The sequence below is a fragment of the Rhizobium sp. R711 genome, assembly GCF_002211365.1.
Taxonomy (GTDB): domain Bacteria; phylum Pseudomonadota; class Alphaproteobacteria; order Rhizobiales; family Rhizobiaceae; genus Rhizobium.
Map to the genome: position 1 here is coordinate 1 of NZ_LOKZ01000014.1, position 57,435 is coordinate 57,435.

Consider the following 57,435-nt stretch of genomic DNA (forward strand, 5'->3'; position numbering starts at 1 on the left):
AGGGCAACATTGTCGCCGACGCGCAGATCCTCGACAGGCTTTTCACCGCAATCCGTGAGGATCGCCGTCCCGCGCAGGAAGCACCGCGCGCCGCCGTCACCGCCACCAGAACCTCCCTGCCCACCGGAGCCGTTCCCGCCTCCACCGGAGTGACCCCGTCCCCAGCGCCGGCCCATCGCACTCGCCGGAGACTTGGAAACTGCCGCCGCCAAGACCGCGATGCTGGCAAGCCGAGCACCGGCAGCTGCGGCCACTCCCAGAAAATGTCGTCGTGCGGTATTCTGTGGCAGCTTCGGATCCTTGAAAGACATGGTGCGCTCCCTTGGTAACTGCAGTCCGACAAGCGTTTGGCGAGTTGACTCACAGCCGCCGGGTTTCCTGCAGCGTTTAACAAGTTGAGCATGCGCCGGATAACAACTCTCGATAAGTTGTCTGAAAGACTTAGTACGGTAGCGTACCAATGCTGGGGGCTGGATGTCTGATGGAAACCTGCGGCACGCTTTTCAAGGCGGCGTGCGTGATCAGGCTGCGCGATCTCAAAGGCGAAGCTGTCCGTCGGCGACGCCCGCATACCGCGCCCGTCCGTGCCTGACAAGCTTGTCGAGGTCTCGCGACTGCCGAGCTGGCCAAGCCGCGCGTCATCCTCAGCTAGCCCGATCTGTAGCGTGAAGATCTTGCGGTTCTCGATCGACAAATCGCCGAAGGACGATGGATCATCCGGCGGTCAGGCGGCTGCTCACGATAACCGGCGTCAACCGTGGCGACCGGACTGATGGCGGCCATCGGCGATATCAGTCGCTTCAAGAGCCCGCAGAAGCTGCTCAGCTACTTCGGCCTCAATCCGCGGGTTCGCCAGTCCGGACTTGGCGCTGCGCATCACGGACGCATCAGCAAGATGGGCCGTAGCCACGCCCGCGCCATGCTGCTCGAGGCGGCATGGGCGGCGAAAGCGCCGGGGCCGATGCACGCCTTCTTCGTCCGGGTCAGGGCCAGACGCGGCCATCTGGTCGCCAAGGAAGCGGACGGTGTTATGCTGGCATATGCTGACGAAGGAGAAGGACTACTTTTGGGCGCGACCGAGCCTCGTCGCCCACAAGACGCGCAGTATGGAATTGCAAGCTGGCCGACCGCAGACAAAAGGTGACAAACGCGGCCCCGCCTACGCCTACCATGTCAAGAAACTTCGCGAGCAGGAGATGCGCGTCGCTGAGCAGGCCGAGAAGCAATACGACCGCTTCATTGACGGATGGCGCCCGCGCCGGCCGAAGGGAAAGGCGCGCGGGCGCCCCAATCCGGCAAGGCTCGAATAGGCGGCCTGGCGGCACTTTCAGCCGATGCCCCGCGCTTCGCCACGAGGTCGCCCGTGCCAGTGCAGAAGACCATGGCCCGTGCGGCTGCCGCTCAAGGATCGCGAACTTGCCGCAAAGAGCCTCGATTCTGGTTTCTAGCTCTTTTCGCTGCTTCTTCAGCCCGTCTTCCACTGCATCGGCAACACTCTCCAAAAGCTACGCGATTATCTGGTCATTCATAGGATGAGAGTTCGGCGGTGGGGCCTACAAAATTGCGGAGAACAATGGTCCACGAGCTCATTCGACGATTTTCGCCAGAACCCTCTTTCGAGGCGACCAAATTCATGTCTGCGGGCGCAAATGGCTTCCAATAACTTCACGCGAGAGCACGTCCCAAATCTGATTTCGCAGCCATGAACTGCCTGGGTCGCGATCAAAGCGGCGGGGCCAGTACATGGTCACGTCCATTGTTGGCGACTCCATCGGTGGCATGAACACATCGAGCTTCAGCCGGTCAGTCAGCATGTGAGCGAAATGAACCGGAATGCTTCCGAGCATTTCGCTCGCTTCAACCGCAAGAGCAACAGCCTGGAAGTGTGGTACGGTGACCATCACGCGTCGGGACAGACCAAGGCGCGCGAGCGCAGGATCGATGGTGCCCATTTTGCTTCCGTCGGCTGAACGCAGGACGTGGGGTATGGTGCAGAAGATGTCTGCGGGAATGGCTTGTCCCGGGCGGATACCCTTGCTGGCCAATAGCGGATGCCCTGGCCTTGCGATGCATACGAGCCACGATTGGAACAGTTTTCGGCTTTCGATCCAGTCAGGCGGCGTGAGCGCCCTGTCGATGACAATGTCTGCTCTGCCGTCGCTCAACACTTCGAAGCCATCGGATGAAGCGTGGTCGACCATTTGCAGAGTGATCGAGGATGCGGATTTGGCCAAGCGCGACGCAAGGGGTGGCATCAACAGCGCCGAGAAATAGTCGGACCCGACCAGAACGAAGGTCCGCGAGGATGTGGCGGGATCGAAAACGGTCGCTAGCGCCAACGCCTCTTCCATGCCGGCGAGCGCCCCTCGGATCGGCCCGCGCAGTTCCAGTGCGCGCGCGGTCGGCATCATCCGATTGCCTTCCCGCACGAAAAGCGTGTCGTCGAGCATCGCGCGCAGCCTGCCAAGCGCCGAACTGACGGCTGGCTGGGACAAGCCGACGCGTTCGCCCGCGCGCACCGTCGAAAGTTCCGTCATCATAGCGTCAAATACGCGCAACAGGTTCAGATCGAGGGCGGCGAAATTCACGGCGTCAATATCCCTTATACGATCATTCGATTTCCCCGCGGGCGTGTTCAGCGTTAGCGGTGGACCGTCGCAACCAAAACTAGCCCACACGACCTTGGAAGGGAACTGCGATGACCATCAACGCACAACGAGCACGCACTGTAACTTGGATGGACACGACTTACACCATCACGGTTGGACGGTATGAAAGTGGCGGAATCGTCGGAGTTTTTGAAGGAATGGTCCCCGCTGGTGGCGGCCCGCCGGTCCATATCCACCACAACGAGGATGAGGTGATCCACGTGATCGAGGGAAATTACGAGTTCTGGCTGGATGGCGCCGTTGTCGCGGTTCCTCCAGGCAGCTCGATTTTTCTGCCGCGGGGTGTGGCGCATACATTCCGTGTGGTCGGGGCATCGCCCGGCCGCAATCTGACCATCCTGACGCCCGGCGGCATGGAGGAATTTTTCATCGAAGCGGCCGCCCAGTCACTGCGGATGCCGGACCAGATGACCGAAATTCTACGACTCGCCGAGCGCCATGGCATCGAGTTTCGCGGGCCGGCGAATTGGGGGGCCAGTGATTGACCATTTAGCACGCGGAGGCCGCTCGTGCCCCAGCTAATCGGTTGCTGGCGCTTTTGAGAGGAACGAGTTCTATTGTCGGCTGCACGGCGGTCCGTGTCCGTCTTAGAGAATGGAAACAGACGGAAAGGACATCACTTTTAGGTCCTAATAACGAGGATGCTGGAGGCGTCCAAGCGCCGCTACGAGGGAAGTACGCTCGACCGTCCGATCGTCATGGTCGGTGCCGAAGTCTATGGCGATTGTCTGGCCCGGCTTGGTGCGACCAAACAGCCCGCCGCGGGCCTCAGACGCACCATGTCGACCAAGGGACCGTGGGATGAGGCCGGCCTAAAGCGTACCTGCTTTCCGGCAGCATGCCCGATCCGGCACCACGCGCGAGAGCGTCAGAGCTCGACGCTGGTGTTGGGATCAATGCCGCCGAGATACCTGGAATTCGTGGCGTTCCTGTGCATGCAAGGTCCAATCACGCTCGAGCCTTCTGCCGCCTCGGCACGGCGGCGGCCATTTCGAGCAACTCTCGTCCGGATCTCACAAGACGCTTGCAGATCCAGAGCCGATACGTAATAACGTATCAGTTCACGGTTCAAAGGCGCCGGAGACGAATAACGACCCGAATTGATGGCGGTACGGCGATCCTTGGCTGCGCGCGCCTGTTTCTAAGACATGCCCCCTGATCGGCGCGCGAGAAAACCGTAGAAATGCTAAAAACAATTCCCGACACGCCAATTCCCCACGTGAAGGATCAGCCAAATTTCCAGCTTGCCGCGGCTCAGGCACATGACCTTGCACGTCAGGGCGTGAGCATTGCCTTTCTTGCGGCATTGTTTCTGTTTGCCGCTCTGATTGCCAATGCGCTCAGTCTAAGCACTATTTGGGTGACTTTCTTTTGCAACAACGCCGCGGCCCTGATTTTGTTTGGTGCCGGCATCCGGTCTGCCTACGACATTGCAGAATGGCGTCGAAAGACCGCCGGCATCGCCAGGCTGCCGCTCGGCGGCTTCGCGCAATGGTTAATCGCTTTCGTTACAGCTCCCTGGACGTCGCAGGAGGCAACGGAGCCGGATCGGATCGAACGTTGGTCCGGGAGCGTCCTGCGCGCGGCAGGATCGCTCCTGTCGCACATCGGCGCCCGCCCGCTCCTGGACGCCTCTTTCAGCCTGCTTGCATGTTTGATGGTTTATACCAACTGGGCTTTGACGGCCGATGACGTGACGATTGGGGCATTCGCCATCTTCATCATCTCCATCTGTCTGGCTTTCGCATTCCTTTTCCTGGTGACGGAGAGACGGTTTGCTGCGATCGAGGCCGCAGAATGGCCCGAGGCGAAAGCGATTTCGCACATGGCGCGAGTGCCCATCGTCACGCTCGTTGTTTCCTGTTTTTGCCTTTTCCTGGCTGCGCGCGGATCGGCGCTGTCCACCAAGTTCATGGCGGCTGCCGGCGGCTTTGTTGTTCTTGTCGCATTGGAACTCCTCCTGCGGGCGACTGTTTCGATATTTCGTCCCCAAGGTGAGGCGCGCGAGCCAGCACTGATCGTCGACAGCCTTCTTGCCGGTTGTCTTCAATGGCCACCTCAACCTCGGGTCGACATCCAATCGGAGCTCCGCACCAAAACAGGTATTGACCTTCGGCAAGTCTGGGCTTTTTCGTTCATCCGAAAAACAGCGCCAGCCATCGTCCTTGCGACCGCGCTCATTGGTTGGGTTCTAAGCGGCATCCGCGAAATTCCGATGACTGGCCGCGGCGTTTACGAGCGCTTCGGCAGGGCCGAGCGTATCCTTGAGCCAGGCCTTCACATCGGTTTTCCATGGCCTTTCGGTCGCATCGTTCCAGTTGAAAATGGCACTGTCCATGAACTGGCGACGTCCGTCAGTACAAACCCCAGCCAAGAACCGCGCACCGATGCCGAGGGCCCAGCGCCCGATAGTTCCAATCGATTGTGGGACAGCTCACATGTCAGCGAGAAATCTCAGATCATCGCCAGCGATAGCGGTAGCAGGCAGAGCTTTGAGATCGTCGACATGGACGTGCGATTTGTCTACAGAATCGGCCTTTCGGACGAGGCGGCGATGAAGGCCGCCTATCGCATCGGCGATTTACCTGCATTGATAGAGAGCGCCGCCAACCACATTCTTGTGCATGAATTTGCCGGACGCACCCTCAACGATGTTCTGAGCAAGGGACGGCTGTCTCTGGCACACGATATCGGCTCTGCCCTTCAAAAGGACATGGACAGCCTGGACAGCGGCGTCGAAATCCTCGCGGTCGTCGTCGAAGCAATTCATCCACCAGCCGGCGCCTCGAACGCCTTTCACGAAGTCCAGGCAGCGCAAATACGGGCGGAGGCACTGGTTGCACACGAACGGGGAACGGCCGCGGAGCGAAAGAATACAGCCCAACTCAATGCCAGCCTCGCCGAGGACAACGCAACAGTGGCAGCCAGACAAAACATTGCGGCATCGGATGTCGCCAGACTGCGTTTTCAGGCAGAGCAATCGGCCTATCGCGACGCGGGTAAAGCGTTCTTGACGGAGATGTATTTCGATCAACTGACGAGCGGGCTCTCCCGTTCGAAGGCCCTCGTCCTCGATCACCGGATCGGCGGAAATACCGCTCCGACCCTCGACCTCAGGCGCCTGATGCTACCCAGCGATCCTGATACGAGCACGCAGCCAAGTCCTTTGCCCCAACGGGAAGAAACCAGCCCATGACCGGTTCACACGCACACCCGGGATCCGACCATGACGGTCATGATCATCCCTCCCATGACGACATTCGCAACGAGACGATTTCATTTCGATGGTATCGCGTAATGATTGCGGTCGTGATCGTGTTGATCATTCTGATCGCCGCATGCCTCGTGCAGGTGAGGTCTGGAGAAGCAACTATTGTCACAAGATTCGGCAATCCGAGCCGCGTCCTCGTCGATCCAGGCCTCGCCTTGCGGCTTCCGGTTCCATTCGAGACGACCATCAATGTCGATCTACGAGCCAAATCGACATCGAGCGGTCTACAAGATGTAGGCACAAAGGACGGCTTGCGAATTATCGCACAGGCCTACGCAATCTGGCAGGTGCCCTCAGACCCGGATGCGATCAAGCGCTTCGTTCGCTCCGTGCAGAACGAGCCAGATCAGGCCGCCGAGCAAATCCGTACGTTTCTTGGATCATCGCTGGAAACGGCTGCAAGTGGATTTGATTTGGCATCGCTTATCAACGCCGATCCGGCAAAGCTCAGGATCGACGCCTTGGAAAATCAGGTCAAAGACCAAATTGCGCAGCAACTGCTCGACACCTATGGTCTGCAGGTGGTTGGTGTCGGTATCGAACGCTTGACGCTACCCTCCGTGACGCTAGACGCAACCGTCGACCGCATGCGGGCCGAGCGGGAGACCATAGCGACCGAGCGGGCGGCTGTTGGTAAACGCCAGGCCGCGGAGATCCGTTCGGCAGCCGAACGCGACGCAAGGGTCCTGGAGGCGGATGCGACGGTGAAGGCGGCAGACAGGCAAGCCCGGTCCCGCGTCGAAGCGGCACAAATTTACGGAGCAGCCTATAAGAGTGCACCGGAGCTCTATGAGCTTCTCCGCTCTCTCGACACCCTCGGCACGATCGTCAATTCCAATACACGCCTTGTGTTGCGAACCGATGCCGCACCCTTCCGCGCATTGGTCGACGGACCGCCGAGCACACTGCCGGCAAGCGGGGCGCATTAGAGATGCCGACGGGAATGAGCAGGAATTCCGGGGCACAGCATCAGGCCGTTCATCTGGTGTCTTTGGCGCTGTCTGCAATCATGGTGCTTTCGGCAATCGCCTGGGCGACATCCAATATCCGCGAGGTCGCGCCGCATAATCGCGCCGTTGTCATTCGCACAGGTAGCCTGAACCGCATGGAAGATTCAGGTCTGCTATGGGCCTGGCCTGCGCCATTCGAGGAGGTTTTGCTAGTGCCCGCGGCAGCGACCGTTCTGGAGCGCAGGATCGACGGATTGCATCGTTGGCAAACTGGCGAGCCGCGAGCCGCGGATGCTTCAACCGAAAGTGATGCCCTGGCCGGATCAGGCTATCTGCTCACCGCCGATGCGAGTGTGGTACACCTCGATATCGATGTCTTTTACAGAGTGACCGATCCGTTCGCTTACGTCTTACAGCAGCAGCATATCCTTCCGACACTGGACCGCCTGGCCACCCGCAGCGCCATCATGATCTCAGCGTCCAGAGACCTGGACAGCATTCTGGTCGCGCGCCCGGAACTGGTCGCTCCCGAAAGCGGTGCTGCCGAACGGCGTGAGCGCCTACGTGCCGATCTGGTCAAAAGCATCAATGCCAGTCTGAGAGGGCTTGCTTCAAAGGGCGTTAGCCTTGGCATTACAGTCGACCGCGCCGATATACAATCCGCGCTTCCGACTGCGGCTGTCAGTGCCTTCGATGCGGTCTTAACGGCAAGCCAGCAGGCAGAACAGGAGATTGCTGGCGCGCAGAACGACGCCGAACAGGACAAGCAGGCCGCCGATCAGGCCGCCGACCGGATCGTGCAGGTGGCGGACGCCCAATCCCGCGAGCGGCTGGCGAAGGCTCGGGCCGACACGGCCACGATCACCGGCCTTGCGAGTGCGCAAAAGGGATCGGACAGTGATCCGGGTCTTCCGCTGCGTTTGTACAGAGATCGTATCGCAAGGATCCTGTCGCAGGCAGGTTCGGTCATCACGATCGATCCCAGGGACGATGCACGCCTGATGCTGCAAGGAGCGGACAAGTGAGCATATCGACGCCCCACTTTCACGGCTCTCACGGCCATTCGCATCATCATGGCGACCTATTGAGGACCGGCCTGCTTACGGCCGCGGAAAAGCAAGCAGCCGCGGTCCAACTGACCTTTGCAATGGTCGCCTTGAGCCTGCTTGCTCTCGGGGTCGGCTGGCGATGGTTTGTTCCCCACGAGGACGGAGTGAGCGAGCTTTTGCTCGCGGCAGCGTCGTTGATCGTCGCCGTTCCGGTCGTACGATCCGGCTGGCACAGTCTGCGCCATCCAAGCCTGCACGGCGTCACCGATCAGCTGATCGCTCTTGCGATGCTGGCTGCTTGGGCGACAGGAGACCTGCTGACCGCCGCCCTTCTTCCGATCATCATGATATTCGGACATGTGCTTGAGGAGCGGAGCGTCATCGGATCGAAAGAGGCGATGGACGCCTTGGCCCGTTTGACCCGTAGCCGCGCCCGATTGCTTACTGCGAGCGGTGAGACGCGCGAGGTCGAAAACCTCCTGCTCAATCCTGGCGATGTGGTGGAGGTCAGGGCCGGAGATCGCATCCCCGCCGACGGCCGCGTGATCCAAGGACAAGCGAGCCTGGACACCGCGCCGATCACCGGAGAATCGTTACCACGTGAGGCTTCAATCGGCGTGGACGTCTTCGGCGGCGCAATCAATCTGGATGGTCTTCTTCACGTCGAGGTCACAAGGACTGGCGAGGATTCCACGCTTGGAAGGGTCATTGCCTTGATGCAGCGCGCGGAAAACTCAAAGCCGCCGATCACCCGGCTGCTCGAGCGTTATGCCCAGCAATATCTCGGGTTCGTGCTGACCGTCGCGGCCATTGCCTGGCTCCTGACCAACAATGACCAGATCATGCTTGCGATCCTGGTCGCAGCCTGTCCCTGCGCGTTGGTCTTGTCGGCACCGGCAACGGCGATTGCGGGCATAGCTGTCGCTGCGCGCCACGGCATTCTCATCCGCAGCTCGGCTTTTCTGGAAGAGCTCGCTGATCTGACGTCCGTCGTCATAGACAAGACCGGGACCCTGACCTACGGGAGGCTTCGCCTGCATGAGATCAGGCCAACACGGGATCTCGATCAGGAGACCGTCCTGGCGTTGGCAGCATCTTTGGGAGCGGCCAGCAGCCACCCGGTCAGCAGAGCCCTTGCGTCGCTCACGGCGCATGAGCGCTTTTATTCCCTGATGAACGTCAGGGAGCTACAAGGGCTCGGCGTTGTCGCGGTCACGGAGCACGGAGAAGCCGCCCTCGGTCGCCCGGAGCTGTTTGCACGCCTGGGCGTGCCTTTGCCCCCTGTTCCGAGGCACGATGGTCCAATTGCGGGCTTGTCCGTCGCTCAACAGTTTGTCGCCTGGCTTCTCTTGACGGACACGACCAAACCGGAGGCTAAAGCGGCGCTGTCGGAATTGCGGGACCTCGGTCTCAACCGGCAGCTTCTGCTCACCGGTGACCGTCAATCGGTCGCTGACGCCCTGGCACGCGAAATAGGAATAGCTGAGGTTGCCGCCCAGATGCTACCGGCCGACAAGCTGCAGCGCGTGATGAACGAGACCAAAAGCGGTTTCAGGCCGCTTGTCGTCGGAGACGGGATCAACGATTCCCTGGCACTCAAGGCTGGTGCCGTCGGCATCGCGATGGGCGCAGGTGGAGCTGATATTGCACTTGCATCCTCGGACATCATCTTGATTGGCAGCGATTTGCGGCGGCTCGGGACATGCATTCGTCTCAGCAGGCTATGTCGTCGCACCTTGAAAACCAATGTCATAATCGGTCTCGGCTGGACGGTCGCGATCGTCTCCCTGGCTGGATTTGGCGTTTTCGGGGCCGCCGGCGCCGTCATCGCAGCGCTTCTACACAATGTCAGTACATTGTTGGTGCTTGCAAATGCCGGTCGATTAATGAGATTTGACGAACCACTCGTGGCTTAGGAGCAAGCGATGAAGTAGCAAAAGAGATCAGTGCTGGTTCGTCATCGCAGGGCATAAGGTGGGGCGAGAGGCGGACGAGGGTGCTTCACACACAGGCAAGCCTTCGGTGACATTTGCGCCGAACTGGACGATGCTGGATGCCTTTAGGGCGAGTGCTTGAGCATCGGTATTTGCAGCAAGGAAGTCGGCCGAGTGAAGACCTCGGCGATCATGTTGCTGCAGCATTTCCACCGCCGCGCCCGACATCGATCACGGTGATCCTTTGCTTGAGCTCGACGATGTCTCGGGCTGCAGTCAACGCCAATCCCCGTTCACGTTGCTGTTTGAGCCTGTCCGTCGCGAGCGCCGCGGCTCAAGTGCCAGGCAGTTTGTCCGTCCAGCGCCGGAATATTGCGCTGGCATTGACGCCTCCGAAGCCGAAACCATTGGAAATCGCGTAATCGGTCTGCATTGGCCGGGCCTTGTTCGCCACGAAATCTATGCCATCCGCGGCCGGATCTGGGGTGTTAAGATTAAGGGTTGGCGGCGCCACCTGGTCCTTCAGAGCCAGGATCGTGAAGATCGCCTCAAGTCCGCCGGCGGCGCCAAGCAGGTGACCGGTCGCCGATTTCGTGCCGCTGACTGCTATCGAGGAATTGGCGCCAAAGACACTCTTTATGGCATTGATCTCGCCGAGGTCGCCGACCGGCGTGGATGTCGCATGCGCATTGAGATGGCGGATTTCACCGGGCGAAATACCCGCCTGGGCAATCGCGATCTCCATAGCTCGGCGTGCGCCGTCTCCGTCTTCGGGCCCGGAGGTGACGTGGTGAGCGTCCGCGGTCGTTCCGTAACCGACGAGTTCGGCGAGCGGCTTGGCGCCGCGGGCAAGCGCATGGCTCAGCGATTCGATGACCAGGATGCCGGCACCTTCGCCCATGACAAAGCCGTCACGCAACATGTCGAAGGGACGCGAGGCTTGGTCCGGCTTATCGTTGAAGCCGGTGGACAAGGACCGAGCGGCTGCGAAACCGCCGAGACTGACAACGTTCATGCATGCTTCCGTCCCACCGCACACGGCGATGTCTGCCTCATTTGCGCGGATGAGGCGCGCCGCATCGCCAATCGCCTGTATACCTGCCGCGCAGGCAGTAACCGGTGCGCCGAGAGGACCCTTGAAACCGTGACGGATCGAAATCTGGCCCGCCGCCAGGTTCACCAGGAACGACGGAATCGTGAATGGCGACAAGCGGCGGGGACCTCGCTGATCGACAGTCCGTACCGCCTCGGTTATGGCCGGAAATCCGCCGATCCCGGAGGCGATGATCGTCGCGGTGCGCACACGGTCCACCTCCGATACCGGTCTCCAGCCAGCTTGCGTGAGGGCCTCCTGGGCGGCCGCCAGTGCAAAGATTATAAAGCGGTCGACTTTGCGCTGATCCTTCGCAGCAAGCACGATATTCGGGTCGAAGCCGCCCTCAGGATCTTCTTCCAGGGACGGAACGGCGCCACCGATCTTTGCGGGCAGATCCCCAACGACGTCGTCTGCGAGAGCGCCAATCCCCGAGCGGCCGGCGAGCAGCCGAGCCCAGGATGTCGATACGTTGGCTCCGAGCGGGCTGACGGCACCCATGCCTGTGATAACGATCCGACGCATGCGTTCTCCAATGATCAATCTTTTCATAGGCCGGGCGACCGGCCGAGGTTAGCGTAATGGTCGCTCTGGAAGGCAGTGGTTTGTGTGCAAAAGACACGATATTTCCAGGACCGACGTCTCATTCTTCTTCGGCGCAGCTCGCAATTCGCTTGACCGCATCAGCGGCCGCTTCGAGGATGCGCTGCGACATTCCTTCGTCGGTCATGATGCGCGAGATCGTTACGGCGCCCACCATGAGAGAGAGGACAGCCATGGCCTTGTCGTAAGGCTTTGAGGCCTCCGACGCGGGGATCAATTCATCGAGAATCTGAAGATGAGCTTCAATGCCGTCCTGGAATGGAGTTCGCACTTCCTCGCTCTGGCGCGCCGCATCTGAGCCAAGCGCTGCAAGCGGACATCCATCGCCTGTTTCTCCCCGGTGACCAGTCGAAAGGTAGAGGTCGACAACCGCCTGGAAGGGGTCTCGTCCTTTCGCTGCAACCGTCGACCACCTGCGCGTTGCGCTTTCCATGGCTCGCCTCGATGCCAGGGCGGCAAGGTCGTCCTTTGACTGGAACTGCTTGTAGAACCCGCCTTGAGTGAGGCCTGCACCTTTCATCAATTCCTTGAGCCCGATGCCGTCGAAGCCATGCTCCCGGAAGAGCCGGCTTGCGGCATTGATGACCGCTTCACGATTTGCCTCTGCCTGAGCTCGACTAACTCTCATATCGCTCTCCAAATAGATTTCATATGACATCTATAGAGCATTTAGCTTTATATCGCAATCTAATAAAGTGGCTGCGCCCATCAAGAAGGGCTAATGACACATTCTATCCCATCAAATGATATGCGCCGGCAGCCGCAGACGGTCGATAGTAGGCCGCCGTAAACGTATGTAGTCGCGAAGATGAACTGTGGTGTTTCTGCAAAGGAGGGTTAATGTCTCCCCCACGTTCGACGACCGTGGAGATTGCGGACGAGATTAGTATCGAGGAACGAGCGCGATCTGTTACCCGCATGCCACCGGCCGTCATTTTGAGTTCAGTGTGGCGGGCGCGTTATTGACTTTTCACAACTGACAATGGCATCAGCTGCAAGCAGCCGACATTATGGATAATCCTTTCGAGCAATCAGCATTGCGTATCATATCCCTTTCAAGCATTCCGCCACGTTTCGACAAACTCGCGCCGACCCTTAACAGCCTGACGAAGCAGATCGGCCCGATCAACGAAATCCGTCTTTACATTCCGAAACACTATCGTCGGTTTCCCGACTATGACGGCTCGCTTCCGGCCGTTCCTGACGGTGTTACGATCGTGCGGCCCGAAGAGGACATCGGGCCGGCCTCCAAGGTGCTTTTTGCTGCCCGCGAGCTTCGTGGCAAGGGAGCCCAAATCCTATTTTGTGACGACGACAAGGTCTTCTCGCCCGATTGGGCGTCTCGGCTATTTGCCGCACAGAAGCAACGCCCCAGCGAATGCGTCGCTTTGATCGGCAAGGATGTCCCGAGCGAGTTTGCAAGATCGACGCCGTTCTTGCCAAAGGCAGTGCTCAAACGAAAGTTGACCCTGAAGCTTCGAGCCCGTCGGCTTCATTATAAGGTTGCAAGGAAGGTCTTTCGCGCCGATCGGCTGCGCCCGATGCCAAGCCTCGTGGCCAAGGGTGGTTACGTCGATATCCTGCAGGGGCTCGGCGGCGTTGTCGTCCGGCCCGAGTTCTTCGATGACATTGCCTATGACATCCCGAAAGTCCTTTGGGCGGTCGATGATTACTGGCTCTCCGGTATGCTTGCATTGAAGGGCATCCCGATTTACCTGCCCGACGGGCTTACCGAGCCGTACTCGACGGACGCCCATGAGGTTTCGTCGCTTTACAAGGCGACGATCGAGGGTGCCGGTCGTGGCGAAGCAAATCGGCGATGCATCGAATATATGCAGACCCACTTCAATGTCTGGCGGTGATCACCGTGCAGGCTTGAAATGAAAACGGCGCAGATCGCGTGATCGTCTTGCGATCGCGTGGCGATGTGAATGCGCTGCTGGCTGTGGGCAGCCTGAGCCTGGGGAGTGCGTTTCCGGCGAAGACCGGTTGCTGCGCCTGCGTCAAATGAGGTACAGCACGCGGTAAAAGCCGAAGCTGTGCGCAACGCGTTTCTGCTGACGGCACCGGCTGTTGAGCCGCCGCCTCAGCCGTCGGTGCCTTGGTCCTCGCAGTGATCACGATCGAAGGGACTTGGTCCTTGGCATGTCTCGACGGTCACGAGGACTGCTCTGCCTGCTTGCGATCGACGAATTTGTTGAACCTGCTTTCGTCACCGCTCGACGTCTTGTCCTGATAGAGAAACGCAAGCTTGTTGCGGTCGAAGATTTCGAAGAATTCATCCCAGGCGATTTCCTCGAGGTTGTCTTCCGGGGTCCCGAAATCAATGCGCAGCAGTCCACCGTCGGTTGTGCCTTTTACGCGGGCAGGATGGCCGTTGCGTGCCTCGGCCCATGCACGAATATGGTCGTGATCCGTCGTCGTTCTCGATTTGGTCACGTCGATCTCCTTTTCGTCTGCAACACGGAACAGCTAGGAGCCGCGGTGTTTGCTGTGCCTGCTTTCCTGGTTGACACCCCTGAGCATGTTCCGCTCCTTGTCCTGGACCTCTGCATGCGACCTCAGTCCCTGGCTCTTTTTCTCTCTTTCGCGTTCTGCGTTTGATTTCTTGAGGTCGAGCTCCGTGTCGAATTTTTTGCCGGCATTTGCCGTATCGACGCGCTTTTCAATGACGCGAAGCTGTTGCTCATGTGTTTTCTTTCCAGCCATCTGGCATCTCCTTCTTGTTGAAGTGCGCACTGAACCGTGGCCGGGAAGGAAAGTTCCACCGGCACCGTCGTGGCTTGAAAAGAGATGATCGGATCCAAGCGCCGCTGCGAAGATCTCTTTTCGAGAACCCAAAATCAAAGTTACGAGCGACGGGACGACCCGGCCGCTAACAGCATGTGCTGCTCACGGAAATGAAGGCAAAACAGTCGTCCTTACATGCCCGCCGCGAAACGGAAGTCATGAACGCGGGATCGCGACTCTACGAAGGCCAACTGCCTTATTGACAAAGCGGCGAATGCTCAAGATGCGCGCAAGCTTGCCTTGAGGGAACTGGCAGCATGGGGATCGGCGAAGTGAAAGAGGGCCGTGGCGCGCACCTTGTCTGGAGCGCAGGGTTCGTTCGTGTGAATGCTTCTGTAACCCCAGAACAAGTACAGGTTTCCCGGAACCATCTGAACTCTGACGAAGGGTGTATTTCGCGACCGCGCGAGAACGCGCAGGATGGCCTGCGTTATGCGATTGTCGAGCAAGAGTTTGTCGAACAGGTTGGTCGCATAAAAAGCTCTCACTTTCCTCGTATTGGGAAAAAGCAGAAGATCACCTTTGTTGCCCGTCGCTGGTATCGTCACCGGAATGAGGCCGGTAATCAGATAAGAATCATAGTGAAATATAAGCGAATTGCGGGCCGCACCCTTGCCTGTAAGGCAGCGCAAAATCTGGTAAAACGTCACTTGCGGGGCGTTATTGCCGAAGGCGAGCTCGTAAAGGCGCGAGAAAATGCTGGTAAACTGCGCCGACGTTGCCAGTTCATCCATGCCACTGCCAAGGACGGCGTCGCTTCCGCGCAAAACGACATATTCGTTTTGAGAACGAGCAACTGCCATGGCTACGAAGTCCTGCATTCGGCTCAGGTCCTCGGCATGGATGTAGTTTGGGATACAAGAAAATCCGTTGGCGTCAATTTCATCGAAGACCTGCCGGATCGCGACGTCCGACAAAACAGGTAGTCGAGCGTCGATCAAAGCGTCATCAAACATGTTCGCTCCCGGGTGGACAGAACAGCGCTTGGCTCAGGCTATGACCGGATTGTTACCGAGGCAAGACGGTTGGCAAAAAGCTGGCATAACAGCGATGGAAATTGGTATATCTGGGTACAACCAATGGCTCGGCCCCTCGGGTTTTGTTTGTCTCCGGTCTGAAGCTATGCGCCAAAGGCGAGCCTTGCCGATCCGTGAGGGTGCACAGAAGATGCTCTCCAAGCGATTATCGTCAACGAAGGGCATGAACGCGTTGTCATATCGGGTGAGAGAGGATGAGCATTGAGCCAATAGGGATATTCACTCTGGCGTTAGGTCTTGTTGGCCTTGCACTCGGATACACGTCAACGGCCGCAATTTTCGTGGTATTGACGATATTCGGCTCGGCCGCCGCAGTGCTTGCCGGCTCGGCCAATGTTCAGCCTGCGCACCTGTTCTTGCTTTTTCTCGCTGTTGCAACGCTGGCCAAGCGGCGTCGCTGCGAGATCGTGGTGAGAATGCTTGGCTTCGGCAAGGCGGGCTTTTGGCTCGCATGCCTTGTCGTTTACGGCGCAGCGACTGCCTATTTCCTTCCAAGACTGCTTGCGGGCCAAAGTCTGATCATTCCCCTTGGCGTGTCCGAGTATCCTTCCACACGCGGCGCTGTCCCACTGGGGCCTGTATCGAGCAATTTTACTCAGACGATATACCTGATCGCCGACCTTCTGTGCTTTTTGATGATTGCATCCGTTGGGTCGACGCAGACGGGTTTCAACGCACTCGTTAATGGGCTCATCGCCTATGCGGCCTTTAACGTGCTGTTTGCGTTGCTCGACTTGACAACCAGTGCGACAGGGACGCAGGCACTCCTCCAATTCATGCGCAACGCGCAATACACGTTCCATGAGAATGAAACGATCAATGGAATGAAGCGCATTGTGGGTTCCTTTCCCGAGGCATCGGCTTTTGCGGGCACGAGCTTGGGTGCACTCGGCTTTACGGGAACATTGTGGCTTTCGTCGAGAAAAGCGGCTTGGACCGGCCCGATTTCCCTAGCCACATTTTTGCTGATCGTTCTGTCGACCTCGACCACCGGGCTTGTCGCAACACCGGTCTGCCTGGTGATCCTGTATTGGACAGCGGTCTTCCGGTGCGGTGTGACGCAGGCGAGCCGAAACGCCACCGCTTTCGTGCTGATTGCTCCAGCGATCATGGTCGTGATCACACTCTTCGTGATTCTTCACAAGGAGCTCTACCAGGACATTCGCGATTATGTCGATGTGCTCGTGGTGAACAAGGCGACGTCGACCTCGGCGGCGGAGAGAGGATCATGGAACACTTACGGGCTTCAGAATTTTTGGGACTCTTCTGGGCTTGGCGTCGGACTGGGCACAGCGCGCACTTCGAGCTTCCCAATTGCCGTGTTGTCCAATATTGGCGTTCCGGGTGCGCTGTTTTTCCTGTTGTTCATGGTATCGGTCCTGATACGGTTGCCAGGGAATGCGCGAACCTTTGCCTCCGACGTTCGTCTGGCCGCACGCAACGGGTGCCTGTGTCTCTTCGTTGGAGCATGCGTTGCCGGCCCCACGGTTGATCTTGGCTTGCAGTTTTTCATTCTCGCCGGCTTGGCAAGCTGCAATCCCGCGAAGGTCCGTTTGCCTGCGCCTGTTCTGTCTCTTCGGGGAGGATCCGCTAAGCGGGCTGGGCTTAAAAACATGCTTGGACCGCTACCACCGACGGCCAGTCCACAGACAGGCGCCCCAATCGACCATCCTTGACCGCCGCTTGCGTCGAAGCCGCCCCCGCCCTGTCAGCGGGAGCGGCTTCGAGGTCCTGATAATCGCCGCGGCCAGGAGACTGCGGCGGGTTCTGCCCAGACCATCAAGGGCATGACTTGACCCCACTTTATCCGTCCTGTTCTTTAAGTGGGCATGTATAAAACCATCAACGCAGTTCAACTTCACGTTTCGCTGGAAGAAATCGAGCCAAGGATCTGGCGTCGGCTCGTTTTGCCGTCGCTATGGAACCTGGAACAACTGCATCTTGTCGTTCAGGCCGCCTTCAACTGGTGGAACTATCATCTCCACGAGTTCGGGATCGGTGGGCTGCGCTATGGCGACATCGATTTACTGACGGAAGATGCCTTTGACGATGAGCCGCGCGTATTCGACTTTCGAAAGGTTCGCCTTCGGGACTTCGAAGAGGGCTCTCTGTTCAACTAGGTCTATGATTTCGGCGATAACTGGCGCCACACGGTCCACGTCGAGGAATTCCAGGCTCTCGACACCATGCCTAAGCAGGGACATTGCGTCGATGGAGAACGTGCCAGGCCGCCAGAAGATGTGGGTGGCGTCTTCGGCTATGAGCGCTTCCTGGCGATTATGTCAGACAATACCGATCCCGAGCACGTCGATACCAAAAGATGGTGTGGCGGGCATTTCGATCCGGAATGGTTCGATCTCGCGGTCGTCAACAAGGACGTACGCAATGCCTTGCGTCGAAACGTAAGGCGCAGGCTTTATCAGCCAAAGCCGAAGCGGTGAAAGCCCGCGACTTTACGATACTCGCGCCGAGATGCCTGGATTTCTTCCCGCTGTCTGATGCCAATCTCGACATGGGCTGCCCGACCTCGATGGCAACCATGGTCGCCGACACGATCAATGCGTGCGCCGATAGCCGCGCTCTTTCGTAAGGGCGAAGCAGTGGATCCCATGCGGCCGCGGCATTCAGGCCCACAAGCAGGATGGTCCTCGGTTCGGATTCAAGGGCCAGAAGTGGCCTGACGCAAGGGTTTGAGATGCAGCCCTCTGGTCAAAGCTGCATCTCAGTTCGTGTCTCACTGGAATGAGTAATCAGCCGGCACCATCTGCGTTTCTATCGCGAAAGTGACGACGTCACCGAGTTCGGGGATTGCGAAATCCATCCCCCATTCGCTGCGGCGGATCCTGCCGGTCGCCGAAAAGCCGATCTTCGCGACCCCCATCATCGGGTGCTTTGCCATAGAGCCGTTGAAGGTGACGTCGAGCGTTGCCGGATGTGTCTCACCGCGCAGGGTGAGAAGGCCTTCGACGGTACCGGTCTTGTGGCCCGTTACGTGGATCGTCTTCGACACGAAGGTGATCGGCTTGGCGGCCAGGAAGGTCTCCTCGCCACCAATTTCCGCATCAAAGTCGACCTTTTGCGGCCAGGGATAGTCGGTGCGAACTGAGAGTGGATCGATCGTGACTGAGAGCGTGGAAGTCTCCGGCTTTTCCGGCTTCCAATCGAGGCGTGCATCGACCTTGGTGAAGCGTGCGGTGTAGCGCGACAGGCCGGAATGGTTGAACGACCAGTTGAAACTCGAATGCGAAGGGTCGGTCTTATAAGCCCCGGCCGGGGCCGGATCGCTCACGGCAGCAAGGGCAAGCGTCGTGCTCACGCCAAGAGCAAGGGCAAATGCAGGTATGTGTAGCATGGATGGTTCCTTGGATGTGGAATGAGGGGGCTCGGCTCAGGCGACCTTGTCGTGGCCGATGGCCTTGAGGCGCTCCCAGACGCGGCCGGGTTTTGGAATGTCGAGGTCGAACACGGTCTCGAACGTTTCGGCAAGCTGGTCGGCGCTTGTGATGCGCTGCTCGCGGACGCTGTTCGCCGTCACGCGGCGCAGACTGTCGTTTTGAAGGGCAACATAGCCGTTCTCCGTATGCCGCAGGACCGCAAGCGCATTGGTGAACGGCGAGGCGGCGTCCTGCATCAGCCAGCCATGCGTTGCGAGCATCGCGGCTTCGTCACTGTGATCTGGTCGGAAATCGAAGCTTTTGGCGATGCCGCGCACATGGTTGTTGAAGCGCAGCCAGCCACCTGCCGCCGGCATGATCGAGAAGTCGAAGCCGCGCTGGCTGATCGGCCCGGTGGCAAGCGGCACCGGTTCGATGATGGCGTCCGCCACGCCGACCTCGGCGAGATAGGGGCGGTCGAGGTCGATACGCAGCGTCAAATGATTGCCGATCGCGATATCGCCCAGCCTTTCCCGGTCGACACCGCCGCAAAGACGGGTCACGCGGAAGCCGAGTGCTGCAAGTGCTGCGCCGAAGAGGCCATTCATCTCGTAGCACCAGCCGCCGCGCCGTTTCTCGACCATCTTGGCGAAGGCCGCAGCCGGGGTTATCGCCGATGGCCATCCCATGAAGGCGTCGAGCGCCTCCCATGTAAAACTCATGAGATGAGCGCGATGCAGTTGCGACAGGCTGCCAATGTCAAGGCGAGCCGGAGGCTTGACCCCAATCCGGGCGAGATAGGCGCCGAGTTGCGTGGTCGTCAGGGTCATTCCGTTTTCGTTCGAAGGCACATGTGTCATCCTTCGGTCTCCTTTCCATGGGTTGTTGTTCAGGTTCAGTGGGCGTGTTGGGGTGGTCAGGCGACCTTGCGGTCGTCGTCGGGTGGAAAGATCAGGCCGAAGTCCTTGGCGACCGAGGCGATCTGCTCCGGCGTTTCGGGCTTGCAGAGCTCAAAGATGGGAAAGAAGCTTTCGAAGCCGCCCGGGGTGACGATGACCATGAGGCGGCCTTCCGCGTTCCCGACATTGCTGAAGCGGTGCGCTACACCGCGTGGCAGGGCGATGCAGCCGCCTTCCGTGAGTTCGACGTAGTCATCGGCCCACCAGAAGCCAAAGCGGCCGGCAAGGACGCGGAAGAACTCATCCTCACGATGATGTAGATGCAGAGGCGGTCCGTCGCCGGGCGCCACGAAGGCTTCGTACATGCCGAGCGCACCGCCGGTATTGGCCGCCATCATGCGGATCACATGCCTGCCGAATGCCACCGCAGGCGTCCCATGTCCCGGCGGCGAGACCGCCGCGTCGCTAAACTCTTTCATCTCTTTCTCTCCAGGTTCGGACCGCAACGTTCGTGATGCTTCCACTCTTGCGACAGGACGCAGAAGTCGTGCCACCGTCCCGGCATAGCGGGGCGTATGGTGTCGACGTCTTTCGTTTAGGCAGCGCAAGGCCGCCGAAGACGGGCAGATGATGATTATCAGGCCGTCCAGCCGGTACGACGCTTCTCTAGCGCACAATGACAGCCGGCGTTCCTAAATGAATGTGCAAGCCATGCCGAATTTCCTAAAAGTTTGCTAAGAAGGCTAGAAACAAGCAATGGGGGACAGCAGTGAGGGTCGACGACGGGCTTCTTGACTTTTTCAATCGGCCGCTGATGTGCATTATCGCGGTGGCCGACGAGACGCGCCGGCCCTCCGCCGGACGCGGCGTCGGCTTCCAACTCCTGGAAGACCGTGAGACGATCGACGTCATCTTTTCCGCCTGGCAGTGGCCGCGGCTCGAGCCCTGCATCCGCCAGACCGGGCGTATCGCCGCGACCTTCGTCAGCCCGTCGGACTATGTGAGCTTCCAATTGAAGGGTACTGCCGCAATCCGGGATACGGAAACGCCCGACCTTAATCGCGCCGACCGTTTCATGACCGCGGCCACCGACGAGCTCGAAGCTCTCGGTGTGGCCCGGCGCCTGATCGCCCCCTGGCTGACGGCGCGCGAGGCTCGCGTCGCCAGGCTCGCGATCAGCGAAATCTACGTCCAAACGCCCGGCCCGCTCGCTGGCATGCTGGCAGGCGAGAAATCTGATGCGAGCACGCGATGAACCTGAGGCTTTCCGATCTTTCCACCTGCTTTGAAGGTGTCATCCCCTCCATCATCGCCACGGCCTCGGCCGATGGCATGCCGAACATATCCTATCTTTCCCATGTGGTGCGCCTCGATGAGGAGCATGTCGCGCTTTCCAACCAGTTCTTCGCCAAGACGGCAGCAAATGTGCGCGCCAATCCCAAGGTCACGCTAATCCTCGTCGACGGTTTGACCGGAGACCAGTTCCTGCTCGATATCAGCTTCGTGCGTTCCGTCGATACCGGCGCACTGTTTGACAAGATCGCCCGTCAGCTCAAGGCGAGCAGCGCCCAGGTCGGCATGTCGGACGTCATGCGACTGAGGAGCGCCGACATTTTCCGGGTGCATGGGATCGAAAAGGTTCCTTCGCCAGTGGAAACGGCAGTGCAAATCACCGGCCGTGCAGCTGTCAATATTCCCGCGCTTGCCAGGGCGATCAAGGCCATCGATCAACAGGCCGAGGCAGATGAGATCATCGACAGCCTGCTTGACGGCGTCCAACAGGTTCTTGGATGCGATAATGCCCTCGTCCTTATGCGCGACAGCCACCGCAACTGCCTGATCACGACCGGCAGCATTGGCTACGAGCGCTCGGGCCTTGGATCTGAAATTGCCGACAGCGAGGGATTGATTGGCGCTGCGGCAACGAGTGGCCAGACGATCAAGGTCAGCGACATGAGCCGCGTGCGCCGGTTTGGCGAAGCGATCGGTCTGGAGACGGAAAACACCACGCGCACCATCGCTTTTCCGCAATTGCCAACAGCCATGAGCCAGATTGCCGTTCCTATGACCGCCAGCGGCTCGGTGACGGGCGTGCTCTTCATCGAGAGCAAGCAGCGGCTCGCCTTCCTTGAAGAGGACGAGGCGGCTCTCGAAATCCTGGCGGGTCAGGCTGCCCGCGCACTCAGGGCGACCGAACGGGAAGCGGCCGCAGCGGAGATGAAACCAGCTGTCCGCATGCCCGAACCTGCCCCCGTCGGGCGACAAGTCCGCGTCGTTCATCACCGCTTCGACGACAGCGTCTTCGTCGATGGCGCCTATATCGTGAAAGGCGTTGCCGGCAGCCTGCTGCGCCTGATGCTCGATTGGCATCTGAGCGACGGCAGGAGCGAATTCACGAATCGGGAGATGCGGCTCGCGGCCGGTGCGCGCATGCCGGAGATCAAGGACAATCTCGAAACCCGGCTCCTGCTGTTGCGTCGCCGTCTCGAAGAAAAGCAGGCGCCCATACGCCTCGTGCGCATCGGTAGGGGCCGTGTGCGGCTTGAAGTGCAAGGACCTCTGGTCCTTGACGCTGCCGCAGGCGACCACGTGAACTGAGAGATGTTCGCCAATTCGCCCTCGCGGTCTGGAGCGGATTTCAGGAAATGTGAAAATTTCTTGCCGAAAATTCAGCCGCCGCCCTCGCCATTTTCGCCTCGAACCAGTGCGGCCTTGCTGCTTGCACCAGCTCTGGAGCTACAATCGCTCAAACGAAACGCTGGAGGCGCTTTGTTCGTCTGGTCCGAAAGAATGCCGGATCGATTGACGATGCCTGCGCCGAACTGCGTGCCACAGCCGACGATCTTTCGGGCGGTGCCAACGCACAGGCGGCTGCCCCTAAGGAAGCTGCGGCCGCCCTTGAAGAGGTCGCGACAACTGTAACGATGTCGGCTAAGGGAGCCTGGGAGGTAAAGAGATCGGTCGATACGGCCAAATCCGATACGTGTGCGGCGGCAGGGATTGTTTCCCGCACTATCGCCGCCATCAAGACATCGCCAGCTCTTCAGAGCAGATCGGACAGATCATCGGCGTCATCGGCGTCATCGACGACATCGCCTTTCAGACCAATCTCTGGAGGCCGGCAAGGGTTCGCGATGGTTGCTAAGGAAGTACGAAAACTGGCCAAGCGCTCGGCCGCTGCTGCGAGTGAGATCAAGACCCTGGCCGCGCGGGCTTTCGGCGATCTCTCGGGCGATATCGGCCTGGTCGGTCGGGTTGGTGGTTCACTCGACGCCATCGAGCGGCAATCAATCAACAGATCGGCACCATCGTCCAGTCGTCCGTCGAGCAATCGACTGCACTTTTAGAGCTCGACGGTGGACTACCAGATCACGCAGCAGAACGCTTCCAGGCAGAGCAGACGAATGTGGCCATGCAGGCTCTCGCCGGTCAGGCGGAGGATCTAAGGATGCAGCAATGTTCCGCAGCGGTTTCTGAAGGCGGCACTGCTTGCGCGATGCCGGCGGCAGCGTGAAGTTTGAGCATGAACCGCTTCGGTCGGGCGTTGCTCAATTGGAAAGACGTTGCCGAGATCGTGCAATCTTGCTGCCTGCGGCCATTGCCGGCGCTGCAGATTGGTTTGGAGTTTCGCGAAGCTGCCGAGCTGCAGGAGAACGCCTTCGCGGCAACTGTTGAGATGCAACGGGCTGTTCGTCGAGATGAAATGCCGCCGTTGGCCTTTTCCAATCGGCGCACTACCTGGACTAAACCTTGCGGCGGGCGCCCCGCACATACAGGAAATAAAGGATACCGTGCGTAAAGAGGTAGCCCGCCTCGAGACTGCCGGCAAAGACCAATCCCCATCCAAGCGAGCCCAGAAAAGTGCTTCCGCCGGAATAGCTGGCGATTGCGTGGGCGATCATCACGGCCAACAGAATGAGTGTAACGATGAGAATTGGCGCGCGCAGTGCGCATGCCGCGCCGATCGCAAACAGGATTAGAAGCGTCGATGCCATATGGTTGCTCCGACGTCGTTTTTCTGGGCATTACAACCGGCACGTACCGGACGCAAGCTTTCAGTTGCTGCTAACGCTTACAGCGGATCGAGGTCGCTCGCGCCGTTCAACGCGCAGGACGTCACCGGGCGATACCGGGTCGTTGTCGTTGGCAATAAGACTTTCCACGCTGCCATCAATGACGCGGTTGATCGTGGTTACAAAAGCATAGCTGTCCTTGTCTTCCTCTAAAGTAGCGATTGCGGACGGGGCCCGGATTTCCAGATTTCTCAAAAGATCACGCTCGGTCGAGATTTTCTCCGCATTGGACGCAAAACGGTCACGCAACTGGGCGGCTTCGGTCAGCGCGTCGATCCGATAACGGTTGCGGACATCACCGATGTCCTGGTCGACCTTGGTCATGTCCTGCTGCGTCTTCAAAATGGCCAAGGAGACATCGAGGTTGCGGCTTTCGAGTTCGGCGAGGTTCTGACTGGATCCAAGCTGGCGAGCTGATACGGTAAGCCCTTGCTGTACCAGCTTGTTGACAGATCCAACATCCTTGTTGGCGAGTTCAATCTGTTTTGCAAGCGAGGCGGACTTGGCTTTCAAGGCATCGATCTGGCTGACCGCAAGCAATTTCGCCCGATTGAGCGCATCGATCTCCGCGTCCATAGAATGGGCGCGCATTTCAAAGAGCGCTCGCTCGTCCTTCATCATTCTGGCAATTCGCGGCTGCTCCTGTTGAGAGACGAGTTCTGAAGGAAAGGTGACCTCTGCGGCATTTGTGAGAGTGGCATCAATGCGTGCCTGTCGCGCAACGAGTTCAAGACGCTCGGCCTCCAGTGCCCTGAGATCGCCGCGTCCAGACAAGGCCTCGCGTTGCAATTCAATGAGGTTCGCATCAACCCGTCCGATGCCGCCCGCCATGCTCAGCGCCTGCTCGACGGTCAATCCAGGGCTGAAGTTGTACTTGCCGGGAGTGGCGACCAAGCCTGTGACAAAAAACGGGCGATAGGAGGCGATCTCCACCGCCGCATTGGGACGCTTCTGTAATCCAACCTGATTTTGCAGCCTCTCGCTAATCATCGCAGACAACTGCTCAAGGGTCTTGCCCGCCGCCGGAATGGTGCCGATGATCGGGAGGGAGAGATTCCCAGCCGCCGAAATGGAAAAATCACCCGTGAGCGGAACCCATTCGAACGCTGTTGCAGTGCTTGGCCGCCATTCGAATACCCGTATTTTCAATATGTCCTGAGGGCCGAGGATGTAGTCGGCGGCCATGGCCGCGTTTGCGCAAAATATCAGGCATGCTGCTGCCGCAGAACGGACACATGGTATGAGCACGTTCAAAAATTCGTCAAGCCAGTTCGGGCATGGGTGTCGCATGCTCCTCCTCCGTACCGCTTCTATCAAGGTCCTCGTCCTGTTCCAGTTGTTAGGCGCGAAGTGCAAGCTCGGCGCCGGTCGCTCGCTCGACAAAGGCGCGGAAGCGCCCGATGAAGACATCACGGCGAAACTCTGCAGCGCGCGATAGTGCATCGGCGGGATTGAACTCCATTCGCTCGATCCGTTCCACCGCATCAATCAATTCTTCCACCGTCTGATTTGCGAAGAAGACGCCTGTCTTGTTGGCAATGACTGTTTCGGTTGCACCACCGCGCCCAAAAGCAACAACCGGTCGCCCGCTCGCCATCGCTTCGACGGGGACGATCCCGAAATCTTCCTCGCCCGGAAACACAAGCGCCTTGCAGCGCGCGTAATGATGCTTGAGAACGTCGAAGGGTTGCGAACCCAGGATCGTCACGGTCGGACCTGCGATCCGCCGAAGCCGCTCCAGCATTTCGCCACCGCCAATGACGACGAGCTTGGCTTTCAGTCGGTTGAAGGCCTCCACCGCGAGATCGGGTCTCTTGTAGCTGACGAGTTCGCCGACCATCAGGTGATAGTCGCCGAGCTCGCAGGGTGCAACGGGCGAAAAGGCAGCAGTATCGACTGGCGGATGAATGACCGAAGCGTCGCGTCGATAATAGCGCCTAATTCGCTGGGCAACGGTCAAGGAGTTGGCGACGAAATCATCGACGCGATTGGCGGTTGCGACATCCCAAGTCCGCAGATAGTGCGCCAGAGGCGGCATCATCAGGCGCGTCATGAGGCCGGAACTGTCGTAATATTTGTTGTACATGTTCCAGATGTAGCGCATCGGCGAATGGCAATAGCACACGTGTAGCGCCGGGCAGGTCGGGATAACACCTTTTGCCGGTCCCGCCTCACTGCTGATGACAAGGTCGTAGGAGCCAAGATCGATCTGCTCGAGTGCCATTGGCATCAGCGGCAGATACTTCTTGTACATCGTTCTGGCATAAGGCAGCGCGCCGATGAAGGTGGTCTGGATCTTGTGGGCTTTGAGCTTGTCCGAAATGGCAGAGACGTCGCACACATGTGTATATATGTCGGCACTGGGGAAGATCTCGCAAAGGGCTTCGAGAACCTTCTCGCCACCGCGCATCCGCACGAGCCAGTAGTGAATGATTGCAACCCTCACGCCACGCTCCACAATTTCACATAATCGATATGCGGCGGGGGCGCAGTTTGTCTAAGTCTTTATATGTAAAATACAAATGGGCTGCATTGTGGAATAAGACAGTATTTTTCTGAAGTTCTTCCGTTTATCCCCGCTAGTAACGTTATATATTGCAATGCCTAAAATTATTGTCAATTCGTTTAATCCTTGTTAACTTCCGTATGCATGCCAGTTCGGCATTTCTGCATGTCCCAGACTTATTGTTACATGGGGAGTACGCAGATGCGGCAAATTGATCTCAGTCGAAGTTTCGACAAGTTCAGCAAGACGAACCGCGGCACAGGCTTGCGGAGGGATGCGGTGAAGAACTGGGTTTCAGCCGCATGCAAGTATGTCCTAGACGCCAGCTTTGCCGCGATTGGCCTGCTTGTGTTATCGCCAATGATCCTAATGGTCATGGCCATCTTGCTCGTGTTGCAGGGCCGGCCGATTTTCATCGCGCATCGGCGGATCGGCAAGAACGGCGTGGTGTTTCGCTGCTTGAAGTTCCGGACCATGGTCAAAGATGCCGATGCCGTTCTTGCGCGCCATCTCGCGAACAATCCGCATTTTGAGCAAGAGTGGAATGCCACTCGCAAGCTCAGAAACGATCCTCGCGTCACGCCCTTTGGCGCCTTGCTTCGCAAGAGTAGTATCGATGAAATCCCCCAGCTGCTCAACGTGGTCCAGGGTCGTATGAGCCTCGTCGGTCCTCGCCCGATCGTCGCGAGTGAAGTCGAGCTCTACGGCACCCATTTTGCCGACTACATCAGGGTTCGTCCGGGTCTTACCGGACTGTGGCAGATCAGCGGTCGCAGCGACACCAGTTACCGAGAACGGGTGCAACTTGATGTCCGCTACGTCCGGGAAAACACTCTTGGTGGAGATCTGGCAATCATGATCAAGACCATCCCGGCCATTTTGCGCTCGCGCGGCTGCTACTGAGGCCTTTGGCGCGGACGACCCGCGCCTTTCACGTGCTTCGACAGCCGACGCGTTGCTGCGGCCGGCGTGCCATCGGCTGCTCGCCCGGATTAGGTTCAAATATTGGAGGTACTGGTGCGATATCCTCGTCAAGGTCATGCGTGGTATACATGATGCGTAAGGGCATGATCAGCATTGCCGATGTTGCAGTCGATATTTTGCGCAATGCTATCAGCGATATCGCGCGCATCGTCTGGCCCGAGCCGTTGATCGATCTGAAGGGACGCGCCAAGGGCCATCTTTTGGCAGTCGCCGATCTCATGCGGGGACGACTGGAACCTGAACGAGCGGCAGCGATTTCACCAAGACAACCAATCGGACTGCCCGCATGCCGGCATGAGGCCCTATGATGTTCAACAATCCGAGGCCACTTGATCCGACAGCGCGGCTCTTCCGCCTAAACGAGGTACAATCCGAAGGTAGCGAAGATGGCCCAATTGCCCTGCTTCGCTATCTGATTGCTCTTGGCTATCGCTACAAGATGCCCCTGCTGGTGTGCACGCTGGCCGGCTTGTTGTTGGCCGGTCTTTATGCGCGTTCGCTACCGCCGACATATGATGCCATGGCAACACTGCTGTTTGAACCGCGCCAATCGGCCGCTTCGGGCCAGGAATGGGGCGCTCAGCAAACATTGGATAGCGCCCGTGTCGACAGTGAGTTGCAGACCATCAAATCGGAGCGGCTGCTTTCAGCGGTGTTCGACAGTCAAAATTTGAAGGACACGCCGGAACTTGGACCGCGCCCGCCCGGTCCTCTCGACCCCATGCTTTCGTTTTTTCGAACCCTGTTTCCCCCCGCCGAGCGGCTGGAGCCAGTGACTGGCAAGATGTCGCAAGCCTCGGCTCAAGCTACAGATCTTGCAAATGATAGCGAGCGTGCCGCGTTCTTGAATTTCGTGCGACACCTTGATGTACGCCGCGTTGGACAGTCATTTGTCATTGAAATCGCCTATTCCGCCTCTGACCCGGCCCTGCCGGCGCGGGTCGCCAATGGCATCATCGCCGGTTACTTGTTTCAGGTCGTCTCCTTCAAGGAGCAAACCGCTCGAGCGGGGACGGACGCACTGCAGGGGCGGCTGGATGCGCTTGGATTTCAGGTTGAGGCAGCGCGCGAGGGCATGCACAAGGGAGCATTGCCTGCAATCCCCATACCGGACGCGGATGCCCGGGTGATTGGTGCAGCTCTTCCGCCGGTAAGCCCTTCCGGTCCTCGCAAATCATTGATCTTGGCACTTGGGGGCATGCTGGGACTGTGTGGCGGCCTTGGTCTCATTGCGGTCAATCTCGCACTTGACCGGAAGGTGCGAGACGCCAAAGATCTCGCGCGAGATACAGGTATACTTTGCCTCGGATCGGTTCCGGATGTTCCAGGCGCAAATACGGTGCCGTGGCGCATCGACACCCCTCGCCAACGACGTTTTGTCGGCGCAATTCACGACCTTCGCACGTCGATCGAGATCGCCAGTGCACGTCTTCGCAACGATCGAAGCATGACGGTGGCAGTTGTGTCCTGGTCTCCAAAGACCGGTGTTACGACAATCTCCACCGCCCTTGCCCAGTTGATGAGCCGCGGTGGCCGTGGTGTCACGCTATTCCAGGCAGCCCCAACGCGTGAGGGTCCACGGGGGCTCGACGGGTCGGTCCCGCCAACCACCTCGCTGGCCGGTGCCGCATTTGCGAACGTCTTGTTCAATCAGCTTTCCTTCGATCACGTTGGACTGGTTTCGGTCCTCCCGATCCACTCGAAGGATGCCGACACAAACCTCTTTGCCGACTTCCGCGATGCGCGAGTTCAGCAGCTCATCGAGGCCTCGCAGCAAAGGGGTGACGTTGTCCTCGACCTGCCGCCGCTTGAGGGTTCGATGGATGCGCTGGCACTGGCAAGCTTTGCAGACGCCGTGATTGTGCTGGCGTTGGCCGGCGAGACAACCATCGATGAGGTCACAGAGTGCATTCGCCTTCTGCGCCGGGCAGGCGCCAACGTGGTGGGAACCGTCATCAACAGGGCGCATTCATGACAAAGCCTGCCATGCCCGTGGCCGAGCCGCGGCTTGCCGTCATAATTCCCTGCTGGAACTACGCAGACTATGTATCGCTTGCAATTAGGAGCGTGCTTGAACAGCGGTGCGACGAGTGTGAGCTGATTGTCGTAGACGATGGTTCGACCGACGCGTCCTGGAGTGTCATCCAGCAATATGACGCGCGCGCATACAGGATCAAAAACGGTGGTCAACGAGCGGCCTGTCTTTATGGCCTGAGCAAGACGCGCGCGCCGTTTGTGCTCTTCCTGGATGCCGACGACGAGCTGCGGACCGGTTCTCTCGCAATCATTCTCTCAAAACTGGACGATCGCGTCGCAAAGCTGCAGTTCCCTCTCACACGCATCGATCGCAATGGCGCTATCATCGGAGAGCCGGTTCCCAAACTGGGATCTTTTCGCGATCATTGCGCACTCGCATCGCGCGTATTGAAAACAGGCACCTACGCGTCCCCGCCGACGTCGGGCAACGTGTTTCGCCGCGACGCCTGCCGCTTTCTGAACGAGGCGGACTACGACGCCGCCGTTGATGGCATCATTTTGTTTGCCGCACCTTTTATGGGCGACGTTGTCAGCCTGTCCGAGCCACTCGGCTTCTACAGGGTCCACGACCGTAACGCATCGGGCCTCGGCCGGCCCGTTGACGCCGGGCTGCTGCGGCGCGAGCTATCCCGTTTTGTTGCCCGGATGAATCATTTGCGGCGCATCCTGGAGCCTTTGGCGCAGGCACAATACCTTGCCCCGGCCGAAGACACGCATTTCTATTTGGAGCGATCATTCTACCTTGCTGTTGCAGAGGGCCTGCCAGTGCCGGTCAGGACCTTGGCTCGCCTCTTGCGCCGTGTATGGGAAAGCCAGGCCCCCGTCAAAAGGCGAGCCGCGCTCATCGCTTTTTTGATTTTGACGGCGGCTTTGCCGAACCGGCGTGCAAAGCAGGGACTTTCGTACCGGCTGAACACCAATCGGCATTCGATGACCGGTCTGTTGCGGGCGCTGTTTTGAAGGCCGGCGAACTCAGCTCCTGTCGACGAGCTCAAGGTGTCCAGGTCCAGCAATCAACCTGACGCCGAGAAGAAGCAATATGCCGCCATAGGCTGCAGCGCCCACGCCTACTGCGGCCGCCAGTTCGATGACGGGATGCAACTGCTCAGCAGCAAGGGTCTCGCGCAGAAAAAGGACCGAAATCGCCATCACGACTGACGCAAGGGCGAGTTTCCAAAGATTGTGCAATTGTCGGCGAATTCCGATGGCAAGAAGGCTTCGGGTCTCGCCAAGATAAAACGCAAACATCAAAGACGATAGCAAAATCCTGGCGATGCCCACGCCCATTATCGAACCGAAATAAAATCCTGATGGCAGCAGCACCAGCCTGAAACCGAGGTCGACCGCGTTAAGGCGAAAGAAGATCTTTGGTCGGTCGAGCGCTAGACTGACGCAGTAGAGTGTCTGGAAATAGGCAATAGGTGCCACCGCAAGGGCAAGCAGGCTGAGGAGGGGAGCCGCCCCGCTCCATTTTTGGCCAAGCAGCAGTGTGGTCGCGAGATCGGCAGTCAAGGACATGCCGACGCAGAGCGGGAGAGAGATGAGCATGGCAAACTGCGCAGCCTTGAGAAAGGCGGACCTGGTTCGAACGCGATCATGACTGATCAGCGAAAACGCGGCCATGACCGGCTGCAGGGCAGGGCCTATGATGCTTTGCGTCGGGATCACGGAGACGTCGCTGGCAACGGCATATCGCCCAAGCGTCGACCGATCCGCCAGCGATCCAATCAGAAACCGATCGAATTGCCAGTTCAGTGCGGAGATCAGCTGCGCAGAACTGAACCAGCCGATGAAGCCGACAAAGTCGCCCAGCCGGGTCAAGGACAGAGCCGGCCGGTAGGGGGCGAGCATGTAGGAGACGATGCTGGCAGCACCCGACGCGATGACGAAATTGGCAACGATTGCCCAATAGCCACCGCCAGAAAGCACGATGAGGGTGGCGATAATGCTGGCGCATAGCTTGCCGGAAAACTCCAGAATGAATGTCTGCCGGAAACCAAGTTCGCGAGCGAATTGGACCATCGAGGGGCTCAAAAGCCCTCTGGAGATCGGGCCAAGTGCTAGAACCGCAACGAGTGGCATGAGCATTGCCTCGTGATTGAAGAATGCAAAGGGCCAGGCGGCTGCGACAACGATGACTGCAATGAGACCGCTTCTGATCAGTCCGATCGTGAACGCAGTATCAAGATGGCTCTTGTCGATTTCGGGCAGGCGGACGAGTGCCTGCGTTACGGGTATTTCCAATACAGTGTGGATGATGACGACGAGAGAGGTTGCAAGAGCCGCCAGGCCGAAATCCGCCGGAGAGAGTATTCTCGCAAGGACGAGCAGCGTGAAGAAGTCGATGATACGCCCGACAAAGCGCGAGAAGACAAGCCACCCGGCTCCTTGCATCGCCTGAAATGCCAGCATGACATGCTCCTACACCCCGGCCGTGACGCGGCCAAGTGACAGTTCCCGCGTGAAAGTCCGATCAACATCTTTCCTTGGCGCCTGCCGTGCCGCAAATCTCGCGCTAAGACGAGCCAGGGGCGCGCCTTGGCGCCCATCACCGATAAAGACGTGCCGATATGCCGCGTGCGATATGCAAAAGTTCCAATGCAGGAAGCAGGGCAAATTTCAGGCGCGGAAAATCGCGCGCAATTGCGCCTTCTCGCCAGAGCTGCGACTTGGTTCCTATCAGCCGATTTGCAAGCCCTGTTTGGCCCGTCGGCCCCAGGACGCGGATGCTTTCGCCGCGGCCAAAATCGATTGATCGCGGTCCGATATTCAGCGTCATCCTGTCAAAGGCGCTGGGATTGGTGATTGCGCGCTTCAGTCTTATCCAGGCGACGTCGGCTTGCTGCATCACCTGCGCGCCGCTCTCGACCTGGTCGACATAATCCAGCACACCTTTGAGCAATTCGTTGCCTGCCGTAGCATCGATGGCATCGTGGGCAATCATTCCTGAATTGCCCGAGACTGTTCCGTCGTCTTGCTCCGTCAGGTGGCGCACCGAAGGGATGGCGGGTTCGAAGAGGCTTTCGACAACGTGCCAGTAGCGCAAGACCACCGTCTCAATCCTGAGAGGGTTATAAAGGTTCGCGTCAGCCATCAATCCCGTCACATCAGGAAAATGATCCTCGCTCAACCTCTTGTAGTTGCAGCGGGCGAACTGAATGGTTTCGAAATGCCGGTCCTTGAGCCCTGCAGCCAGCAGCCGCTGTGTGCTCCCATAAAGGCCGGTGTCACAAAGGATAATACGTCTTGCAGGGCCGCAGACCATATCGAGATGTCGCCTGAAAAGCTGATTTTGTCGAATGACGTCGTTAAGCACCGGCAGGCCGGAAGCGCTGCTCAACATCTCGAAGAAGCGCGCCGGCACAAATGGGGCGTTCCAGCTGGAGGGCAATTCGTATGTGGCACCGCCACCCAGTGCATGCGCCACCTGTGCAAAGCTGTCTTTTTCAAATTCCCGGCCGAGCTCGTCGAGAACGGCTGGGCTGCGTGTCTCCAGAGCCGTGCGTGCGGCAACCAGTCTCGAAACGAGGATGTTCTCACGAGGAATGTCGAGAGGCAGCTGCAACCTTGCAAGCAGTGCTTCAAAGGCTTGCCGAATGCCAATACCGCCCCGCGCGCAGAACGCCAGAGTGTAGTCCCCCTGCGCCTGAGCCTGTATCGCGTAAAGCCAGATGAGCAGGCAAAATTGCGCGACGATTGGTCCGAAAACCTCGCAACCGAACGAATTCCTGTCCCTCAGGGCAGGGAATTTGGGGCGCGAAAGCGCAAGCCTGCGGCGAAGGATCCTCAATGCCTCGGTGCGTGCGCCATCGGCGCTTGCACCATAACGGCGGATATGGCTCTTTGGCACATGTAGTGTGCGGATGCCCAACTGACCGGGTACGGTGGAATCGGCGAGCCGGTCGTCGCCAATGTGCAGCATTTCCGAAGGAGCTATCTTTTCGCCGCGAAGGATGGCACAAAACAGCGCTCCGGAGCGTTTGCTCGCTTGAAGATCAGCACTGGAATAGACGGTGTCGATGAGGTCGGAGCCATGAAAGTGGACGATCAATTCGCGCAGCTTGTCGGCACAAAGGCCGGTGTCAGAGACGGCAATGACGCGGATGCCAGCCTTTCGCTGTTGTCGCAAAGCCATTGCCAGCCGATCGTTCGCCGACAACGACGTCTTCTCGACATCTATTTCGATAGCGATGCGGCGATCCGAGAGGTCTGACGGCAGGCCGAGGATTGCCAGCTGCCGCGCGACGATATCGGAAAGGCGAATGTCTCCCGCACCGCCTCCGACTTCCAGCGCTCGATATGCAAACTTCTCGGCAAGCAGCCTCACCCGTAACAGATCCTCGGGGCTGGCAGTGATCCCTTGTCGCTCCAAAAGACGTGCGAAGCGTCGCTCTGCTTCCACGAGCCGCGAGCGCTTAGATCTCGGGTGACGCAACAGCAGCGTGTCGAACACGTCGGTGGAAATCAGGCCAATCCCGCTCAACGGGCTCAAAAGTAGATCGAGGCTTTGCCGAAACACCGCATACCTCTCGTCAATCTGGTCTCGTCCACAAGAGGAACGCATATAGCGTGACGATTCGTGAAAACAACATTGCTGCGCGCGACTGTATGGCCGAAGATATGTAACGACATTGGTCGATCGATAGCAAGGTAAAATGGGATTATTCTTGGATTGCCGGTCTATTGTGCCGAGCTATTGCGTTGAAACCATTGAATAATAACAATATTAGACCGAATTTGTGCTGCTCGGCGTCGACTGGAGAGAAAATAGATACTATGATCACATTGCAGCGAAGACGGCACATGGCGCGAAATCGATGGATGGCCGAGCCATTCGACGACAGAGCCGTCCATACTCCAGCGTGTCGATCTGATCGTTTCAGGCGCGGCAACCTCCGGGATCGTCGCAGCGTTCATTCTTGCAAGCGGGGGCGAGGAGGTCTTTTCGCCGACGAGGCTTGTCAGGCTGGCAAGGGATAAGGGTCATCGATGCGGATCCTGCATATCCTCAACCACACGCAACGCCAGAACGGGCATGTTCATGCCGCGGTTGATCTCGCCTGCGCGCAGGCCGCGCTCGGGCATGCCGTCTGCATCGCCAATGGAGGAGGGGACTTTGACACACTCTTGCACAGCAAGGCCGTTTCCACCGTGCGCGTCGATCATAGGAGAAGCGTCCCGAGCCTCGCCAAGGCCATCTTTAGCCTGCACGGTCACGTTCGCGAATTTAGACCCGAGGTTGTCCATGCGCATATGATGACCAGCGCTGTCCTGGCATTTCCGATTTGCAGGGTTGCCGGGATACCCCTGATTACAACCGTTCATAACGAGTTCGAAAAGAGCGCGATATTAATGGGCCTCGGGACACGTGTGATTGCCGTTAGCGATGCTGTTTCAGCCGCAATGCAACGCAGAGGCATTTCCGTTTCGAAATTGCACGTCGTCCTAAACGGCACCATTGGTGCAGGCCGGCTGGAAGCACGAGCGCAGCAACCGGCGGCGCTGCAGTCGCCAAGCATTCTCTTTGTCGGTGGTCTCCACCCCCGCAAGGGCCTCGCGGATCTGTTTTGCGCGTTCGATATCGTCCATCAGAGCTTTCCTGGAGCGCATTTGTACGTCATCGGCGATGGCCCGTTTCGCGGCTCTTACGAGGAAACGGTTTCGTCTCTCGCTTGCGCACCGGCTGTCACCTTCCTTGGGTCAGTGACAGATCCCTATCCATATATGCTGGCTGCAGACATTTTCATCCTGCCGTCCCATGCCGATCCCGCGCCGCTCGTGGTGTCGGAGGCACGCGAGGCAGGCTGTGCGATTATCGGCACTGACGTCGACGGCATCCCGCAACTGCTCGACTATGGGGAAGCCGGAATTCTTGTGCCGCCGCGCGACCCGTCATCGCTGGCAAATGCGGTCTTAGGCCTGTTGCGGGCGCCCGAACAGATCGCAGCGTGGAAGATCAAGAGCCAGCTGCGCATCGAGAACCTTTCGATCGAGCGGGTCGCTCGCGAGACGATGCAGGTGTATTTGGCGGCGACAGCTCCAAAGCGGGGGAAGATGCAGGCTTTGGAGGAGAGATAGCCATTGGTCGAGATCATGGCGCTCGCTTGGCTGCCATGCTTGTTTTCGACCACCAGCGGAACGACCACGACGATCGAGGAAATCGCAAGGCGATGGTCAATATGGGAGAGTTCAGCCGGCGTATTGCATGCCTTTTGTCGGCCTCAGTGAAGCAGCCGCCAAATCGCGCCCGGCCTGAAGGTGGAGCGGTTCAAAGATCGCTCTCTTCCTGCGGCAATATGCTTTCGGTTGGCTGTCGCAATCACCTTGGTCGGCTTGAATGAACGTCAGTGTCCGCGCGTGAAGGCCGCTTTCGACTTGCGAGTTGCGGTTTGAATTCACGTTCGATCGGAAGGAATGCAGATGCTGGAGACCTCTTCTGCCCCAAGAGCCTTCGGAACGTTTTGGTACGGTGGACGCCTTGATGCGCTCGAGCGGGCGTGCGCTCATTCGTTTATCAGGCATGGCTACCGCCTTGTCCTCTTTTCCTATCAAACAATTGAAAACGCCCCCGACGGAGTGGAGTTGCGTGACGCGGCAGAGCTTCTTCCGGAAGGGCTGACGAAATGCTTCCCAGTGAATGGAAAGCCGCATCTGACACCCTTTTCCAATTTGTTTCGCTACAAGATGATCAGGGACTGCGATCTTGTGTGGACCGATCTCGACGTTCTTATGATCAAGGAACTTCCGAGCGGACTGCCCGATAACATTGTGGTGCGAGAGGAGCAAGGCGGACTGAACAACGCCGTTCTCTACATCAGCTCGAAGCAGACGTTGGACAGGCTTATCGAACAAGCCATGGCTGTCGCTGACAGGAACCTTGTTTGGGGGCAGACCGGACCGATATTGCTGACCCAGGTAATAAACGAGCTTCGCGAGAAAATCGAAACGACGAGCCATCAGGTCTTCTATCCAATCGAACACTACGACCTGTTTAAGATCTTCCTTCGCGGATTTGTCGGCGAATGCCGGGAGAAGTGCCGGAACGCCACCACCATCCATCTGTTCAACAACATTCTCTCCAAGATGGGATACTGGAAGGAGATGGCTCCGCCCGCCGGCAGTTTTTTCTATGAGAAGCTTGAGGAAGGTGGTGGCCTGTCATTCTTTCGTGATGTCTATCCGGAGCACGTCATGATGCATATGACAGAGAATTACCGCATGCGGCTGTCTGGACAGGCGCTCGGCATCAAAGCGGTCATGGGTCAGTTGATACCCAGCATCGGCAGGACCTGGCGTCACTATTATCCTGCGCAGAAAAGGTAATGGCGACGTGCATCGTCGTCCCTGACGCAGCGCCTGGTTCGAACGGCTTGCTCGACCCTGTTTGAGCAATAGCCTTCACGGAGACCTTACCCAACAGGCACCGGGAGGAAGCCGGATGGAAAAGGTCATTTGAAACAGCGCCATTAAGCGGCTCGCGACAGGTGCGATTGTGCCTCTGACAAATATTCGAGGTGCAAAGACCATACGACGAAAGCCTCGCTCAACGCGAAAAACGGATGCCAAGATGCTGGACGCAAGAAAGCTTGCACTTACGACTGTGGCGATGATCTTCAATAGATTACGCCAGAACAGAAAATTGCAGAAAGCCCTGTTCAACGCCATTCGCCTCAACAGGCCGGAGGTCGCGGGCGCCCTATCAGATGATGACCTGAGGTTCATCGCCTATTGCTTGTCACGGCGCGAGTGGTCGAGAGCGCAGATTTTACAGGACCTGTGGGTTTGCTACGCGCTGTGCGAAAGAAGAGATGGCTTCTTTGTCGAGTTCGGAGCGACGAATGGACTGAAGAATAGCAATACATGGTTGCTCGAGAAGACATTCGGCTGGTCCGGTATCCTGGCCGAACCAAATCCGATCTGGCATCAGGAGTTGGCCGCAAACAGAAATGCCTTTATCGACCATCGCTGCGTCACATCTCGATCCCACGACACCGTCGCCTTCATCGCCACGGATGACGTTGACCCGGAGCTGAGTTCGATCGCCGATTTTTCCCGAGGGGATCATTTCGCCGAGTTGCGTGCGAAAGGAAGGCAAATCCATGTAGAGACAATCTCGCTGGACGATTTGCTGGAAACTTACCGGGCGCCACCGGTGGTGGATTATCTGTCGATCGATACAGAAGGCAGTGAACTCGATATCTTGTCCGCCTATAGCTTCGATCGCGAGTTCGACCTCATTTCAATCGAGAATAATTCAAAGACCGAAGCAGCGATACAGAGCCTGTTGGAAAGCAAGGGGTATCGCCGGGTCCTTGAGCAATTCTCGCAGTGGGATGGTTGGTACGCATCATTTAGAGTGTGTGACGGGCGCAAAAACCAAATCGTCGCGCCGGCGTCGTAACGTTTGTGTCTTTCTGTTTTTCCCATTGCTGCCATCACGCCCGGCTTGCCCCGCTCGGATGCAAAAGACCGGAAGCTGTGTTGGCTGCAACGCGAAGGCCTCAGCGCAAGCCGTACTCAATTGCTTCGATCCGGCAGCCGCCCGATCTTTCAAATCGGTGCGCTGCGAACCATAAGATCGCTCCACCTCGATTTGCCATGGAATTCAGCTCGCGCGAGACGTTTGTGGCATGCCGCATCTGCAAGCGGGATGGCGACCAATTATTTTCTTACGGAACGTTTTTCGACACAATGCGTTCACCTTTAGTTCAGGTGAAAGGGAACATAATCCTCCACTTGGCAAGTAAAAGGAAGAACAGTCATGAAAAAGCTAGCGGTTGTCACGTTTGGCTTGATCATCGGTATTCCCGGTCTCACGCCGGCGCAGGCGTTCCCGGCAATCAACCCACCCAAGATCGAAGCACATCAGTCTATTGAGCAGGTGCAATGGCGTCACCATGGGGGCGGCAACTGGAATGGCGGCCACTGGAATGGCGGCCATTATGGCGGCTATCACCACCACCATGGATCGAACTGGGGCCTGGCCTTGGGTGGCCTGGCTTTCGGCGCCATCCTTGGCAGTGCATTGTCACAGCCTTACTACGGGTCGTACTACGATACGCATTATGGCTCCCCCTATGGCTATTATGGCGGACCCTACCGCTACTACAGGCCTTATCGCAACTACGCATGGTCGGGTTACTACGGCGGCAGCCACGCACGTTGGTGCTATGCGCGCTACCGTTCGTACAGGGCGTTCGACAATACCTTCCAGCCCTATTACGGGCCACGTCGCCAATGCGTCGGTCCCTATTGATGACAAGCACGTCCTGCCCACGCTGGCTTCTCCCCGCCTCCCACCGAGGCTGCTTGAAGCCGCGTGGCTGTCGTTGAATTCGCGTACTAATCGGATGCGGATCCATTGTTGATGGACCGACTGGAAACAGCGGTGACGTCGGCTGTTTGATCAAGCAGCGTATGTCGGGGCATGAATATTTCCTCTGCTCGTGATCTGCATTTTCCTCCCGGCAGGCCAAGCAAAGCTTGGGGAAGGCGAGGGAGGATCCTGGGCCCTGTTGATTTGTCCGATCGATGCTTCGTGGTCCGGCATGACATCCTATGGAACTGAGCGCAACGGCCAATCGTTTTCCTACCGACCTTTAGGAAGAACGATGTTCGAAAATTTCCACTTGGAAATGGTCGAGGTGCCAGAGACGACCTTGCGGGTTCGTTACGGCGGTTGCGGGCCACCTCTTCTGCTACTTCATGGGCATCCGAGGACACACACGACGTGGTATCGGGTAGCGCCAATCCTTGCCGGCCAATTCACCGTTGTCTGTCCGGATCTCAGAGGATTTGGCCAATCGGGAAAACCTGCGGATCCTCACGACTATGAAGCCTCGTCAAAACGCGCCAAGGCCCGAGATTGCGTTGCGCTGATGCAGTCTCTGGGTTTCGACGAATTTTCCTTGGCCGGGCACGACCGCGGAGCTTATACCGCCTTTCGCACCGCTATGGATCATCCTTCCAAGGTGAAAAAACTTGCAATGCTTGACGGCGTGCCGATCCTGGAGGCGCTGGAACGATGTGGCGTGCAGTTCGCAGCCCGGTGGTGGCATTGGTTCTTCTTCGCCCAGCCGGACAAACCTGAACGGGCAATTCTTGCTGATCCTTTAGGTTGGTACGGCGGCTCGGCTTCTTCAATGGGCAGCGAGAACTATGCTGACTTCCTAACCGCAATAACAGACCCTGACACGATCCAAGGAATGCTGGGCGACTATCGCGCTGGGATCCATCTCGATCATCTTCATGATCGTGACGATCGGAATTCGCGACGGAAGCTGACCTGTCCCCTTCACGTCTTATGGTCCAGAAAAGATGATCTTGAGGATCTTTACAAGGACGTAGTGGGGGTATGGCGGCCATGGGCAGAACTGCCAGTAACAGGCAGGGGAATTGACTGTGGACACCATATGGCGGAGGAGGCGCCCGGCGAGCTGGCGGATGAGCTGATCCGGTTTTTCGCTGCTTGAGCGGCTTCGAATGGCCGCTTACCGCAAATGACGCACACGCTGGTGGATAACGAAACGAGGTGACCCTGAATGGACAACTTCTTCATCACCAGGGACTTTGATTGGCAGATACGACGTTCTTCCCATGTCGACAGGGCCTTAAACCTGTTTACGCGGCGGCTCGGATTAAACATGGATACGGCTGGCTTCATCGACCAGCTGATCCATAAATTCACAGGTCTCAGATTTTCGCCGTCGCACTCGGGCATTTCCACGAATGTGGAGCAGAGAATGAACATGTATCACCTGGTATCGCAGGTGATCGCCTATGGGATCGACGGGGATCTGGTGGAGGTCGGCTGCAACGAAGGCCAGTCGTCGGTACTGATTTCAAAAGTCATGAAAAGCTTCCACTCAAGCAAAAGACTGCATGTCTATGATAGTTTCGAAGGACTTCCGGCAGCGCGAAGCGAGGATGGAGGTGCGTATCGGAAAGGCGATCTCGCTACCTCGCGAGACGTGCTGATCGACAACTTCGCTATCCACGGCCTGGAACTGCCCGTTATTCACACGGGATGGTTCGAAGACACTCTCCCGCACGGGCTGCCAGACTGCATTTGCTTCGCTTATCTGGACGGGGATTTGTACGGTTCGATCTTGGTGAGCTTGGAGTACGTCTATCCCCGCCTTTCCAAAGGCGCGGTTTGCCTCATCGACGATTATTGCGATCCGGCCGTCGATCCCGATGGATGGAACTATCTGCCCGGCGTAAAAAAGGCGTGTGATGAATTCATGGCGGACAAGCCGGAGCCGATTTGCTCCCTCTATTCCGGCTCGTTCTCGCACGCCTTCTTCCGAAAGGCTCTGACCTAAACCCTCGACCTTCGATCTTCGGCCGGTGCGCTGGGCTTTTCCGAAGCTTTATCGCGGCCGGCGTCCCTGAATGGCAGCCCGCATCCGCTGGAAACTGGGCGGAGAAATCGGCGACATGATGCTGCCAAAAGACCTTTCAAGCTCCATCGTCAGATCTTCTTCGGAGGTCACGCCTTGAAGAAAAAGTTCCAGAAGCAGTTTCGCTGCGGCATTGTAGTTTTTTGAATTGTCGACATTGCTCGTCGAACCGTAGCCTGCTGCATCCAAAACGTCTTGCAGCATGAGGAGGTCCTTGGATTTCAACACTGTGTGTAGCTCGGAAGACATCGCGGTCCTCCTCCCGTTTGGGGCGAGGGTTTTTCCCTGAGGCAGCAGCGCCCGTAACGTTGGCTGCTGATACTCAGACCATGCTCCAGCCTCTCTGCGGCCGCAATGTATTTCATGCGAATTTGCGCAATTATGCGGAATTAGGGATCAACCGACCAGAGTCCCACTGAATGTAGGACGGTAACCGGTGTTCTGCTCCCACATTGCTCGCTGTCGCCTGATCTGTGATCGACATTCCATGGACGAGCGAGAAGGAGTTTCTCCATGGACACTACTTTGGAGGTTCTCACGACGCGGCGGAGCCGACGTGAGGCTCATCGCCAATGGCCGGACTAGGTCACGGCGCGGATCGTTTCGGAGAGCTTGCGACCAGGCGTGACGGTGAACGAAGTCGCGGAACGCTACGGTCTGAAGGCCAACCACCTGTCGTCCTGGCGGACACTGGCGCGGCAGGGCAAGCTGGTTTTGCCCCAGCCCGAGGATGCAGTCGAATTCGCGGCCATAGTGGTCGAGACCTCCGCGCCTCAGCCGCCGACGCTCAAGACAGTCTCCCGCGCCGAGATTGTCGTCGGTCCCGTAACAGTCCGTCTTGAAGAAGGGGCGTCTGCTGCCCGGATCGCTGCCATTGCGCGTGCCTTGGCGGCGGCGACATGATCTTTCCATCGAACCGCGTTCGGATCATGGTGGCGACCAAGCCGGTCGACTTCCGCAACTATGCGGCGACGATAATTATGCGGAGCCGGAGTGCATCACCGACGTGCTGCGGTAATGGCAGCCGAACTTGCCGGCGCCGCCTTTCGTCGTAGCCGCGGTATCTTGCAGCCGCCGACGTGCGCCAGTCGATCCCTTCGACAAGCATAGAAAGCTGAGCCTGCGTGAGATGCGGCTGACAGACCATCAATGCCGCGCCGCATATCAGTCACCCCGCAGGCCAAATCGACCCGCACATTTCCTGAGGGCCCGATCATGCCGCCTCCAGCCGTATGATCGGCGAGGAGCTGACTCAGCATGGCAGCTCTCCCGGCCAGGGCTGGGCAACCGGCTCCAGCATCGCGACATCGACCTTGGCGCTTTCAGGAACGACGTGCCACCACAAGTCGGACAATTGCAGGGGGCTGCATAGACCAACTCTTCAGTTGGAAGGCCATCCGGCAACGGTCTGCGCTTCGGCTTGTGCTCGAGATAGCGGAAGAAGGACTTCACGGCGGCCAGCCTGGCGTTGCAATCCAGGCGCGGATCGCGGCTGCGGTCTCCTGCCAGAGCGGTAACACAGCCCGAACATCGCCTAACTGGCTCGTTCAGCAAAATTCGCTCACCGGACGCTCACCCTCGATCCAGGACCGTTGTCGTCATCATCGGCATGGCGTGCACCCGAAGGGCCTGATCCAGTACTGCGGCCTTCGGGCGCGAGTCCGAGAAGACCGATCCCGACCAATTCGATCTGGCACTGGAATACTTGGAAACGGCCATGGCCGCGATCCATGCCGAGGATGAGGCCGACGCTCGTGCTGGAAACAGGATTACCAAGCCACGCGCAATCAATCGCGGCTCGCTTCCAAAGCATCTTCCCCGTGTCGAAGAGGTGATCGAACCGGAAAGCCTGGTCTGCGTCTGCGGCGGTTGCTTTCATTGTATTGGCGAGGGATGTCTCCGAGCGGCTGGATGTCGTCCGGCGCAGTTTCGCGTCATGGTCACCCGCCGCCCCAAATATGCCTGCCGTGCCTGCACCACGGCGTCGTCCAGGCTCCGGCTCCAGCACGCCTGATCCAGGCAGGGCTGCCGACGGAAGCGACTGTCGCCCATGTTCTGGTCTGCAAATATGCAGATCACCCTCCGCTCTATCGTCAGGCCCAGATCATGAGCCGCCAAGGCATCGATCTGGACCGATCCAGCTCGCCGACTGGGTCGGGCGCGCAGCCTACGAACTGCGGCCTGTGTTCGATGCGCACTGAAAGACCGTCAAGAGAGCCTCATCGATGCACATGTTCTGAGCGAACGACGCTAGGTGCACGTCCATGAAACGCCTTGAAGGCCCGACTGAAGCCCGCTTCTGACTCATAGCCCACAGCGCGTGCGATCTCGCCCACGGGCAGATCGCTTTGCGTCAGCAGGTCGGTGGCGATGGAGAAACGCCAGCGCATCAGGTACCTCAACGGCGGCTCTCCGAAGGCACGGGCGAAGCGCTCGGCAAAGACCGAGCGCGACATTCCCGCCAACCCCGCCAGTTCTTCCACGGACCAAGACCGCGTCGGCTGCTCGTGAATCGCCGATAAGGCCCGCCCCATGCGCTTTTCCCGCGCACCTCCCAGCCAGGCGAGATTGTCCGGTTGATCTTCCGTCCAACTTCGCAGCGTGCGGATGACCATGAGGTCGATGATGCGTGAAATCATCAGGGCGGTGCCCGGCGCGGGGTGATTGGCCTCTTCGATCAGAAACGAGGCCACGACACTCCGCCAATCCGGTACGGTGTGGTCAGACGGCCTTAGATGGATGACGGGTGGTAAAGCCTTCAGAACGGGGGGCAACGGCTGCCGCTCGTAGCGGAACAACCCTCCAACAATTCTAGTGACGCGTCCCTCGCCCCGATTCCAGAGGAGCAGGCGAGAGGCATCGAACATGTCCGGGGTAAACGCGTCGACAGGAGCCGCGCTGCCAGCCTCCTGGCTTGAAATCGCGTGCCCCGAACCGTGCGGAACAAGTGCCAAGTCACCGGCCTCCAGGCGGATCGTTGTGCCGTCCAGGAGTCGTAAATCGAATGCGCCCTCAATCACCAGATGGACGTGGGACGCACCCGGTGGGAAGCGCAGCCGCCATGGATCGTGAAGTTCTGCCTGATAAACAGTTTCGCCCCTCAATTGCACCCACGCCAGCAAATGCGAGAGAGCGTCGTCCTGTATCGACGACCGATCGAATGAAGGCTCAAAATCAGGACAATCGGTCAAGCAATACGGCTTTCATGTCATGGATATTGCGTCGGCATACACAATATTTTCAAAGACATGCATTCACAAGCCCTTGACTTCGGATCGTCCGAGTTCATTGGGATAACTCAAAGGTGTCATGTATGTCAGTCGAACTCTTCAGTGTCGTTACCACGGCTCTACTGCTCCTCGTTCTCGCCGTTACCTCTGGGGCCCTCTACGGCAAGCAGGTCGGCAATTCTGCCCTGATGGGCAACAGGGAAGGTATCGCTCCCGCAACAGGTGCTGCGCGACGGGCGGTGCGGGCTCACCAGAACCTGGTGGAGAACGCCCTGCCATTCGCCACGGTGGTTTTGGCAGCGCAGGCCCTCCATCTGTCGACGCCACTCACCCAGGGCGCTGCAATCATCTTTGTCGTCGCTCGGGTTGTCCATGCACTCGTTTACATCGCGGGCATCCCGGGAATTCGTACGCTTGCCTGGCTTGCCGGCGTTGCGGCAACGGCAGTAATCGCCTCGGCGCTTGTGATCTAAGGCGCAGAGCAAATATGGCGGATTTCAACCCGCCACATCATTCGATTGCAGAGTCAATAATTCGCGCTTCCTGGAAGGGATGCTGGACGAGATTAACGAGATGTATCGTGTTCCCATCATCACGACTTCCGAACTGGAGAGCCAGTGAGTCGAGGGATATTCACGTCCGGTATTGGCGCATTGTTGCCATCTCCGTCACAGCGGCAGTCTTCGAAACGGCACAACGCGTCGTGGTCAAGGTGCGAGCCAAACAGCGCTTACGTAGGACCGGTGGGCTTCTAAGGAGCAGTTGGCCCATGGCGTTATCACAGACGAATTGAAATGAACGGGGACCGAAATCGGCGTTCATCGAGCAGGCTGTGTTCGACAGCGTGATTTGATCCTGCGAGCCAGAGTACTCGCGGAGGCTGTCAGCAGTACGGGCAATCGCCGCCGAAGGCTGGCAGTCAGCAGATGGGGGCAAAAAGCCTAACTCGGCGCATGAGCAGGTGCTGTGAACTTCTCATTCCTATCGCTGATGGCGGCGCTGCCATTCAGCAATTTTGGCCCGCCACGAAGCTCTCGCGACAAATCAGTCTGAATCTGTGACCGTGGTAGAAGAGCCGAAGAAAATGCGGGAAGAACAAGCGCTGTAGGCGGCCCGACTGCAGCTCGAGCAGCGGAGCGCCGCCGTCGGCTATTGCCCCTGGGGCTGACGACGAGAGTCAAGAAACGCTAAACCGTCTCAATCTCGGTGCGCCGACAACAAGCGGGGGTCCGTTGCACGTTGGGCGTTCCACGACGCAAGAGCGCAACGATGATCAGATCAGTCGAAGCTCTCAGGTTCTGGGATGAACTGATGACTGTCCCAGCGCTTTCAATATAGTGCGCTGATCAGCTGCTGACGGGCCCGATTGACGCGGCTTTTGATCGTCCCGATGGGACAGTGGAAATGAACGGCAGCCTCTTCGTAACTACGTCCATCGATGAAAATATACTCAAAAGCGGTTCGGTACTTCTCAGGCAGCTTCACGCATGCCGCCTCAATCTCGTGACCCATCATTCTCCATTCCTGCTCTGGTTGCACACTTTCTTGAGACGAAATACAGTCTGCCGCTCCAACGGCCTCCCGCTTTGAGATCCGATAGCGCGTGCAAAACGTATTTCGCATGATCGTAAAGAGCCACGATTTCAATCTTGTGCCCTTTTGGAAATGATCGGCGTTTGAAAGCGCGCGTACAAGTGTTTCCTGGACCAGGTCGTCGGCGTCGTTTTGATGCTGGTAGAATGTGCGAGCAAAGGCTCGCAGTGCCGGAATGAGCTCGATTATCTCCTCGCTCATCGAACCGGCGGATGTATGTGCGGTCATTGTCTGATCCCCGCGATCTCTGAGGAGGGTAAACCTTGCCGAGACTATTGGTTCCCCTCTGTACGGTATCGGACCCTGACGCCGTCGTTATTGATCCCGAGGTTTTGAGGCAAATAGCGCGATGGCAATCTCTGCCAGAGCGGTTGGCTTTTCGCACAACAGATAACCCCCGAATTTTTCGGGTATATCGGCGTCGACATGGGCGGTCGCGAAGACGAAAGGAATGGCAAGGCCATGCAGCCTGTCGGCGATCGGAAAGACAGTTTCGCCCTCCAATCTGATGTCGAGAATAGCGGCGTCGGGTGTTTCGCGGTCGATCATCGACATGCCGATCTCAACCGAAGGGGCCGGCCCGATGACCTCCGCCCCTGCCGCCACGAGCGCCTTTCGGGTTTCATCGGCCACGAAATACTCGTCTTCCACGATGAGGATCCGCTTGCCTGCGAGCAGTCGAAGAGAGGCCTCATGCTGATGGCGACTGATCATAAGGACCCCAATGGTAGACAGAAACGGGTTTGCACCATATCGGCCTATCCTCGGTTTTGGCTAGACTGCAGCCCAAAAGGTCCGGCCTTTTCATGCCTTCCATAGCCAGGCAAGCGTCGAGCCTGGTGTTGCCACCGCAGGAACACCTGTGGCCTCCTTCTTCATCCACACGCGCTGGTTTTGCCTCAGGGGGCAAGTGTAAGGATCGGCCCCGCATCCTAAGCGAATATAGATCAGGCCCTACGTCACGGTAACAAAGGGGGGGTCGAGATGTTCCAGAAAGAATTGGCCTTGCCGCCGATCCACTCTGCCTGCCGGGAACCTTGTCTTCGAACCAGAGTTTGGTCATGCCGCTCAGCTGCAGCGCCCTGCAAAAACTCGAGCCACGGCCCTTTGTGCCCGAGTGCTGGGCGGCGCCCCACTCCTCAAAATCGGAACACGGCCTAAGGTTTTCGAAGAGCCGGTGGAAGGCCAAACGGATGGAGTGGTGGAAAGAAGAGCCGGCGCTAAAAAACCAATGCATCTTTTGGCGCGAAAGCACGTTTTATCAGGACCTCAATGGAGGCGAGCGGATGCAACCAAACCCGTCGCTCATGAAGACGCCCAATCCAGCAGCGCTCTTCGTCTTGTCAATGGCCGTCGTCGGCTTCATCTGGATGGCTCGCAACGGACGGACGACATCGCTCTCGCGAGCCGAAGACGAGGGTGAGGAGGGCGGCAGGGGGAGAAACGCAGCCGTCCCCGAAGCCATTCCCCTGAAAGGTCTTCGCGATGTCTTTTGGCGGGTGGTAGAAGAAGTCTTGGACGATCGTGCAACGCTCATCGCTGCTGGCGTGACATTCTACCTTTTGCTGGCGCTCTTTCCGGCATTAGCCGCGATGGTTGCCATTTATGGGCTGGTTGCCGATCCTGCGACGATGGCCGAGCACTTACGCGAGCTTTCGGGACTGCTTCCGCCAGGTGCCTTCGATTTCATCGCCGAGAGGATCAAAAGCCTGGTCGAAACGCGCAGCTCCACGCTCGGTCTTACTTTCTTTATCGGTTTGGCTTTTGCGCTTTGGAGCAGCCACAACGCCACACTTGCGGTCTTCGATGCGATGAATGTTGCCTATGAGGAGAGGGAAAAGCGCGGGCTGATCCGGCTGAACGCTGTTGCTCTTTGCTTTACGCTTTGCGCCATGCTCGCGGCCGCGCTAATGATCGGACTGGTCGCTGTGATGCCAGTTGCGCTTTCATTTATCTGGATGGACCAGTTCAAGGAGCATATGGCACTTGTTCTGCGTTGGCCGCTCCTGCTCTCGATCGCTGCGCTGGCGACAACCGCTGTTTACCGTTTCGGACCGAGCCGCGAACCGGCTAAACTCCGATGGATGACCTGGGGCGCTGTCCTTGTCACGGTCTCGTGGTTTGTGATGTCCCTGGGCTTCTCCTTTTACTTGGACCACTTTGCCAACTACAGCGCAACCTACGGAACCTTGGGCGCGCTGATCGGCTTTCTTGTCTGGACATGGCTTTCGGTCGTCATTCTGATCATCGGCGGCGAATTGAACGCAGAACTCGAACATCAAACCGCCAGAGATACGACAACCGGCTTTCCCTTGCCGATGGGATCGCGCGGAGCCTATGTTGCCGACACGATTGGAAAAGCGGCCGACTAACTCGGTTGTTCATGGAAACCTTTAAGCAACGCTGTTGTTCTGCTCCTGACAGAAAGGAGCCGTCCATGACGACACTCATCTTGATCACATTGGTACTGATCCTCATCCCGAGCGTGAGATTCCTGCTTTATGCTGCGGTGGGCTATGCGGACTATTTCCTTGAAGAGCGAAAGAAGCTTGCGGTGCTGCGTGACGCCGTCAAGCGCCGCGCAGACCCGGATTAGGCGCTCTGGAAAAGCCAACGCTTAAATCGAAAACGCCGTCCATATCCCACAAAGGATCATTCATCCAGGAGCGATGAGGGCGACCGGCAGTGAATGCAGGACGCTCGAGAGCGCCAATTGGCGCCCGTTCAGCGAACATCCCGAAAACACGCTTCGACGTGGACCGACAAGCGACGGAGGAAGGTCGATCGTTGTGTCTTCCCAGAATTCAGGTGCTGCGGCAAGTGATCCGTCTGCAAGGTGCCCGAACATGAACCTCGAGGCCACGGCCACCGCATAATCACCGCTTTCATCGTGCCGTACAAAAGCGACGACATGGTTGCTTCGCCGGCCGCGCGCCAAGAGCGGCAGGTAAGCACCATGTGCAAACAGGTCAGGGTGCTCTTTGCGCTGTTTGAGGCTGGACTGAATGATCCGCAGTTTCAGCGCACCGAAGGATAGCTCCGTCCTTTTGGTTTCTACCGCCATTGCTTCTGCAGACAAAAGGATGTCGAGCATGTGCCGGTTGTCGGGGTCGACAAGGCTGAGGTCCAGCCGTTCGGATCCCTGGTAGATATCGGGAACGCCAGGTGCTGCGAGCTTGATCAGCGTTTGCGCCAGGCTGTTAACATGTCCGGCCGCGATGAACGGCTTCAGTATCTTGGAAAAATGCGTTCGAAAGGAAGAATTGGATCCTGAGGTCATTGCCGCCGCATATGACTTGACTGTCTGCTCGTAGGCAGCATCCGGGTCGTGCCAATTCGTCGCGAGCTTTGCTTCCCGAACGGCTTTTTCAGCGTAGGAAACGAAACGGTGACTAAGGTCATCTGCGTCATGATTGTCCTCGGGCCAACACCCCGCGAGGCTCTGATAGAGCATCCACTCGAGCTGCGGATCTGGCGTCAAGACACCCTGGTGCTTTGCACCATGGTGGCGGTTCATCTCACTCCACTCGTGGAATGCATGGCGCCAGAAAAGCGGCGCCTCGCTTAAGGCGTAGAGGCGCGCGCGCGCGTCCTCACCGCGCTTGGTGTCGTGTGTTGAGGTGGCCGAGAGCCCGTGCGGGCATTTACAAAGACGCTTTCGCATCTGACGGTGAAAGGCCTTAAGGCCTTGTGGTGCCTTGTCGGGCTCTCCTCCCACTTCGTTCAGGGCAAGCAGCGCGGTTTGTCGATAAAAGAGCGTATCCTCCATCGCCTTCGCCATGATCGCTCCGCTCAGTTGCTGAAATCGGCAGCGCAATGCTGGCTCCGACCCATCCGCGAGAACGGACGCCAGCCACTCTAGAGGTTGGCTGCAGGAAACCCGTCCCAAGGCTTTCGTGACGGCGCGTCGAAGGACATCCTGATCCTGCTTGTTCAAGGCGCCACCGGCGCCATAAGTGCGGTAAACTGGAAAGGCAATCAGCAGCTCCCGGATCGCAGCGGCGATACCATTCTCACTGAGGTCCGGCCGCGCCCGCTGGGCAAGCTTTCTGATCCTTTCCATCTCGCCCTGGAAGTTGTGGTCGATCATCAGCGTCTTTGCCGCGCGAAGTCCGCTGTCGAGGCCTTCGGAATGTGTTCCAAGCATTGAATAGGCGCCATGAATGACCTTCAAGCCCCCGGGGTGTACAAGCAAGTCGGAAAGCGCTGTTATGAACTCGTAACCGGTCGTCCCTTCCACAGGCCAGTCGGCGGGGAGTTTTTCGCCATGAGCGAGGATCTTTTCCACCACGATAAACAGATCGGATCCGACTGCACCACGCAACCTCTTTAGGTAGGTCCCGGGATCAGCCAATCCGTCGATGTGGTCGAGGCGCAAACCTTGAACCTGACCGGATTTGACAAGCTCGAAGATCAGACGATGGCTGTCGCTAAACACCTGCTCATCTTCGACGCGCAGCCCCACCAGGCCCGCGATCTCGAAGAACCGGCGGTAGCTCAAATGGCGGCTTGCGTCCTTCCAGCAGGTGAGCTGCCAATGCTGGGCTTGCAGCAGGGCTTCGATCTCGCCTTTCTTTCGAGGACAAGACAGAAAGTCCGCAGTGTGAGGGGCGAGCGGCAGGGAGGTATCAAAATAACGGAGGCAAGGCTCGCCGAGATCCGGGTCGCGACGTACATCAAGTTCGCCATCTTTGATCACCTCATCCAACGGCTTGTCGAGGATGGGCAAGGTAAGCCGTTCGCGCCAGTCGATGTCGAAGTAGCTGGCGAATGGGCTTGTGCTTCCGAATTCGAGCACGTCGGCAAACCAGCGATTTTCAGCCGATACCGCCATGTGATTGGGAACAATGTCGACGATCAACCCCAGTCCTGCCACCTCTAGTGCCCGGGTCAGCCGATCGAAGCCCTGGCGTCCTCCAAGTGCAGCATCGATCTCGTTGCAGTCGGTCACGTCGTATCCGTGTGTCGATCCCCGCACAGCCGACATGATCGGCGACAGGTAAAGGTAATCGATCCCCAACGCCTGAAGGTGGGGAACGGTTCGTTCTACCCGCTCAAAGGTCATCCCGTTTCGCAATTGCAGGCGATAGGTGGAGGTCGGAACGTTCACCCACCGATCCTCCAGAAGACGGACCATGGGGCAATGATGTCGTTCGCCACCCCTAACGAAAAGATTTCCTTGCCGAGGTGACCGTTGGCAGGTGTTGGCGCCGGCTCGTTTGCGAGATTGCCGAGCAAACGAAGCTTGCGATCGTCGGTGAGGCGCCATTCGACCAAGATGAGCCGGTCCTTGCGGCGTTCCCAGGCACCAGCGCAGCGATCAATCTTGTCCAGCAAAGGCACGATATTTTTGCGCCTTGTTTCAAGCAGACTGGCGTAGAATTCAAGGTGGCTGGCGCCGGCGTCTTCATCACGTTTTGACCAATCGAGTTTTGCCGCTTCAAACGTCGAAGCCTCGGTCGGATCCAATTGGTCGCCGGCGGCAAAGCCTGGCAGTCTGGCAAGCTCGCTGCGCCTGCCCCGTCTTACCGCCTCGCGCAGGCTCGCGTCGAAGTCGCAGAAGTAGGGAAAAGGCTCCTTGGCGTTCCATTCCTCGCCCATGAACAGCATCGGTATTTGTGGCGACAACAGATAGACCGCCGCAACAGCTCGGATCACCTCCTCAGGGAGAGAGCTGATCACGCGATCGCCAAGAGCGCGATTTCCGATCTGATCATGGTTCTGGATGAAAGCAACGAAGGCAGTTGCCGGCAAGTCCGCGCTCCGCTTGCCCCTCCTTCTGCCCCGATAAGGCATGTGCTCGCCCTGGAACACGAACCCTTCGGCCAATGCCTTGCCAATCGGGGGCGGGCTTGAGACGTAGTCTGCATAGTATCCGGACGTCTCGCCGGTCGCAGCGACATGAAGCGCGTGATGGAAATCATCGTTCCACTGGGCATTAAACAGGCGGACATCGCCGGCCTTCTTCAGGCTCAACAGCTCGCTGTCATTGGCCTCGTTTTCGACGATGAGGTGAACCTTTCTGTCGCCGGCGGCGTCACGGATACGGTAGGCAATTTCGTGCAGGATATGTTCACTGCTATCGTCTTTGATAGCGTGCACGGCGTCCAGTCGCAGGCCGTCCAATCTGAATTCGCAAATCCAGTACACGGCATTCTCGACAATAAACCGGCGGACCGGTTCGCTGTCGGTCCCATCATAGTTGATGCCGTTGCCCCAGGGCGTATCGTGGCCGTCGGACAAGACTGGCGCATAGGCTGGCATGTAATTGCCCTCGGGGCCGAAATGATTGTAAACGACGTCGAGGAAGACGCAGATGTCTCGCTCATGTGCAGCTTCAACCAACATCTTCAGGTGTTCGGGTCTTCCATAGGTACTGTCGGGCGCATAGGGCAACACGCCGTCATATCCCCATCCCCACTGGCCGGGAAAATCGCTTATCGGCATGATTTGAACAGCGGTTATGCCGAGGTTTCTCAGGTGATCGAGACGATCGATGGCCGCAAGGAAAGTTCCTTCCTCAGTGAAGGTGCCGATATGTAGCTCGTAAAAGACCATTTCCTCCCAAGCTCTTCCGCGCCAACGACCGGGCTTCCAGGCGAAGGTGCTGAGGTCGACCACCTCAGTTGGACCGTGGACGTCGCTTGGCTGAAACCTCGAGGCCGGATCCGGCACAACCAGTCCGTTGTCCAGGATGAAGCTGTATAGTGATCCGGCTTTGGCAGTGGCGACTTCGCAACGATGCCAGCCATCGGGCGATCGCGACATTTCGTAGGACCCGTCATCATCGAGCTTCAGCAAAACGCCCTGCTGATACGGAGCCCACAGGCGAAATTGGATACCCGTGTCCAAAATCAGCGGGCCGAATGACGAACTGCTCAAGGGCAACCTCCCTGTCCGTTGGAGGGATCGCTTTGCCAGGCGCAACACTACCCAGCCCGGAGAAGAACCAGGCTTCGCGGTGAAAGGCAGTATTCACCGCCGGCAATCGGCTGGTCGACAAGGCACGGATCGGCGGTCGTCAGCATCAAGACCCATCCATCGCGCGCTCGCGGCAGCTTGAAGTGCACAAGGCCGTCATGCGGATTGAACAAGACAAGCACGTCGTTGACGTCTTTGGCGGCGCCGCTTGCCTTTGACAAGCGAAGGCCAATGGTCGTGCTGCCGGGATCCGACCAGTGCTCTTGTGTCTGCACACCGCCAACGGGGTTTAACCAGGACACCTTCATGCCATCGCGCCAGTTTTCGCGTCTGAAGATTGGGTGCTTTTGGCGCAAGTCAATGAGGCGTTTGGTGAATTGCTTCAATTGCCCGGGCCCCTCAGGCAGGTTGTCCCAATGCACGAAGCTTAAATCGCTGTCCTGGCAGTACCCGTTATTATTGCCCATCTGGCTACGACTGAACTCGTCGCCGGCAAGAAGCATCGGCGTTCCGTGCGAGAGGAAAAGTGTTGCGAGAAAGTTACGCTTTTGCCGCTCTCGCACCGCGTTGATCGCGTCATCGTCGGTTGGACCTTCCACCCCGTAGTTGAAGCTGCGGTTGTCGTTGTGGCCGTCCCGGTTATCGTCGCCATTGGCCTCATTGTGTTTTTCGTTATAGGAAACGAGATCGTTAAGGGTAAAGCCGTCATGGGCGGTTATGAAATTGACGCCAGCCCATGGCCGTCTGCCACGAAGATCGTAGATATCCCCGGAGCCGAGTACACGCGCGGCGAAGTCTTGCGTTGTCCCGTCCTCGTCTTTCCAGTAGTCGCGGATCGTATCGCGATATTTGTCATTCCATTCAGCCCAGCCAGGTGGAAAACCGCCGACCTGGTAACCGCCAGGGCCGATGTCCCAAGGCTCACCCACCAGTTTCAGCTTGGACAGAACCGGATCCTGGCCGATGGCGTCGAAGAAGCCGCTGCGCTGATCAAAGCCCTTTGGTTCGCGCCCGAGGATGGTACCAAGATCGAAGCGGAAGCCGTCGATATGCATGCTTTGCGCCCAGTAACGCAGCGAGTCTGTCACCATCTGGAGCACGCGGGGATGTGACGTGTTGACGGTATTTCCAGTGCCGGTGTCATTGATGTAATACCGCGCCTGACCAGGAAGCGTGCGGTAGTATGAGAAATTGTCGATGCCCTTGAACGAGAGCGTCGGTCCCAGTTCGTTTCCTTCGGCGGTGTGATTGTAGACAACGTCAAGGATGACCTCGATGCCGCCCTCATGAAATGCCCTGACCATGTTGCAGAAACCCGCCATCTTTTTCGGACCAAAGTATCTGGCTGCGGGTGCGAAGAAAGCGAGGCTGTTATAGCCCCAGTAGTTCTTCAGTCCCTTCTCGAGAAGATGAGCATCATCAGGGAACCAATGAATGGGCAACAGCTCGATCGAGGTGATGCCGAGGGCTTTGATATAGGCAATAACCTCGTGATGCCCGAGGCCTTCAAATGTGCCGCGCACGTCGCCCGGGACGTCCGGGTGCAGTTGGGTAAAGCCCTTGACATGCGTCTCATAGAATATCGTCTTTGACCAAGGGATCGACGGCTTGGTATCGGCTTGCCAATCGAAAGCGGCCGGGTCGACGATGCGCCCCTTGGGCATGTGTGGCGCGCTGTCGGTGTCATCGAACGACAGGTCCTTTTCTACCTCGTTCAATCCATAGCCAAATTGTGCTTGCCCCCAATTGATATCGCCCACGAGTTCACGTGCATAGGGATCGACCAGGAGCTTGTTCGGATTGAAACGGTGCCCGTTCTCAGGATCGAAGCGTCCATGGACCCGGTAACCATATAGGCGACCAGCCTTCAGTCCGGGAACGTGGCCGTGCCAGATTTCATTCGTGTATTCGGGAAGCGTGATCCGTTCGAGTTCATGCATACCGTCTTCGGAAAACAGGCACAGTTCGACCCGTTCGGCGTTGGCGCTGAAGAGCGCAAAGTTGACGCCGTCACCCTGGGGGTTGGCGCCGAGGAGTGTATGGTCACCTGCCTTTATGCAGGTTCGAGATTGGCTCATCGTTGGTCCTTGTGCAAACAGATGATGGTAACCCACGACCGCAACTTAGGTTCCGCGCGACCGCGCGTCCTGGCCAAGTGGGCCAATAAAATCGAGAGGCCGGTCGCCGATGCAGGGAACCATATGAAACGTTTTCTTGTTTGGGAGAAAAGGAGGATCCATCTGATGAGCAGCGACGACGACAAGATCGAGACCTATGGAATAGATCCGCCCTACGCCGAGGCGGCGGGCATCGAGCGCGCGGAAAAAAGACGGTGGCTTATATGGGGTGTGGCCATTGCTGGCCTTACCGTGTTCATGATTGCGCTTTTGAGTTACCTGGTCTGGCCACCGACGTTACGAACAGACGCGTCCACCACTGCCTCCACCCGCACGCAGCCTATCCCCCCATCTCCGGCGCTGCCGCCTGATGCCTCAGCAACTACGATCGATCGTAGTCCCTCGCCCAGCGGAAGCGGAGGCGGTCCAACGGGTGTCACCAGCCCGACAGGGACCGAAAAGGTAAAATAACAAATGCCTGGACGTTTGCCCGGCGCAGCCAGGATCTAGATCATGATTTCGCCGCCGGTCACCGGCACGACAGCGCCCGTCATAAAGCTGCCAAGATCGGAGGCAAGCAGAACGTAAGCGCCGGCGAGCTCGGCCGGCTGTCCCGCCCGACCAACTAACGTCTTTTCACCGAACTTCGCCGCTTTGTCAGCCGACATGGTCGAGGGAATGAGTGGGGTCCATATCGGCCCAGGGGCGACCGCGTTCACGCGGATGCCCTTTTCGGCAAGCATTTCTGCGAGCCCGGCCGTGAAGTTTGAAATGGCGCCTTTCGAGGAGGCATAAGCAAGCAGATATGGGGAAGGTTGACGCGACTGAATCGAAGTCGTGTTGATGATGGCGCTTCCGGGCTTCATGTGCGCCGCTGCCGCTTTTGCTAGAAAGAACGGCGCATAGACGTTCGTACGGAACGTGTCATCCCAGTCCTCGGTGGTAATGTCGGCAATGCTTGCGTATGTTCGCTGAAACGCAGCATTGTTAACAAGGACGTCTATCCTCCCAAACTCATCGACAATGCGTTGCACCATTGCAGTGCAGTGCTGTTCGGACTTGATATCGCCGGCAATTAGAATTGCCTTGCGCCCGGCCGCCTCGATCCACTTTGCCGTATCTTGTGCATCGTCCTCCTCGTTGAGGTAGGAAACGACCACATCGGCGCCTTCTCGTGCAAAGGCAATCGCGACAGCTTTGCCGATGCCTGAATCTCCTCCCGTGATCAGGGCAACTTTGCCGGTTAGCCGTCCATTTCCCTTGTAAGTTTGCTCGCCGTGATCAGGCAGAGGCTTCATGCTCTTGGTACGACCAGGCGGCTCCTGGTGCTGCGAAGGATAGGGAGGCTTGGGACGGCGTGCGTCGTTGTTCATCTCGGTCTCCATGATTGACGGCCCAATGGACCTAACCGCGCGGGAAGGGAAGGGTTCCCTTTACCCGACGATAGTTCCCGTCGTGCTGGAGGCGAGACGCAGCAGCTTTTGACGGCCCGTTAAACCCAAGAGCAACTGACGGCAATTATGCGACATTGGCTAACAGTCGACAGATAGACAGAAGCTCCATCGCTCACGGACGATCTGGCATCGCGCTGTTGAGGCGCTGACGCGGTCAGTTCGATCCGTTCTGCTCAGGCCCTCCACATTTCTCATGAAGCATGACGCCGAAGAGGACGAATGCGTGAGCGATAAGCGATCCGCTCGCGTGCCAGATCGGATACGATTGTTTCCCAGCTGGCAGGTTTGGTGAACACTTTCGTTGATCTGAAAAATGCAGGGAGAACCCTGTCCTCATAGGCGGTCACGAACGCGAACGGGACTTGCTTCATCTTAAGCATCGCTGCGACGGGATAGACCGTTTGCCCACCGAGGTTGATATCCAGAAGAGCACCGTCGAGCTCATGTCCGTGTTCGACAAGGTCTACCGCTTCCGCCACGCTGGGAACCGGTCCGGCTATCTCAGCCCCGAGCACTGTCAATCTTTCTGTCGCTTCACGTGCCATGAGGTAGTCATCCTCAACGATGAGGAACCTGAAACCCTCGAAGATCGATTTGGTGGCGCGGAATTTTTTCCATGCCGCTATTTTGCAGAGCGCCTCAAGTTTTTCGGGGATCACCAGGCCACGGCGGTACATCCCAAGTACGTAGCGTGCGAATTCTTCTCGATAGCTGACACCGTCGGAAAACCATGGCTCCGACGCCATGCGGTCATAGACCTCCTGAATTATCCGCAGATCGGTTGGTTCGAAGACGCCGTGCATCACCGCTGGACCTTCCCATCAAATCTTGGTGGTAACGAAGCATTTCACTTGACGGCCAGTGGTTCAAGCCGAACCTGTCGTCCGTCGGCAATCGTACAAACCCCGGCTCTCGATGACATGGCAAGCCCTACGTGTCGGAAGGTGAGGGGGCGCCGGCGGCTCCTTGGGAATGGAGAGCACATACAGCGGCGAAGACTGCCAGGGCGCGGGACAATTGCCACCGAGAAAGATCAACGCCTCATGCCTTCACACTTTCAAACATCATCATCAGGATCGCAAATACGCAAACCATGCAAACCGCCCAGGTAAACGCCGAGTTGAGAAACATGAACGCCAGCTTGCGCAAATGGCCATGAACGTAGTCTTCGATGATCGCCCGCATCCCAACATCCATGTGAATGGCACTGAGGATGATGAACGCCAAGAGCGCCGGCCCGATCCAGAAGCTGCCAACGGATTCGACGACGAATGCGCGGTCGCGACCGAAAAGGTAAATGCCGATGCCGACGATATACGGCGTGAGAAGACCGAGCGCCAGACCCGACGCCTGTTTCAAGACATATGGCCCGGTCCCGCCTTTTGCCGAGCCCAATCCGCGAACCCGTCCCAGCGGCGTTGTCATGGTTTCCTCCCGCAAGGTTCCACT

50 protein-coding genes and 3 pseudogenes are annotated in these 57,435 nt (G+C 58.1%); 28 read left to right on the top strand and 25 right to left on the bottom strand.

What is annotated here, in order from left to right; translation table 11 throughout:
* The coding region (locus ATY80_RS15810) for a Hint domain-containing protein (protein WP_189637171.1) at positions 1–311 on the bottom strand (311 nt) is incomplete at its 3' end.
* Positions 312–667: 356 nt separating this feature from the next.
* On the opposite strand from ATY80_RS15810, the pseudogene ATY80_RS30145 reads away from it, so the two are divergent.
* A pseudogene (locus tag ATY80_RS30145) lies at positions 668–1,310 on the top strand (transposase); the annotation flags it as partial.
* A gap of 321 nt (positions 1,311–1,631) precedes the next feature.
* On the opposite strand, the gene ATY80_RS15820 reads toward ATY80_RS30145, so the two are convergent.
* Entirely contained in the window at positions 1,632–2,588 is a 957-nt protein-coding gene (locus ATY80_RS15820) for a LysR family transcriptional regulator (RefSeq protein WP_088693331.1), read from the bottom strand.
* Positions 2,589–2,698: 110 nt separating this feature from the next.
* Between ATY80_RS15820 and ATY80_RS15825 the strand changes: the two genes are divergently transcribed.
* The 5 genes from ATY80_RS15825 (at position 2,699) to ATY80_RS15850 (ending at position 9,855) form a co-directional block, all read left to right on the top strand.
* Complete coding sequence (locus ATY80_RS15825) at positions 2,699–3,154, top strand: cupin domain-containing protein (RefSeq protein ID WP_088693332.1); 456 nt, start codon at positions 2,699–2,701, stop codon at positions 3,152–3,154.
* 698 nt (positions 3,155–3,852) lie between these two features.
* Entirely contained in the window at positions 3,853–5,865 is a 2,013-nt protein-coding gene (locus tag ATY80_RS15835) for a protease modulator HflK (RefSeq protein ID WP_088693334.1), read from the top strand.
* Positions 5,862–6,869 (top strand): protease modulator HflC, encoded by a 1,008-nt coding sequence (locus tag ATY80_RS15840; RefSeq protein ID WP_088693335.1) that lies wholly within the window; start codon positions 5,862–5,864, stop codon positions 6,867–6,869. Before ATY80_RS15835 ends, ATY80_RS15840 begins: the two co-directional genes overlap by 4 nt.
* A gap of 14 nt (positions 6,870–6,883) precedes the next feature.
* Complete coding sequence (locus tag ATY80_RS15845; protein WP_189637172.1) at positions 6,884–7,915, top strand: protease modulator HflK; 1,032 nt, start codon at positions 6,884–6,886, stop codon at positions 7,913–7,915.
* The gene (locus ATY80_RS15850) at positions 7,912–9,855 is read left to right on the top strand and encodes a heavy metal translocating P-type ATPase (protein ID WP_088693337.1); all 1,944 of its coding nucleotides are present in this window, start codon (positions 7,912–7,914) and stop codon (positions 9,853–9,855) included. The genes ATY80_RS15845 and ATY80_RS15850 overlap by 4 nt, the downstream gene beginning before the upstream one ends.
* Positions 9,856–10,207: 352 nt before the next feature.
* Here the strand turns inward: ATY80_RS15850 and fabF are convergent, their stop codons facing one another.
* Positions 10,208–11,491, bottom strand: a complete 1,284-nt coding sequence (fabF, locus tag ATY80_RS15855; protein ID WP_088693338.1) for a beta-ketoacyl-ACP synthase II — start codon at positions 11,489–11,491, stop codon at positions 10,208–10,210.
* Between the two features lie 118 nt (positions 11,492–11,609).
* On the bottom strand, positions 11,610–12,197 hold the full coding sequence (locus ATY80_RS15860) for a TetR/AcrR family transcriptional regulator (protein ID WP_088693339.1): 588 nt from the start codon (positions 12,195–12,197) through the stop codon (positions 11,610–11,612).
* Between the two features lie 409 nt (positions 12,198–12,606).
* Between ATY80_RS15860 and ATY80_RS15865 the strand changes: the two genes are divergently transcribed.
* Entirely contained in the window at positions 12,607–13,431 is an 825-nt protein-coding gene (locus ATY80_RS15865) for a glycosyltransferase family 2 protein (protein WP_088693399.1), read from the top strand.
* 295 nt (positions 13,432–13,726) lie between these two features.
* On the opposite strand, the gene ATY80_RS15870 is transcribed toward ATY80_RS15865, so the two are convergent.
* The 3 genes from ATY80_RS15870 to ATY80_RS29225 all read right to left on the bottom strand — a co-directional run bounded on the left by ATY80_RS15870 (position 13,727) and on the right by ATY80_RS29225 (position 15,315).
* Entirely contained in the window at positions 13,727–14,008 is a 282-nt protein-coding gene (locus ATY80_RS15870) for a hypothetical protein (RefSeq protein WP_088693340.1), read from the bottom strand.
* 33 nt (positions 14,009–14,041) lie between these two features.
* Complete coding sequence (locus tag ATY80_RS15875; RefSeq protein WP_088693341.1) at positions 14,042–14,278, bottom strand: hypothetical protein; 237 nt, start codon at positions 14,276–14,278, stop codon at positions 14,042–14,044.
* 299 nt (positions 14,279–14,577) lie between these two features.
* Positions 14,578–15,315, bottom strand: coding sequence for a hypothetical protein (locus tag ATY80_RS29225; protein WP_088693342.1), 738 nt, complete (start codon positions 15,313–15,315; stop codon positions 14,578–14,580).
* A 275-nt stretch (positions 15,316–15,590) separates the two neighbouring features.
* On the opposite strand from ATY80_RS29225, the gene ATY80_RS15885 reads away from it, so the two are divergent.
* Complete coding sequence (locus tag ATY80_RS15885) at positions 15,591–17,072, top strand: hypothetical protein (RefSeq protein WP_189637175.1); 1,482 nt, start codon at positions 15,591–15,593, stop codon at positions 17,070–17,072.
* A 153-nt stretch (positions 17,073–17,225) separates the two neighbouring features.
* Positions 17,226–17,837, top strand: a pseudogene (locus ATY80_RS15890) (plasmid pRiA4b ORF-3 family protein).
* Positions 17,838–18,130: 293 nt separating this feature from the next.
* Here ATY80_RS15890 and ATY80_RS15895 read toward each other — a convergent pair.
* From ATY80_RS15895 to ATY80_RS15905, 3 genes are read right to left on the bottom strand one after another with little or no spacing between them, the layout of a single operon-like run.
* Entirely contained in the window at positions 18,131–18,748 is a 618-nt protein-coding gene (locus ATY80_RS15895; protein ID WP_088693343.1) for a YceI family protein, read from the bottom strand.
* Positions 18,749–18,784: 36 nt separating this feature from the next.
* Positions 18,785–19,630, bottom strand: a complete 846-nt coding sequence (locus ATY80_RS15900; RefSeq protein WP_088693344.1) for an arylamine N-acetyltransferase — start codon at positions 19,628–19,630, stop codon at positions 18,785–18,787.
* Between the two features lie 56 nt (positions 19,631–19,686).
* Positions 19,687–20,148 carry a cupin domain-containing protein gene (locus ATY80_RS15905; protein WP_088693345.1) on the bottom strand — a complete coding sequence of 154 codons (462 nt, stop codon included), beginning with the start codon at positions 20,146–20,148 and terminating at the stop codon, positions 19,687–19,689.
* Positions 20,149–20,438: 290 nt separating this feature from the next.
* Between ATY80_RS15905 and ATY80_RS15910 the strand changes: the two genes are divergently transcribed.
* The 3 genes from ATY80_RS15910 (at position 20,439) to ATY80_RS15920 (ending at position 23,016) form a co-directional block, all read left to right on the top strand.
* Positions 20,439–20,924, top strand: coding sequence for a pyridoxamine 5'-phosphate oxidase (locus ATY80_RS15910; protein WP_088693346.1), 486 nt, complete (start codon positions 20,439–20,441; stop codon positions 20,922–20,924).
* Positions 20,921–22,267 carry a GAF domain-containing protein gene (locus ATY80_RS15915; protein ID WP_088693347.1) on the top strand — a complete coding sequence of 449 codons (1,347 nt, stop codon included), beginning with the start codon at positions 20,921–20,923 and terminating at the stop codon, positions 22,265–22,267. The genes ATY80_RS15910 and ATY80_RS15915 overlap by 4 nt, the downstream gene beginning before the upstream one ends.
* Positions 22,268–22,803: 536 nt before the next feature.
* Positions 22,804–23,016 (top strand): hypothetical protein, encoded by a 213-nt coding sequence (locus ATY80_RS15920; protein WP_088693348.1) that lies wholly within the window; start codon positions 22,804–22,806, stop codon positions 23,014–23,016.
* A gap of 396 nt (positions 23,017–23,412) precedes the next feature.
* Here ATY80_RS15920 and ATY80_RS15930 read toward each other — a convergent pair whose 3' ends face one another.
* The 3 genes from ATY80_RS15930 to ATY80_RS15940 form a co-directional block, all read right to left on the bottom strand.
* Positions 23,413–23,664 carry a hypothetical protein gene (locus tag ATY80_RS15930; RefSeq protein ID WP_088693350.1) on the bottom strand — a complete coding sequence of 84 codons (252 nt, stop codon included), beginning with the start codon at positions 23,662–23,664 and terminating at the stop codon, positions 23,413–23,415.
* 60 nt (positions 23,665–23,724) lie between these two features.
* Positions 23,725–24,927: a polysaccharide biosynthesis/export family protein gene (locus ATY80_RS15935; protein ID WP_245306849.1), complete on the bottom strand. Its 1,203-nt coding sequence runs from the start codon at positions 24,925–24,927 to the stop codon at positions 23,725–23,727.
* A 154-nt stretch (positions 24,928–25,081) separates the two neighbouring features.
* A complete protein-coding gene (locus tag ATY80_RS15940) occupies positions 25,082–26,152 on the bottom strand; it encodes a glycosyltransferase (RefSeq protein ID WP_088693400.1) in 1,071 nt (356 codons plus the stop codon).
* 297 nt (positions 26,153–26,449) lie between these two features.
* Here ATY80_RS15940 and ATY80_RS15945 point away from each other — a divergent pair, with 297 nt between their 5' ends.
* From ATY80_RS15945 to ATY80_RS15960, 4 genes are all read left to right on the top strand, one after another.
* A complete protein-coding gene (locus tag ATY80_RS15945) occupies positions 26,450–27,151 on the top strand; it encodes a sugar transferase (protein WP_088693352.1) in 702 nt (233 codons plus the stop codon).
* Positions 27,152–27,303: 152 nt separating this feature from the next.
* Positions 27,304–27,540 carry a hypothetical protein gene (locus ATY80_RS15950; protein WP_189637176.1) on the top strand — a complete coding sequence of 79 codons (237 nt, stop codon included), beginning with the start codon at positions 27,304–27,306 and terminating at the stop codon, positions 27,538–27,540.
* On the top strand, positions 27,540–29,207 hold the full coding sequence (locus ATY80_RS15955) for a Wzz/FepE/Etk N-terminal domain-containing protein (RefSeq protein ID WP_348626637.1): 1,668 nt from the start codon (positions 27,540–27,542) through the stop codon (positions 29,205–29,207). The genes ATY80_RS15950 and ATY80_RS15955 overlap by 1 nt, the downstream gene beginning before the upstream one ends.
* Positions 29,204–30,229, top strand: coding sequence for a glycosyltransferase family 2 protein (locus tag ATY80_RS15960; RefSeq protein WP_088693355.1), 1,026 nt, complete (start codon positions 29,204–29,206; stop codon positions 30,227–30,229). The genes ATY80_RS15955 and ATY80_RS15960 overlap by 4 nt, the downstream gene beginning before the upstream one ends.
* Positions 30,230–30,241: 12 nt before the next feature.
* On the opposite strand, the gene ATY80_RS15965 is transcribed toward ATY80_RS15960, so the two are convergent.
* A complete protein-coding gene (locus ATY80_RS15965) occupies positions 30,242–31,681 on the bottom strand; it encodes an oligosaccharide flippase family protein (protein ID WP_088693356.1) in 1,440 nt (479 codons plus the stop codon).
* Positions 31,682–31,817: 136 nt separating this feature from the next.
* Complete coding sequence (locus ATY80_RS15970) at positions 31,818–33,788, bottom strand: hydrolase (protein WP_088693357.1); 1,971 nt, start codon at positions 33,786–33,788, stop codon at positions 31,818–31,820.
* 470 nt (positions 33,789–34,258) lie between these two features.
* On the opposite strand from ATY80_RS15970, the gene ATY80_RS15975 reads away from it, so the two are divergent.
* The 6 genes from ATY80_RS15975 to ATY80_RS16005 all read left to right on the top strand — a co-directional run bounded on the left by ATY80_RS15975 (position 34,259) and on the right by ATY80_RS16005 (position 40,593).
* Complete coding sequence (locus ATY80_RS15975; protein WP_088693358.1) at positions 34,259–35,347, top strand: glycosyltransferase family 4 protein; 1,089 nt, start codon at positions 34,259–34,261, stop codon at positions 35,345–35,347.
* 342 nt (positions 35,348–35,689) lie between these two features.
* Entirely contained in the window at positions 35,690–36,592 is a 903-nt protein-coding gene (locus tag ATY80_RS15985) for a hypothetical protein (RefSeq protein ID WP_141105562.1), read from the top strand.
* 244 nt (positions 36,593–36,836) lie between these two features.
* Positions 36,837–37,670, top strand: coding sequence for an FkbM family methyltransferase (locus ATY80_RS15990; protein ID WP_088693361.1), 834 nt, complete (start codon positions 36,837–36,839; stop codon positions 37,668–37,670).
* Between the two features lie 360 nt (positions 37,671–38,030).
* The gene (locus ATY80_RS15995) at positions 38,031–38,525 is read left to right on the top strand and encodes a BA14K family protein (RefSeq protein ID WP_088693362.1); all 495 of its coding nucleotides are present in this window, start codon (positions 38,031–38,033) and stop codon (positions 38,523–38,525) included.
* A 355-nt stretch (positions 38,526–38,880) separates the two neighbouring features.
* Positions 38,881–39,741, top strand: coding sequence for an alpha/beta hydrolase (locus tag ATY80_RS16000; RefSeq protein ID WP_088693363.1), 861 nt, complete (start codon positions 38,881–38,883; stop codon positions 39,739–39,741).
* A gap of 69 nt (positions 39,742–39,810) precedes the next feature.
* Positions 39,811–40,593, top strand: a complete 783-nt coding sequence (locus ATY80_RS16005; RefSeq protein ID WP_088693364.1) for a TylF/MycF/NovP-related O-methyltransferase — start codon at positions 39,811–39,813, stop codon at positions 40,591–40,593.
* Between the two features lie 48 nt (positions 40,594–40,641).
* On the opposite strand, the gene ATY80_RS16010 is transcribed toward ATY80_RS16005, so the two are convergent.
* Complete coding sequence (locus tag ATY80_RS16010) at positions 40,642–40,920, bottom strand: hypothetical protein (protein ID WP_088693365.1); 279 nt, start codon at positions 40,918–40,920, stop codon at positions 40,642–40,644.
* Between the two features lie 381 nt (positions 40,921–41,301).
* Here ATY80_RS16010 and ATY80_RS16015 point away from each other — a divergent pair, with 381 nt between their 5' ends.
* Positions 41,302–41,574 carry an IS66 family insertion sequence element accessory protein TnpB gene (locus ATY80_RS16015; RefSeq protein WP_210190814.1) on the top strand — a complete coding sequence of 91 codons (273 nt, stop codon included), beginning with the start codon at positions 41,302–41,304 and terminating at the stop codon, positions 41,572–41,574.
* Positions 41,575–42,313: 739 nt separating this feature from the next.
* Positions 42,314–42,866 (top strand): annotated as a pseudogene (locus tag ATY80_RS16030) (transposase); the annotation flags it as partial.
* A 24-nt stretch (positions 42,867–42,890) separates the two neighbouring features.
* Here the strand turns inward: ATY80_RS16030 and ATY80_RS16035 are convergent.
* Entirely contained in the window at positions 42,891–43,862 is a 972-nt protein-coding gene (locus ATY80_RS16035; protein ID WP_088693369.1) for an AraC family transcriptional regulator, read from the bottom strand.
* Positions 43,863–43,984: 122 nt separating this feature from the next.
* Between ATY80_RS16035 and ATY80_RS16040 the strand changes: the two genes are divergently transcribed.
* Positions 43,985–44,374 carry an MAPEG family protein gene (locus tag ATY80_RS16040; RefSeq protein WP_088693370.1) on the top strand — a complete coding sequence of 130 codons (390 nt, stop codon included), beginning with the start codon at positions 43,985–43,987 and terminating at the stop codon, positions 44,372–44,374.
* Between the two features lie 856 nt (positions 44,375–45,230).
* On the opposite strand, the gene ATY80_RS16045 is transcribed toward ATY80_RS16040, so the two are convergent.
* Together ATY80_RS16045 and ATY80_RS16050 are read right to left on the bottom strand one after the other, a co-directional pair.
* Positions 45,231–45,722, bottom strand: a complete 492-nt coding sequence (locus ATY80_RS16045; RefSeq protein ID WP_088693371.1) for a sigma-70 family RNA polymerase sigma factor — start codon at positions 45,720–45,722, stop codon at positions 45,231–45,233.
* An 87-nt stretch (positions 45,723–45,809) separates the two neighbouring features.
* A complete protein-coding gene (locus ATY80_RS16050) occupies positions 45,810–46,208 on the bottom strand; it encodes a response regulator (RefSeq protein ID WP_088693372.1) in 399 nt (132 codons plus the stop codon).
* 572 nt (positions 46,209–46,780) lie between these two features.
* On the opposite strand from ATY80_RS16050, the gene ATY80_RS16055 reads away from it, so the two are divergent.
* On the top strand, positions 46,781–47,866 hold the full coding sequence (locus ATY80_RS16055) for a YihY/virulence factor BrkB family protein (protein ID WP_245306850.1): 1,086 nt from the start codon (positions 46,781–46,783) through the stop codon (positions 47,864–47,866).
* A gap of 65 nt (positions 47,867–47,931) precedes the next feature.
* Positions 47,932–48,090, top strand: a complete 159-nt coding sequence (locus ATY80_RS28985) for a hypothetical protein (protein WP_189637177.1) — start codon at positions 47,932–47,934, stop codon at positions 48,088–48,090.
* A 60-nt stretch (positions 48,091–48,150) separates the two neighbouring features.
* On the opposite strand, the gene treY is transcribed toward ATY80_RS28985, so the two are convergent.
* The 3 genes from treY to glgX are packed head-to-tail and all read right to left on the bottom strand — an operon-like array spanning position 48,151 to position 54,493.
* The gene (gene treY / locus ATY80_RS16060; RefSeq protein ID WP_088693373.1) at positions 48,151–50,604 is read right to left on the bottom strand and encodes a malto-oligosyltrehalose synthase; all 2,454 of its coding nucleotides are present in this window, start codon (positions 50,602–50,604) and stop codon (positions 48,151–48,153) included.
* Positions 50,601–52,376: a malto-oligosyltrehalose trehalohydrolase gene (gene treZ, locus ATY80_RS16065; RefSeq protein WP_088693374.1), complete on the bottom strand. Its 1,776-nt coding sequence runs from the start codon at positions 52,374–52,376 to the stop codon at positions 50,601–50,603. Before treZ ends, treY begins: the two co-directional genes overlap by 4 nt.
* Positions 52,377–52,423: 47 nt before the next feature.
* Complete coding sequence (gene glgX, locus ATY80_RS16070) at positions 52,424–54,493, bottom strand: glycogen debranching protein GlgX (protein WP_088693375.1); 2,070 nt, start codon at positions 54,491–54,493, stop codon at positions 52,424–52,426.
* A 165-nt stretch (positions 54,494–54,658) separates the two neighbouring features.
* On the opposite strand from glgX, the gene ATY80_RS16075 reads away from it, so the two are divergent.
* Entirely contained in the window at positions 54,659–55,003 is a 345-nt protein-coding gene (locus tag ATY80_RS16075; protein WP_088693402.1) for a hypothetical protein, read from the top strand.
* Between the two features lie 35 nt (positions 55,004–55,038).
* Here the strand turns inward: ATY80_RS16075 and ATY80_RS16080 are convergent, their stop codons facing one another.
* The 3 genes from ATY80_RS16080 to sdhD form a co-directional block, all read right to left on the bottom strand.
* Positions 55,039–55,905, bottom strand: a complete 867-nt coding sequence (locus tag ATY80_RS16080) for a glucose 1-dehydrogenase (protein ID WP_189637178.1) — start codon at positions 55,903–55,905, stop codon at positions 55,039–55,041.
* 272 nt (positions 55,906–56,177) lie between these two features.
* On the bottom strand, positions 56,178–56,789 hold the full coding sequence (locus ATY80_RS16085) for a response regulator (protein WP_088693376.1): 612 nt from the start codon (positions 56,787–56,789) through the stop codon (positions 56,178–56,180).
* Between the two features lie 238 nt (positions 56,790–57,027).
* Complete coding sequence (sdhD, locus tag ATY80_RS16090; RefSeq protein WP_088693377.1) at positions 57,028–57,411, bottom strand: succinate dehydrogenase, hydrophobic membrane anchor protein; 384 nt, start codon at positions 57,409–57,411, stop codon at positions 57,028–57,030.
* Positions 57,412–57,435: the final 24 nt, after the last annotated feature.

What these genes read in the sequence shown, in the direction of transcription:
- ATY80_RS15885 (WP_189637175.1), top strand. Translation starts at nt 15,591, where the DNA reads ATGAGCATTGAGCCAATAGGGATATTCACTCTGGCGTTAGGTCTTGTT.
- ATY80_RS15995 (WP_088693362.1), top strand. Translation starts at nt 38,031, where the DNA reads ATGAAAAAGCTAGCGGTTGTCACGTTTGGCTTGATCATCGGTATTCCC.
- ATY80_RS15985 (WP_141105562.1), top strand. Translation starts at nt 35,690, where the DNA reads ATGCTGGAGACCTCTTCTGCCCCAAGAGCCTTCGGAACGTTTTGGTAC.
- fabF (WP_088693338.1), bottom strand. Translation starts at nt 11,491, where the DNA reads ATGCGTCGGATCGTTATCACAGGCATGGGTGCCGTCAGCCCGCTCGGA.
- ATY80_RS15905 (WP_088693345.1), bottom strand. Translation starts at nt 20,148, where the DNA reads ATGAAAGAGTTTAGCGACGCGGCGGTCTCGCCGCCGGGACATGGGACG.
- ATY80_RS15945 (WP_088693352.1), top strand. Translation starts at nt 26,450, where the DNA reads ATGCGGCAAATTGATCTCAGTCGAAGTTTCGACAAGTTCAGCAAGACG.
- ATY80_RS15915 (WP_088693347.1), top strand. Translation starts at nt 20,921, where the DNA reads ATGAACCTGAGGCTTTCCGATCTTTCCACCTGCTTTGAAGGTGTCATC.
- ATY80_RS15950 (WP_189637176.1), top strand. Translation starts at nt 27,304, where the DNA reads ATGCGTAAGGGCATGATCAGCATTGCCGATGTTGCAGTCGATATTTTG.
- ATY80_RS15940 (WP_088693400.1), bottom strand. Translation starts at nt 26,152, where the DNA reads ATGCGCGGTGGCGAGAAGGTTCTCGAAGCCCTTTGCGAGATCTTCCCC.
- ATY80_RS15930 (WP_088693350.1), bottom strand. Translation starts at nt 23,664, where the DNA reads ATGGCATCGACGCTTCTAATCCTGTTTGCGATCGGCGCGGCATGCGCA.
- ATY80_RS15875 (WP_088693341.1), bottom strand. Translation starts at nt 14,278, where the DNA reads ATGGCTGGAAAGAAAACACATGAGCAACAGCTTCGCGTCATTGAAAAG.
- ATY80_RS16045 (WP_088693371.1), bottom strand. Translation starts at nt 45,722, where the DNA reads ATGACCGCACATACATCCGCCGGTTCGATGAGCGAGGAGATAATCGAG.
- ATY80_RS16000 (WP_088693363.1), top strand. Translation starts at nt 38,881, where the DNA reads ATGTTCGAAAATTTCCACTTGGAAATGGTCGAGGTGCCAGAGACGACC.
- ATY80_RS29225 (WP_088693342.1), bottom strand. Translation starts at nt 15,315, where the DNA reads ATGTTTGATGACGCTTTGATCGACGCTCGACTACCTGTTTTGTCGGAC.
- ATY80_RS28985 (WP_189637177.1), top strand. Translation starts at nt 47,932, where the DNA reads ATGACGACACTCATCTTGATCACATTGGTACTGATCCTCATCCCGAGC.
- ATY80_RS16080 (WP_189637178.1), bottom strand. Translation starts at nt 55,905, where the DNA reads ATGAACAACGACGCACGCCGTCCCAAGCCTCCCTATCCTTCGCAGCAC.
- ATY80_RS15965 (WP_088693356.1), bottom strand. Translation starts at nt 31,681, where the DNA reads ATGCTGGCATTTCAGGCGATGCAAGGAGCCGGGTGGCTTGTCTTCTCG.
- ATY80_RS16055 (WP_245306850.1), top strand. Translation starts at nt 46,781, where the DNA reads ATGCAACCAAACCCGTCGCTCATGAAGACGCCCAATCCAGCAGCGCTC.
- ATY80_RS15840 (WP_088693335.1), top strand. Translation starts at nt 5,862, where the DNA reads ATGACCGGTTCACACGCACACCCGGGATCCGACCATGACGGTCATGAT.
- ATY80_RS15975 (WP_088693358.1), top strand. Translation starts at nt 34,259, where the DNA reads ATGCGGATCCTGCATATCCTCAACCACACGCAACGCCAGAACGGGCAT.
- ATY80_RS16010 (WP_088693365.1), bottom strand. Translation starts at nt 40,920, where the DNA reads ATGTCTTCCGAGCTACACACAGTGTTGAAATCCAAGGACCTCCTCATG.
- ATY80_RS16050 (WP_088693372.1), bottom strand. Translation starts at nt 46,208, where the DNA reads ATGATCAGTCGCCATCAGCATGAGGCCTCTCTTCGACTGCTCGCAGGC.
- ATY80_RS15990 (WP_088693361.1), top strand. Translation starts at nt 36,837, where the DNA reads ATGCTGGACGCAAGAAAGCTTGCACTTACGACTGTGGCGATGATCTTC.
- ATY80_RS16005 (WP_088693364.1), top strand. Translation starts at nt 39,811, where the DNA reads ATGGACAACTTCTTCATCACCAGGGACTTTGATTGGCAGATACGACGT.
- sdhD (WP_088693377.1), bottom strand. Translation starts at nt 57,411, where the DNA reads ATGACAACGCCGCTGGGACGGGTTCGCGGATTGGGCTCGGCAAAAGGC.
- ATY80_RS15935 (WP_245306849.1), bottom strand. Translation starts at nt 24,927, where the DNA reads ATGGCCGCCGACTACATCCTCGGCCCTCAGGACATATTGAAAATACGG.
- ATY80_RS15900 (WP_088693344.1), bottom strand. Translation starts at nt 19,630, where the DNA reads ATGACACATGTGCCTTCGAACGAAAACGGAATGACCCTGACGACCACG.
- ATY80_RS15860 (WP_088693339.1), bottom strand. Translation starts at nt 12,197, where the DNA reads ATGAGAGTTAGTCGAGCTCAGGCAGAGGCAAATCGTGAAGCGGTCATC.
- glgX (WP_088693375.1), bottom strand. Translation starts at nt 54,493, where the DNA reads ATGAGCCAATCTCGAACCTGCATAAAGGCAGGTGACCATACACTCCTC.
- ATY80_RS15955 (WP_348626637.1), top strand. Translation starts at nt 27,540, where the DNA reads ATGTTCAACAATCCGAGGCCACTTGATCCGACAGCGCGGCTCTTCCGC.
- ATY80_RS16085 (WP_088693376.1), bottom strand. Translation starts at nt 56,789, where the DNA reads ATGCACGGCGTCTTCGAACCAACCGATCTGCGGATAATTCAGGAGGTC.
- ATY80_RS16040 (WP_088693370.1), top strand. Translation starts at nt 43,985, where the DNA reads ATGTCAGTCGAACTCTTCAGTGTCGTTACCACGGCTCTACTGCTCCTC.
- ATY80_RS15920 (WP_088693348.1), top strand. Translation starts at nt 22,804, where the DNA reads ATGGTTGCTAAGGAAGTACGAAAACTGGCCAAGCGCTCGGCCGCTGCT.
- ATY80_RS15895 (WP_088693343.1), bottom strand. Translation starts at nt 18,748, where the DNA reads ATGCTACACATACCTGCATTTGCCCTTGCTCTTGGCGTGAGCACGACG.
- ATY80_RS16075 (WP_088693402.1), top strand. Translation starts at nt 54,659, where the DNA reads ATGAGCAGCGACGACGACAAGATCGAGACCTATGGAATAGATCCGCCC.
- ATY80_RS15960 (WP_088693355.1), top strand. Translation starts at nt 29,204, where the DNA reads ATGACAAAGCCTGCCATGCCCGTGGCCGAGCCGCGGCTTGCCGTCATA.
- ATY80_RS15825 (WP_088693332.1), top strand. Translation starts at nt 2,699, where the DNA reads ATGACCATCAACGCACAACGAGCACGCACTGTAACTTGGATGGACACG.
- ATY80_RS15845 (WP_189637172.1), top strand. Translation starts at nt 6,884, where the DNA reads ATGAGCAGGAATTCCGGGGCACAGCATCAGGCCGTTCATCTGGTGTCT.
- ATY80_RS15835 (WP_088693334.1), top strand. Translation starts at nt 3,853, where the DNA reads ATGCTAAAAACAATTCCCGACACGCCAATTCCCCACGTGAAGGATCAG.